We start from the raw sequence: 57,671 nt of genomic DNA, 5'->3' as shown, positions 1-57,671 counted from the left end.
CGAGGAACGGGGCAGGGTTGTCTTGCGGAGCAAGGTCGGCACCGAGGGTCATCAGGATGCCGCTGCCCAAACCGTTGGCGAGTGACAGGAACATGGCGGCGAAGATGAACCAACCAACGTTCTGCGCTGAGTCGTGGGTGAACGAGAGTACGAGGTGGCCGATGCCGAGACCAACGAGAGAGGGCACGGCGGTCCACAAGCGTCCGAAGCGGTCCATGATCTGGCCGCCCGTGTAGAAGAGGGCGAAGTCCACCGCCCCGGCGATGCCGATGATAATGGCGGTGTTGGTGTCGGCGAGCCCAATGCTCACGGCCCACAGCGGCAAGATTACTTGGCGACTCGCACGCATTGCTCCGATGACGGCGGCACCGAGGCCGAGGCGCGAGAGCAGCGCACGATTGCGGTGCACAGTAGCGAAAAGCCCGTGTGATTCTTGCTCTACTAGGGCTTCGCCGTCACGCAGCGTGCGGTTGTTGATGCGAGTGGTGTGCACCGCACCGAACGTTGTCGCGGGATCGGGAAGGAGAACGAGCACCGCGGCGGCGGCAAGCGCTGCCACAACATGAATCCAGAAGGCAGCAGTCACGGTGCCGGTGAGGTGAATGACTCCGGCAGAGATGAACGGTCCAATGAATATGCCGAGCCGGAAGGTTCCCCCGAGTGTAGAGAGCGCACGGGCCCGATAGGCAACAGGAACGAAGCTTGTGAGAAAAGCATGTCGCGCGAGCGCGAACACGGCAGCAGCCAGTCCGAGCAGCAGCACACCGAATCCGAGTGCGACGGGGTTGGGGGCGAGAATCGCGATCACGACTCCGATGATGGAGAGTGCACTCGCGCCGATCATGGCCGGGCGTTCGCCCACACGGGAGATGAGCCATCCGCTCGGAATATTGCCGAACAGCTCGCCGAGGGTCAGCACGGCTGCGACGAGGCCAGCAATTGCCAGAGTCGCCCCGAGGCTGTCGGCAGCGATCGGAATCAGCGGGATGATCGCGCCTTCACCGATCGAAAAAAGTAGTGTCGGCAAGAGAACGGGAAGCCCGATCGAGCGCCAGCTAAAGGGTTCTCCTGTTGTGCTCATCGCCGTCCATAATATGTCGTGCGGGCCAGAGGGTGCGCGCGAACGGGCACGAGGCCAACAGGTGTCGCGTGGGGTTCGCGGGTAGTCTGGTTGGTGACATGGATGAACTGGACTTTTCTGACGACATCGCGGCGCTGCGCTCCACCTTTGCGGACATTCGCCAGGTAGTCGACACCGACCGGCTCACGTCGGAGATCGCACGATTGAGCGAGGCCGCTGGTGCCCCCGATCTGTGGGATGACACCGACAAGGCGCAGAAGGTCACGAGTGACCTCAGTCACCGTCAGGCTGAGCTAGCCAAGATCAATTCCATTTCGAGTCGCCTTGACGATCTCGAGATCATGGTCGAGTTGGCGAACGAAGAGAGTGACGATCAGGCAGCGGCGGATGCTCGCGCCGAGCTCAGGGGCATCACGAAGACTTTGGGCGACCTTGAGGTGCAAACCCTTCTCAACGGTGAGTTTGATCAGCGACCCGCCGTCATCACCATTCGCGCGGGAGCAGGTGGCGTCGACGCCGCCGATTTCGCCGAAATGCTGTTGCGCATGTACCTGCGGTACGCCGAGCAGCACTCGTATCCCACGCGCGTGCTCGACACGAGCTATGCCGAAGAGGCCGGCATCAAGTCAGCGACCTTCGAGGTCGACGCTCCCTTTGCATTCGGAACGCTCAGTGTTGAGGCTGGCACGCACCGTCTCGTTCGCATGAGCCCGTTCAACTCAGCTGGCAAGCGCCAGACGAGTTTTGCCGCGGTCGAAGTTGTACCTCTTATTGAGACGACGGATGTTGTCGAAGTTCCCGAGAACGACATCCGTGTCGATGTCTTCCGTTCGTCCGGTCCCGGCGGCCAGTCGGTCAACACGACCGACTCAGCGGTGCGCATCACTCACTTGCCCACGGGAATTGTGGTGAGTTGTCAGAACGAGAAGAGCCAGATTCAGAACCGCGCTGCCGCCATGCGCGTGTTGCAGTCGCGGCTGTTGCTACTTCAGCGTGAGCAGGAAGCGGCCACCAAGAAGGAAATCGCGGGTGTCATTACCGCGAGCTGGGGCGACCAGATGCGCAGCTACGTTTTGGCGCCGTATCAAATGGTGAAAGACCTCCGCACGGAGTTTGAGGTTAACAATCCTTCGAATGTGTTCGATGGTGACCTTGACGGTTTCATCTCGGCGGGAATCAAATGGCGCAAGCGCGCCATCGAATAACCACGACCGCTCGGTCTAGCTAGGGCTCCACCGATCAGTCGTTCGCTGCCGGTGTGCCCTGAACTGGGCCACCCTGTGAGTACGTGCCTGCGGTGCGTCGCTGCCGAGTTCTCAGGTGCGGCTCTTTAGGCTGGCTCCAAATGATTCGTTTTGATTCTGTTTCGAAGTCGTATCCGGGCACGACACGACCGGCGCTGAACTCTGTTGACCTTGAGATCCTCAAGGGCGAGTTCGTGTTTTTGGTTGGCGCATCCGGCTCGGGCAAGTCGAGCTTTTTGCGGCTGATCCTCAAAGAGGAGAACCCCACTAAGGGTTCCATCCACGTGCTCGGTCAGCACCTGAATACGCTGTCGAGCCGCAAGGTGCCCTATTTCCGTCGCAACCTTGGCGTGGTCTTCCAAGACTTCCGTCTGCTGCCCAACAAAACGGTCTTCGACAATGTGGCGTTCACGCTGCAGGTCATCGGCAAGAGCCGGGGCTTCATCCAAGAAGCTGTTCCGGATGCTCTCAAGATGGTCGGCCTCGCTGGCAAGTCGAATCGTTTTCCTCATGAACTTTCGGGTGGTGAGCAGCAGCGTGTGGCCATCGCTCGCGCTGTGGTGAACAAGCCCGCCATCATGCTCGCGGATGAGCCGACCGGAAACCTTGACCCGGCGACCGCTGCGGGAATCATGACGCTCCTCGAGCGCATCAATCTCGGTGGCACGACCGTGCTGATGGCTACCCACGATGCTGGCATCGTGGACCAAATGAAGCGCCGAGTGATCGAGCTTATCGGCGGTCAGATCGTGCGCGACGAGCTTCAGGGTGGATACCAAACGCAGACGGTTCCCACTCAGGGGCGTATTCCGCATCCTGCTGCAAGCAAGCCTGCATCTGCCGCTTCGACCGCGACCCAGTCTCCAGCACGCCCGATGGCTTCGCCGTCATCGCAGGGTGAGGGGCTCGACGCATGAGGCTTGGACTGATCTTAGGAGAGGTCGGCAGCGGACTGCGCCGCAACCTCTCGATGGTGGTCTCCGTCGTTCTGGTGACCTTTATCTCGCTCACGTTCGTGGGCGCATCCATTCTTCTGCAGATGCAAATCGGGCAGATGAAGGGCTACTGGTACGACCGCGCGCAAGTGGCGGTCTACATGTGCACCGAGATCGATACGACCGGCAATTGCACCCTGGCTGAGGCGACGGAAGATCAGATCGCGGCAGTGCAGCAACAGCTCGATTCGCCGACTCTCGCGCCGTACATCAACGAGGTCGAGTTCGAGACGCATGAGCAGGCGTACGAGAACTTCAAAGAGCAGTTTGCCGACACCACCTTTGAAGGCATTATCACGCCGGAGTCTCTCAACGAGAGTTTTCGGGTGAACCTCGTCGATCCGGAGCAGTCCGATGTTCTCATCGAGAGCCTGTCGGGGCTTGCGGGAGTCGAAAGCGTTGAAGATCAACGAGCCTATTTGGAGCCGATCTTCGCGATCCTGAACGCTGCCAGCTACACCGCAATTGGGGTCGCAGGTCTGATGCTGGTTGCTGCGGTGCTGCTGATTGCCACGACCATCCGGCTGAGCGCGTTCTCTCGACGGCGAGAGCTCGGCATTATGAGGCTCGTGGGGGCGTCGAACAGATTCATCCAGACGCCCTTCATCCTCGAGGGTGTTTTCGCCTCGTTGATCGGATCAATCCTCGCGGGCGGTGCGATTGTCGCGATCGTGCAGTTCTTCGTGCGCGGCTATTTGGCGTCAACACTTCCCGTCAATACCAGCCTGCTCGGCATGGAAGAGGCACTGCTCGTCGTGCCCATTCTCATCGTCTCGGGCGCCGCGCTTGCTGCGGTATCCGCCGGCGTCGCGATTAGTCGTTATCTCAAGGTGTAGTCGCCAGTCCACTCTCGCGCTAAACTGGTCTGCTGCACTGTCGGCATCCGCCGTAGCATTGCAGCATCCAATTTATTGAAGAGAGAAGTGAACCATGCCCAAGGAAGGTGACCGAAAGGTTGTTGCCAGCAACCGTAAGGCGCGCCACGACTACAGCATTGAAGACACCTTTGAGGCTGGTCTTGTGCTGTCGGGTACTGAGGTCAAGTCTCTGCGGTTAGGGCGAGCCAGCCTGATCGATGGCTACGGCTACATCGACGATCATGCTGAGGCCTGGTTGGATGCCGTGCATATTCCTGAGTTCTTTCAGGGTTCGTGGAACAATCATCCTCCGCGTCGCAAGCGCAAAATGTTGCTCCACAAAGAGCAGATCCTGAAGATTCACAACAAGATCAAGCAGGGCGGCTACACGCTCGTTCCCTTGTCGATCTACTTCTTGGATGGCCGCGCCAAAGTCGAGCTCGCTGTTGCCAAGGGCAAGCGCGAGTATGACAAGCGTCAGACGCTGCGTGAGCGCCAAGATAAGCGCGAGTCAGATCGGGCAATTTCGGCCCGCAAGAACATGGGGGAGTAGCAGAACTTCGTTTCCGCGCTCGTCTCTGTGCTCGTTTTCGCGCTCGTTAGCGTGCGCTGAAGCGCGCCTCGACGCGTGCCGAGATCGCGATCTTCTCGGGGTTGAGCGTCAGCTGGGCGCCATCCGAGGGCGCACCTGACATCCGCATCGCTGCGGCGCTGGCAAAGGGATCGTGATCGCCTGCGGGGCCGACGTGGTCGAGCATCCCTGGATCGGCAATGGCGAGAGCGGTCACCTCGGTGAGCCCCACACTCGCTGCGTACTCGTGTGCCTTGGTGAGGGCATCCGTAACGGCGAGGCGTCGGGTATGTGCGTGTGCGGCACGAGTGGATTCTTCGGTGAGTTCCCACTCCACGTATTTCACCGCAGTGTTGTCGACCGCACTGACGTACTCGATGAAGAGGGCCAGAGCGTCGAAGTCCTTGAATCGTGCGACGTAGTCGATCGCGGCGGAGTGCACGAGCGGCAGTTGTTGGCCGGCGTTATTCCACGGCCGTTGGGAGGTGACGCGCACGGTGTCAGACGACCACCGGGTAATTGCACCATCGTTCGAGGCGAGCTTGGCGAGGAGGGCATGCACCCGACTCGACGACTGCAGTGCAGCATCGAAGACCTCGCTCCGGTCGGGACCATCTATGGATACCGCCAGATGCACGATGCCGCGTTCGGCAGGGTGCCACGACTCATGCTCGCCTCGAACAGTGATGACGAGGGACATTGTTAGATGGCGCCGAGTTCTTCGAGCTTGGCCTTCAGCTCCTTGTCGCTGGGCTCCACTTGGAAGGTTCCGTCCGTGAAGTGCACGACAGGGATGTTGAGGCGGCCGCTGATGGCGTGGGCGCGATCTGCTGCTGTGGGGTCCTTCTCCACATCGACTTTTTCCCAGTCAATGTTCAACGAGTTGAGGAGAGCTTCGGAACGTACGCAGTCGCGGCACCAGTCCGCGCCAAACATGGTGATTTTGGCGGGTAAGGCTTGAGTTGTATCGGTCATGAACCAAATCTACTTCGCCATCACTGGATGAGGGCGTTGCGTTCGCTGGCAGCGTTCAGTGCGCGGCTGCAGGGCTGGCTACTGCGCCGAATCCGACCTACACTAGAGGGCTACCTGTTCATTGGGCGGCAATTGATAACTCCACAGCGCGACAACGACCCACACAGGGGGATGATCGGTTTCGACATTGCCTGCAAAACTGTGAGAAGCGGGTCGAGAATGCAGCCTTATCTCGTTAACGATGACTGCAAACTATAAGTGCCAATTCAAAGCGCACTGACTTCGCCCTCGCTGCCTAAGCGAGCGCACTAAAGAAGTCCGTCAGACCGGGAATGCTCTCTACTCGGATTCTGGCGCAATTTAGAGAGATTGCTGCGTAGTTACGCCTGAGGGCTACGTGGGACTTGCACTCTGGCTGGGCTTGTTGATCTAGGTGCTTGTGGCAAAGATCAGAGCCGAGTAGAACGCCTGCACAAGATACACCCGTAGAAGGCACAGAATTACAGCAGTGGACGGGGGTTCAATTCCCCCCATCTCCACCACCGGTCGTTGTCGCGTTGAGTTCTCTGAAACATCAGGGAGCGCAGGTGGAGAGACGGAGACAAGCGAGCTGCATCGTCAGCTGGCTTGTCTCCGTTTTTTGTTGCGCCGTGGCTGTCGAGGCGCGTGAGAGATCGCGTTCCCTAGTGGTCTCAATCTCCTTGCCGCAAATACCCTAGGGGGTATAGTCTGCGGTTATACGCAGCTACACAGGAGAAAGTTTGAGGCGCGGATGGCACGGGTAGTCGTTATGGGAGCTGGAGTTGCTGGGCACACGGCGGCGCTTCATCTAAAGCGGAAACTTGGCAAACAACACGACGTCGTCGTCGTGAGTCCAAACTCCCAATGGAACTGGATTCCGTCGAATATCTGGGTCGGCGTTGATCGCATGGCGGCGAGCAAGGTCGTCTTTCCTCTGGCTCCCATTTATCGCAAGAAGAAGATTGAGTTCCATCAAGCCAAAGCGACCACGATCTTGCCGGATGGTGATGCTCACGATCCTCGGTCACAAATAGAGGTGGAGTACACCTCTCCAGCAGCTTCCGGCAGCACCGCTCGAATTCCCTATGACTACCTGATCAACGCGACAGGTCCGGCTTTGAACTTCTCCGCGACGCCGGGGCTAGGCCCCGACACCGGTCACACCGTCTCAGTGTGCACCCCGAGCCATGCGGTTCACGCGGCCCAGGAGTTGAAGGCGATCACCGCTCGACTCAAGAACGGCGAAAAGCTGACTCTCGTGGTCGGCACGGGGCACGGCACCTGCACGTGCGAGGGCGCTGCGTTTGAATACGTGCTCAATGTTGAACATGAGCTACGCCGGCACGGTGTCCGTGACAATGCCGACATCGTATTCTTCACCAATGAGATGGAGCTTGGAGACTTCGGCGTCGGTGGCATGATCATCAAGGACAAGGGTTCGTTCATCAGCGGGGGAGCACTCGCAGGCACTCTCTTCGCCGAACGCGGCATCCGAACTGTGCTTGGTGCAGCAGCGACCGCGATTACCGCCGACACCATCGAGTATGTTCAGGTCGACGGTGCTCCGCAAAGCCTTCACTTTGATTTCTCGATGCTGTTGCCGCCGTTCCGCGGCGTGCCGTTCGAAGTGCGAGATCGTGACGGCCGAGACATCACTGCCACGGTTTTCGCCCCGAGCGGGTTCATGAAAGTCGATGCTGATTACGCGCCGAAGGCGTACGAGGATTGGCAGGCGTCAGACTGGCCGAAGACCTACCAATCACCGGCATACCCAAACATGTTTGCGGCCGGTATCGCGTTCGCTCCGCCGCACGCCATCTCGGAGCCGCATCAGACGCCCGATGGCGTCATGATTGCGCCGGCTCCACCACGCACGGGCCAGCCCTCAGGGGCGATCGCCAAAGCGGTGGCGTTCTCTATCGTGGACATGATTCAGAGCGGCGATATGACGCCGACGCATACCGCACCGATGAACCATCTTGCAGCAGCGTGTGTCGCGTCAGCGGGCACCGGCGCATTCGAGGGATCCGCGGTAGCCATGGTGATGTCGCCCATCATCCCGGACTTCACGCAGTACCCCGAAACCGGTCGCAACATCACAGAAACCACTGCAGAAATTGGTCTTGGTGGGCACTGGGCGAAACGAATATTGCACACCGCCTTCATGTACAAAATGCATGGATACCCATTCTGGTGGGTAGTCCCCGAGTGAGTCGGCAACGAAGGATCACACTATGAAAAGCACCATTGTCGTCAATCACGAACCGTGGGTGGCGAGCGAGCGAGAGAAACGCGCCCGCCACAACGTGGTGATTCAAATCTGGCGCTTCGTGCGTATGTCTTTCGTGATGTTTTTACTGGGGCATCGCAAACACGACGCCTAGCGTTACGCCTCCGGGGGAGCGGGAGTGTTCCGCTCGGCTCCCGGTGACGGAGTCACCGTGAAGGTGACAGGCTCGGTGAATTCGCGCGCGGCGAAAGCTTCCTTCACGGCAGCCTCTACTTCAGCGATGCGGTCGTTGGGAACAAGAGCGATTGCCGCTCCGCCGAATCCTCCACCCGTCATCCGTGCGCCGATCGCACCGTGTTCGCGAGCAGTCTCGACCGCAAGATCGAGTTCGGGAATGGATATTTCGAAGTCGTCGCGCATCGAGACGTGCGATGCATCAAGCAGCGCACCAATGGCGAGCGGGCCTTCGGTAGTAAGAGTGCGAACGGTGTCGAGCACCCGCTGATTTTCGGTAACAACGTGACGGACTCGGCGGAACGTCACGTCGTCAAGAATTTCTTGAGCGCGCTCAAGATCAGCGACGCTTACATCGCGCAACGACGAAGCGCCTAGCGCCGCTGCTCCGGCTTCGCAGGATGCGCGGCGTTCGGAATAGCCGCCGGTCGCGTGAGAGTGCGAGACGCGAGTGTCCATCACGAGAATGCTCAATTCCGCTGGAGCGAGTCCGAGCGGCACAACTTCGACCTCGAGGGAGCGGCAGTCGAGGAACACGGCGGAGTCTGTGGCGCCCAAGAGAGACGCAGACTGGTCCATGATTCCGGTGGGAGCACCGACGACCTCGTTCTCGGCGAGTTGTCCTACCTTGGCGAGTTGCTCGCGTGGAAATCCGAGCTCCCAGAGATCGTTGAGGGCCAAAGCGACGGAACTCTCGATCGCAGCCGACGACGAAAGGCCGGCACCGACGGGCACGGTCGAATCAATGAGGATGTCGACTCCGGGCACACTGTTCAGGTCTGTGCCGTGTTGGCCGAGAGCCCAGGCGACGCCGAGCGGATACGCACTCCAGCCGACGATTTCTCCGGCGGAACGCGCCGCGTCGAGTCCGGAAAGCGGAAGCTCCACCGCGGTATCGTCGAAGGTGCTGGTGACGCGGATCACACCGTCGGTGCGCAGTCCAACGGCAGCACGGGTGCGGCGATCGATGGCGAACGGCAGCACGAAGCCTTCGTTGTAGTCGGTGTGTTCGCCGATGAGGTTGACGCGGCCGGGTGCCGACCACACGCCTTCGGGGTCGTGGCCGGTTAGTTCGCTGAAACGCTGGCCAAGTTGCTGCACTGTGTCACTCATGCTCGTTCGATTGCCTTTCGGATGTTTTCGGCTGCGGCCTCTGGCGTGACGTCAGCGATCCAGGCGCCCATCGCCGATTCAGATCCGGCGAGGTACTTCAGTTTGTCTGCCGCGCGTCGAGGCGACGTCAGTTGGAGGTGCAGGCGGAAAGTGTCGCGTGCACGATTCACGGGGGCTTGGTGCCATGCCGCAATGTAGGGCGTCGGGGTGTCGTAGAGGGCGTCGATTCCCCGAAGCAGCTTCAGGTACATCGTGGCGAGTTCGTCGCGTTCTTCTGGGGAGGTCGCGGCGAAGTCGGCAATCTGGCGGTGTGGCAGCATGTGCACCTCGATGGGCCAGCGCGCGGCGAACGGCACGAAGGCAGTCCAGTTCTCTCCGCTCAGCACAACGCGGTCGCCGGCGCGTTCGAAGTCGAGGATGCGCTGAAACATGTCGGGGCTCGTGCGATCGATCGCATCCAAAGTCCGCTGTGTTTTGGGGGTGATGTAGGGGTAGGAGTAGATCTGGCCGTGCGGGTGAAGCAGCGTGACGCCGATTGCTTCTCCGCGGTTTTCGAACGGAAAGACCTGCTGCACGCCCTCGAGTGCCGAGAGCGCCTCGGTCCGATCCGCCCACGCTTCGATCACGGTGCGTGCGCGGCTGGGGGTTTGAGTGCCGAACGATCCTTCGTGGTCGGGGCTGAAGCACACCACCTCGCAGCGGCCAATGGAACTGCGGGTGCGGCCGAGTCCGAGTTCGGCAAGGTCATCGAGCCCGGTCGGGCTGTTTTCGCTTCCGGCGAGGGCTGGCCCGAATGACGGTGAACGGTTCTCGAAAACAGCCACGTCATAGAGTGCGGGAACTTCCGACGGGTTCTGGGGAGTCTGCGGTGCCAGCGGGTCTTGATCGGCAGGCGGGAGGAAGACTCGGTTCTGGCGTGCGGCGGCGACGGAGACCCATTCTCCCGTCAGGATGTCTTGGCGCATGGTTGCGGTCGCTGGTCGGGGGTCGAGCACACGGTTGTCGACTGATCGCTCTTCGCCAAGCGTGGTGTCAGCGTCATCGAAGTAGATGAGTTCACGGCCATCGGCGAGGGTAGTGGCGCGTTTGGTGATCTTCGAGGTCATGCTGCACTTCCCTCGGGGGTGCTGGTGTTTTCGGCACGAAGGCGGGCGTCCCAAGCGCTTTGAACCATTTCTTCCGCGGTGTGCCGCATTTTCCAGTCGAGATCGCGGGCGGCGAGATCACCGTTGGCGACAATGCGGGGCGGATCGCCGGCTCGCCGTGGCGCGATTTCTGGGGTGAAGTCGATGCCGGTGACGGTAGCGATAGCGGTCATGATTTCTGCGACCGATAGTCCGTTTCCGCTGCCGAGGTTATAGGCAGGCTCGATTGCTTCGTGAGCTTCCAAGCGGCGGGCCGCAGCCACGTGCGCGGCGGCGATGTCGGCGACGTGCACGTAGTCGCGCACGTTGGTGCCATCGGGGGTGGGGTAGTCGGTTCCGTTGATCCGCGGTGTTTTTCCGGCGACGAGCGCTTCGAAGACGAGGGGGAAAAGATTGTGGGGGCTGGTGTCGTAGACCATAGGGTCGCCGGAGCCGACGACGTTGAAGTAACGCAGCGACGTGTGGCGCAGGCCCGTGGCGACGGCTTCGTCGCGCAGCAACCATTCGCCGATCAGTTTCGATTCGCCGTAGGGGGAGAGGGGATCCTTCGCTGTGTATTCGGTCACTAGCTCGACATCAGGTGTTCCGTACACTGCGGCACTCGAGGAGAAGACGATTTGATCGATCTCTGATTCCTGCATTGCTTCGAGCAAGGCGAGCGTGCCGGTGACGTTCTGCGCGTATGTGTGGAGTGGCCGCTGCACGGAGACGCCGGCGTACTTGTAGCCAGCAACGTGGATGACGCCGGTCACGCCGTGGGTCGCCATCGTTTCTTTGAGCGCGTTCTTGTCCCGGATGTCAGCCTGCACGAACGCGGCACCTTCCGGAACGAAGCGCGTGAATCCGCTGGAGAGGTCATCAACGATGACTGTTTCCATTCCGGAGTTCAGTAGTGCGCGAGCTACGTGAGCGCCGATATAGCCAGCGCCGCCGGTTACCATCCAAGTCATTGCAGTCCCTTGCGTCGAAGCAGCGGTGGTGCCGCGAACGCAGCTCTACACCCTGTGATTGTCTAATAATATGATTATTAGTGTGTGGCGTCTAGTCACCACGGTATCCGCAGAAAGCGGCTTAGTCATGAACGGATGAGCCGCAGTTCGCGGATGTTCGGGTTGAAGTCCATCTCGCGAACGGTACCGTCATACATGAAGCGATTCCTGGCATAAAAGGCCCGTGCGCGAGGGTTTTGTTCAAGCACCCAGACGCTGGCGGCCGCGCCTCCCAGCGCGGCATCGATTAACGCTTGGCCTGCGCCCGTACCGTGGGCGCTCATAAGCACATAGATCATGGCAAGTTCCTCAGAAGGCAGATCGTGCTCGTCGCGATTGTGGTGGGCGTGAGCGAGACCGACAATGCGGGAGCCCACCTCGGCCACCACGGTTGTGGTGCTGGTGTCCGTAAGGAGCTCATTCCACATTGCTTCTCGTCGTTGCCGTGCCTCGTCACTCCATGCTTGCTCAGGAAAGAATCCGGCGTACGTCTCTTTCCAGCACTGCGTATGCACAGCAGCGAGCTCTTCAGCGTCGTCGAGCCGCGCGGCTCGTGTGGTGAAACTAGGCACGAATCTATCTTCGCGTATTCCCCTGCGTTGGGTGTGCGGCTGTGGCATCTGTGAAGAGATACGGATGCCGTGAATAGCCGCACACATTGTGCGGTCGGTGACGCCGACGAGTAGTGCGCATCCCCATGTTGTGGCGTGTGTCGAGACGCGACGCGCCCGGGATGCACGCGGTGTTGGCGAGGGGGACAAAATGCACGTAATGTTTCCTCTTGTCACCCCAAAGGTGCGGAAGTCCCGGGCAGTTCTGCTGCTAGGTTTCCGGCCTCAAGTGGGGGCCACCATTCGCTAAATCTGTTATAGTTTTAGTCCGGTCGGGTCACCGAATTCCTCTCGCAGGTTTCGCTGTCTGGCCGTCGGATGTCTTCCCGCTTCATGCGTGTGTTGGTCAGTTGTTGTGTGCCGTTCTGGTGCAGTTCTGCTGGTTTGACAAGCGCGGTGAAGCTGGTAAGTTAGACAGGTTGCCTTTCGCTTTCAGCGGGGGTTGCCAACACAGGTTTTGAAAGCCCTGGGGTGAAGCCGTTCTGCGGTGGAGGTCAGGAGCGTCCGATCCTTGAGAACTCAACAGCGTGCACAATGTCAAATGCCAAAAACCCGACTGTGTTTATGGGAATTGTTCTAATCAGAACGGTTGTCGTTTATGCAGCGGATTCCTTTGGAAAAAGATATAAACAAACAAAGCAAGTCAGTATTGATTTGTTCTGTCAGTTTCAAACTTGCAGGGTTCTGACCTATTCCGGTTAGTCTCTGCGCAAGATGTGCATCGGTTACTTGTAGCTGGTGCAATCAAACATTTATGGAGAGTTTGATCCTGGCTCAGGATGAACGCTGGCGGCGTGCTTAACACATGCAAGTCGAACGATGAAGCCGGAGCTTGCTCTGGTGGATTAGTGGCGAACGGGTGAGTAACACGTGAGTAACCTGCCCTTGACTCTGGAATAAGCGTTGGAAACGACGTCTAATACCGGATACGAGCTTCAGCCGCATGGCTAGGAGCTGGAAAGAATTTCGGTCAAGGATGGACTCGCGGCCTATCAGGTAGTTGGTGAGGTAATGGCTCACCAAGCCTACGACGGGTAGCCGGCCTGAGAGGGTGACCGGCCACACTGGAACTGAGACACGGTCCAGACTCCTACGGGAGGCAGCAGTGGGGAATATTGCACAATGGGCGCAAGCCTGATGCAGCAACGCCGCGTGAGGGACGACGGCCTTCGGGTTGTAAACCTCTTTTAGTAGGGAAGAAGCGAAAGTGACGGTACCTGCAGAAAAAGCACCGGCTAACTACGTGCCAGCAGCCGCGGTAATACGTAGGGTGCAAGCGTTATCCGGAATTATTGGGCGTAAAGAGCTCGTAGGCGGTTTGTCGCGTCTGCTGTGAAAACTGGGGGCTCAACCCCCAGCCTGCAGTGGGTACGGGCAGACTAGAGTGCGGTAGGGGAGATTGGAATTCCTGGTGTAGCGGTGGAATGCGCAGATATCAGGAGGAACACCAATGGCGAAGGCAGATCTCTGGGCCGTTACTGACGCTGAGGAGCGAAAGCATGGGGAGCGAACAGGATTAGATACCCTGGTAGTCCATGCCGTAAACGTTGGGAACTAGATGTAGGGGCCATTCCACGGTTTCTGTGTCGCAGCTAACGCATTAAGTTCCCCGCCTGGGGAGTACGGCCGCAAGGCTAAAACTCAAAGGAATTGACGGGGGCCCGCACAAGCGGCGGAGCATGCGGATTAATTCGATGCAACGCGAAGAACCTTACCAAGACTTGACATATACGAGAACGGGCTAGAAATAGTTCACTCTTTGGACACTCGTAAACAGGTGGTGCATGGTTGTCGTCAGCTCGTGTCGTGAGATGTTGGGTTAAGTCCCGCAACGAGCGCAACCCTCGTTCTTTGTTGCCAGCACGTAATGGTGGGAACTCAAAGGAGACTGCCGGGGTCAACTCGGAGGAAGGTGGGGATGACGTCAAATCATCATGCCCCTTATGTCTTGGGCTTCACGCATGCTACAATGGCCGATACAAAGGGCTGCAATACCGCGAGGTGGAGCGAATCCCAAAAAGTCGGTCTCAGTTCGGATTGAGGTCTGCAACTCGACCTCATGAAGTCGGAGTCGCTAGTAATCGCAGATCAGCAACGCTGCGGTGAATACGTTCCCGGGCCTTGTACACACCGCCCGTCAAGTCATGAAAGTCGGTAACACCCGAAGCCAGTGGCCCAACCGCAAGGAGGGAGCTGTCGAAGGTGGGATTGGTAATTAGGACTAAGTCGTAACAAGGTAGCCGTACCGGAAGGTGCGGCTGGATCACCTCCTTTCTAAGGAGCATGGCAGCTCGTTTTTCCGTCTCTGCGGTATACACAGAGTTAGTGGGAAACGAAATTTATGTTGCCGAGTCGTACCAGCCTGTTCGGGTTGGACGGCGCTCATGGGTGGAACATTGACATTGTGATCAGAGGAACTGTTGTTTCTTTAGTACGCCAGCTTGCTGGTTGGAACGAGGGGTTTCAGGGGTGCTGGTCTTTGCACGTTGTTGGGTCCTGAGGGACCGGCCACGGATCGGAAGATTTGTGTTCGTACCTTAGGGCCGGAGCATCCGTAAGGGTGTTTGGGTCAACGGATCCTGGTATCACTTCCTTTCGAGGGGGTGGTGGAGGATACCGCCCGTATTTTGAGAACTACACAGTGGACGCGAGCATCTTAGATCTGACCGAAAGGTCGGATCACAAGAAATAAACGATGACCCTCACAGCTTTGGTTGTGGGGAATAATTCATTGGTCAATCTCAACACTTTGGTGTTGCGATCGATTCTTATACTCATGTGATATCAATTTTCTAAGAGCAAACGGTGGATGCCTTGGCATCTGGAGCCGAAGAAGGACGTATAAATCTGCGATAAGCCTCGGGGAGCTGATAATAGAGCTTTGATCCGAGGATTTCCGAATGGGGAAACCCCGCTGGGCGTTGCAAGACGACTCAGTGACTCCCGCCTGAATATATAGGGCGGGTAGAGGGAACGTGGGGAAGTGAAACATCTCAGTACCCACAGGAAGAGAAAACAACCGTGATTCCGTTAGTAGTGGCGAGCGAAACCGGAAGAGGCCAAACCGATCATGTGTGATAGCCGGCAGGCGTTGCATGGTCGGGGTAGTGGGACTTTTCAGCTGTTACTGCCGTACAGCAAGGATTACAAAGTGATATAGACGAATGGGATTGAAAGCCCAGCCATAGACGGTGCCAGCCCGGTAGTCGAAATGTTGCAATGGTCCGAAGAGTATCCCAAGTAGCACGGGGCCCGAGAAATCCCGTGTGAATCTGTCAGGACCACCTGATAAGCCTAAATACTTCCAGATGACCGATAGCGGACAAGTACCGTGAGGGAAAGGTGAAAAGTACCCCGGGAGGGGAGTGAAATAGTACCTGAAACCGTTTGCTTACAAACCGTTGGAGCAGCCTTAGTAGCTGTGACAGCGTGCCTTTTGAAGAATGAGCCTGCGAGTTAGTGATCAGTGGCGAGGTTAACCCGTGTGGGGCAGCCGTAGCGAAAGCGAGTCTTAATAGGGCGTTTTAGTCGCTGGTTCTAGACCCGAAGCGAAGTGATCTATCCATGGCCAGGTTGAAGCGTGTGTAAGAGCACGTGGAGGACCGAACCCACTTAGGTTGAAAACTGAGGGGATGAGCTGTGGATAGGGGTGAAAGGCCAATCAAACTTCGTGATAGCTGGTTCTCTCCGAAATGCATTTAGGTGCAGCGTTGCGTGTTTCTTGCCGGAGGTAGAGCTACTGGATAGCTGATGGGCCCTAAAAGGTTACTGACGTTAGCCAAACTCCGAATGCCGGTAAGTGAGAGCGCAGCAGTGAGACGGTGGGGGATAAGCTTCATCGTCGAGAGGGTAACAGCCCAGACTACCAACTAAGGTCCCCAAGCGTGTGCTAAGTGGGAAAGGATGTGGAGTTGCATAGACAACCAGGAGGTTGGCTTAGAAGCAGCCACCCTTGAAAGAGTGCGTAATAGCTCACTGGTCAAGTGATTCCGCGCCGACAATGTAACGGGGCTCAAGCACACCACCGAAGTTGTAGATTTCGTATTATAGGTAAGCCTTCGTGGTTCAGCCGTACGGAGTGGTAGGAGAGCGTCGTGTGGGCAGTGAAGCGGCGGTGTAAACCAGCCGTGGAGCCTACACGAGTGAGAATGCAGGCATGAGTAGCGAAAGACGGGCGAGAAACCCGTCCTCCGAATGATCAAGGGTTCCAGGGCCAGGCTAATCCGCCCTGGGTAAGTCGGGACCTAAGGCGAGGCCGACAGGCGTAGTCGATGGACAACGGGTTGATATTCCCGTACTGACGAAGAACCGCCCAAACTAATCCAGTGATGCTAAGAGTCTGAATCCTCTAGATGGATCCCTTCGGGGTGAAGCGTGAGGCCTAGCACTCGACCCTATGCTGGTGCGGTTAGCGTATTAACAGGTGTGACGCAGGAAGGTAGCTGAGCCGGGCGATGGTTGTCCCGGTCTAAGAATGTAGGCCGAGAGATAGGCAAATCCGTCTCTCATTACGGCTGAGACTCGATGGGTAGTCCTCACGGACGAAATCAGTGATCCTATGCTGCCAAGAAAAGCATCGACGCGAGGTTCAAGTTACCCGTACCCCAAACCGACTCAGGTGATCAGGTAGAGAATACTAAGGAGATCGAGAGAATCGTGGTTAAGGAACTCGGCAAAATGCCCCCGTAACTTCGGGATAAGGGGGGCCTAAGGCGTGAACGGATTTACTCCGGGAGCGCTGCAGGGCCGCAGAGACCAGTGGGAAGCGACTGTTTACTAAAAACACAGGTCCGTGCTAAGTCGCAAGACGATGTATACGGACTGACGCCTGCCCGGTGCTGGAAGGTTAAGAGGAACGGTTAGCCGTAAGGCGAAGCTGTGAATTTAAGCCCCAGTAAACGGCGGTGGTAACTATAACCATCCTAAGGTAGCGAAATTCCTTGTCGGGTAAGTTCCGACCTGCACGAATGGCGTAACGACTTCCCAGCTGTCTCAACCGCGAACTCGGCGAAATTGCACTACGAGTAAAGATGCTCGTTACGCGCAGAAGGACGGAAAGACCCCGTGACCTTTACTATAGCTTTGTATTGGTGTTCGGTGTGGCCTGTGTAGGATAGGTGGGAGACTGTGAAGCTTGGACGCTAGTTCAGGTGGAGTCATTGTTGAAATACCACTCTGGTCATATTGGATATCTAACTTCGGACCGTAATCCGGTTCAGGGACAGTGCATGGTGGGTAGTTTAACTGGGGCGGTTGCCTCCCAAAAAGTAACGGAGGCGCCCAAAGGTTCCCTCAACCTGGTTGGTAATCAGGTGTCGAGTGTAAGTGCACAAGGGAGCTTGACTGTGAGACTGACAAGTCGAGCAGGGACGAAAGTCGGGACTAGTGATCCGGCAGTGGCTTGTGGAAGCGCTGTCGCTCAACGGATAAAAGGTACCTCGGGGATAACAGGCTGATCTTGCCCAAGAGTCCATATCGACGGCATGGTTTGGCACCTCGATGTCGGCTCGTCGCATCCTGGGGCTGGAGTAGGTCCCAAGGGTTGGGCTGTTCGCCCATTAAAGCGGTACGCGAGCTGGGTTTAGAACGTCGTGAGACAGTTCGGTCCCTATCCTCTGCGCGCGCAGGAAATTTGAGAAGATCTATCCCTAGTACGAGAGGACCGGGATGGACGAACCTCTGGTGTGTCAGTTGTTCCGCCAGGAGCACCGCTGATTAGCTACGTTCGGAATGGATAACCGCTGAAAGCATCTAAGCGGGAAGCCAGCTTCGAGATGAGATTTCCATGGCTTAGGCCGAGAGACTCGCAGCTAGACTACTGCGTTGATAGGCTGGATGTGGAAGCAGGGACTAAAGACCTGTGGAGCTGACCAGTACTAATAAGTCGATAAATTGATAACACCCCACCTCACTGGGCAGCCTTAGGGTTGTCGAATGGTGACTGAGAAGAATTCTCGCGTCCACTTTGTGGTTCCCGATTTACGGTCGGGAACTGCGCCCAGCACACACTGCTGAGCACCCACTTTGGTGGAATGCTCTGTGATGTGAACTGGCCCAGACTGATACATAAATCAATAGTGTTTCGGCGGCCATAGCGAGAGGGAAACGCCCGGTTACATTCCGAACCCGGAAGCTAAGACTCTCTGCGCCGATGGTACTGCAAGGGGGACCTTGTGGGAGAGTAGGACACCGCCGGACTTCAATTGTAAAATAGCCACCACTGTGTTTGATAAACACAGCTGGTGGCTATTTTGCGTTAAGTCCCCACCCCAAAATCAGGAGCAACGAATGAGCGATTCCTCAGAAAATGACGGCCGGCACGACAGCCGACCCCACGGGAACCGCTCTGGCGCGCCCCGATCTGGTGGACGTCCCACTGGTGGGCGTCCCGGTGAGGGACGACCAAGCGATGGAAGGCCACGCCGCGACAACGCCGCAGGTGGACCAGCCCGCGGCAAGCCAGCATCCGGCTCGGACCGTCCGTGGCGTAACAAGCCCGAGGGCGATGACCGCCGTCCACGCCGCGATGGCGATAGTGCCGGTGCTGACCGTCGTCCGCGACGCGACGCTGATGGCAGCGATCGTGCGCCGCGTCGAGATTCCTCCGCTGGCGACGACCGTCGCCCCCGCCGTGATGCCGCTGGAGACCGTGATGGTCGCCCGCAGCGCTCCGGCGACCGAGACTCGCGACCTCCTCGTTCTGGTGACCGCGATAGCCGCCCCCCACGCTCCGGCGATCGCCCCGATAGGGGAGACCGGCCGGCACGCCCGTTCCGTTCCGATGGCTCAGGGCGCCCCGAGCGCGGCGGACGTCCCGACCGTGGATCTGATCGCCGCGGTGGTCCCGACGAGAAACGGCTGTGGACCAAGGGCGGTGCGCCAGCGCGCGGAGACCGCGACGCTAGCGAACGTGAGCCTGAAGAGGATCGCGATCCTTTCGGCATCCGCTCGGTTCGTGCGTACCACCAGGCTCCCGAGATTCCGGAGGGCGTTACGCCCAAAATGCTTGATCGGGTTGCCTCAAATGAGTTGAAGACCCTCAGCAAGGAGAATGCAGAAGGCGTTGCCCTGCACTTGGTGATGGTGTCGCGCCTCATCGAGGAAGACCCTGAACTTGCCCACCAGCACGCCATTTCGGCTGCTCGTCGTGCAGGCCGCATTGGAGTCGTTCGCGAAACTCTCGCCATTACGGCGTATGCGACCGCTGACTACGCTTTGGCGTTGCGCGAATTGCGCACCTACCGTCGTATCACTGGTCGTGACGATCAGCTGCCCATGATGGTCGACAGCGAACGTGGACTCGAGCGCCCTGAGCGGGCCCTTGAACTCGGGCGTTCAGTGAAGCGCAGCACGCTGTCTTCAGCCGTTCAAGTTGAGTTGGCTATTGCGATGTCTGGCGCGCGCCTCGACCTCGGTCACGCGGAAGAAGCGCTCGTGGAGTTGCAGATTCCGCAGCTCGACCCCGACAAGGCGTTCTCGTACAGCCCGGCGTTGTTCGGTGCCTACGGAACCGTGCTCGAAGAGCTCGGTCGCGACGATGAAGCGGCCATCTGGTTCTCTCGCGCCGATGTTGCAGAAGCAGCACTCGGCGATGACGAAGACGACATGATCGAAGTTGTTGAAGAAGAGCTTGAATTCGACGCGTCCGATGACGGTGCAGTAGAAATTGAGGATGCCGATGGGCCTCTGGAAGTCGCTGACGAAGCGGCCGGAAACGATGACGAGACGGGCGAGCGTGTCAGCTAAGACACCCCTCACGGGCGTCGCACTCGTACTCGCGGACCTCGATGGAGTGATCTATCGCGGACCGGATGCGATTCCGTATGCCGTTGAGAGCATGAACGCGATTGATGGCCCACACGTTGCTTACATTACGAATAATGCGTCGCGCACCGATGCATCCGTTGCTGAGCACTTGAGCGAGCTCGGGCTGACGGTGGAACCGCGCGACGTGGTGACCTCGCCGCAAGCGGCCATGGGATTGTTGCGCGATATCGTTCCTGCCGGTTCGACCATCATGGTTGTTGGCGGCGACGGCCTGACGAACGAGCTTGAAAAGTCAGGTTTTGTGGTGACCCGGTCGGCTGATGATTCGCCAGCGGCCGTCGTGCAGGGCTTCGCTCCGCACGTGGGCTGGAAGGATCTCGCAGAAGCCTCGTTCGCGCTCAAGGGCGGAGACTCCGGAATCCCTTGGATCGCCACCAACACTGACTGGACGATTCCCCAGGCTCGCGGCACAGCGCCCGGTAACGGCACTCTTGTGTCAGCGGTGCATTCCGCTGTTGGCCGTTTGCCGATCGTCGCCGGCAAGCCAGAAGTGGCCATCTTCGAAGAGGCGTTTGCTCGTTACGAGTCACGCGAAGCGCTGATGATCGGCGACCGCCTCGACACTGACATTCTCGGGGCCAACCGAGCCGGCATCCCGTCGCTTCTCGTTCTGACAGGCATTGATCAAGCAAAGCAAGTGCTGGCGTGTATCCCGGATGAGCGACCGACGATGATTGTTGATGATTTGCGCGGGCTGCATGAGCCCTATCCGGAAACGCAAGTTACCCACGACGGCGCCGCCGTCGTGACGACGGTGGGAACGGCGACAGTGCGCCTCGAAGGGCAGCGACTGACCGTGACTACGGCCGGAACATCCATCGACCGATTGCGCGCTGGCGCCGCAGCAATTTGGAACTCGGGGAGCGCCATTTACGCCCTCGAAGTGCCAGCGGAGCTATATTCATGAGCATGAGCGATGAATCACCCGTCGACGGACTGATGTCACGATTGAGCCTGATCGAAGACCAGCCACTCGAAACTCGAGCCGCTGCCTTCACCCAGATTCACGACGAACTGCAGCAGCAGCTCGAGGGCAAGGACGCGTTTTCGCGCAATGGCTAACGTGCGGCTCGACGCAGCTCTCGCTGCTCGCGGTCAGGCGCGTTCTCGCACCCACGCCGCCAAACTGATTGCCGACGGTCTCGTCACGGTGTCAGGAATCGCGATTCCGAAAGCGTCAACTCCGGTGAGCGACGACCACGTCATCGAGGTCGCTGAGACCGATCATTACGTGAGCCGGGCCGCCCACAAACTTGTGGCGGGTCTCGACGCCTTCGGCATCGACGCGACTAACAAGCTCGCGCTGGATGTTGGCGCGTCGACCGGCGGCTTCACTCAAGTTTTGCTCGAACGAGGTGCTCGCGAAGTTATCGCGCTCGACGTCGGCCACGGGCAACTCGTCGACCTGATCCGGTCGGATGCCCGAGTGCGCGTTATCGAGCGAGAGAATGCCCGCTATCTCACCGCTGGATCGCTGGCGGAGTTGAGCGGGACATCCGAGACTCCCACTCTTGTGGTCTCTGATCTGTCGTTCATCTCGCTTTGTACCGTGCTGCCTGCTTTTTATGCGGCGGTGGGGGAGAGCGCTGACTACGTGCTGCTGGTAAAGCCACAGTTCGAGGTTGGTCGCACGAACATTCGTGAAGGAATCGTGCACGGCGCGGCCCTGCGCGACGAAGCCATCACGGGCGTGTTGTGGGCAGCGTGGGATCTAGGGCTCGGCACGGCCGGTGTCATCTCCTCACCAATTGCCGGTAACGCAGGAAACCGTGAGTATCTTGTCTGGTTGAGCGCACGGTCAGGCAGCAATCCGACAGAATGGTTAACGCAGGTTTCTGCGATCGCCTAGAGCTGACCGCTTGGTGGCGTCGGATCACACAATCACTACGAATGAGAGGGGCACGGTGCAGTCCGAGAACTCTCATGCTTCTAATCGCCACATCCTAGTTATCGCTCACACCGGCCGCGCGGAGTCCCTTACTGCCGCTATCTCGGTGTGCCGTCAACTCATCAGCGCGGGAATCGTTCCGGTGTTGGCTCCCGATAGCTACGAAACGATTTTGCAGGCTGAACCTGATCTCGCGCCAGTCTCGCGACTCGGCAACGAGGTTGAAACCGGAGAGCTCGAGCTGGTGATCGTCCTGGGTGGTGATGGAACCATCCTCCGCGCTGCGGAACTCACGCGAGGCTGCAGCGCGCCACTACTGGGTGTCAATTTGGGTCACGTCGGTTTCTTGGCCGAAAGCGAACGCGAAGAACTCACATCCACTGTCGAACGCGCGCTTGCCCGCGACTACCTCGTCGAAGAGCGCATGACGCTGTCGGTGCGGGTGAAGGTTGACTCCGAGGTTGTCTACGAAACTTGGGCGTTGAACGAAGCGACCGTCGAAAAGGCGAGTCGCGAGCGCATGCTTGAAGTGGTCATCGAAGTCGACGGCCGGCCGCTCTCATCCTTCGGTTGCGACGGCGTTGTCATGTCCACACCGACCGGATCCACCGCCTATGCGTTTTCCGCCGGTGGCCCGGTGGTCTGGCCGAGCCTCGACGCTCTCTTGCTTGTTCCGCTGAGCGCTCACGCATTGTTTGCGCGCCCCATTGTCGTCGGGCCAGACTCGGCCCTCGCCGTTGAAGTACTCGATCGCAATATGGGTATTGGTGTGTTGTGGTGCGACGGCCGACGCGCTTTCGATCTTCCGCGCGGTGCCCGCGTGATCGTGCGACGTTCGCCGGTGCCGGTGCGACTAGCCAGACTGTCTCAAGGACCGTTCACCGATCGCCTTGTCAAGAAATTCAATTTGCCGGTCAACGGATGGCGTGGGCCAGCATCGGAGGGGGGAACCGACTCGTGATCGAAGAGATCTCCATTCGCGACCTCGGCGTTATTGCTTCAGCACGACTTCCGCTGAGCCCCGGGTTTACCGCGCTCACGGGCGAGACGGGCGCCGGAAAGACGATGGTCGTTACCGCCCTGGGGTTGCTGCTCGGCGAGCGGGCCGATGCCGCTGCGATCCGTGCCGATAGCGATCAAGCCTCCGTGGAGGGCCGTTGGGTCATTGACCCCATGTCTGCGGTCGCTGAGCGCGTGCGCGACGCCGGCGGTGACCTCGACGACGGAGAGCTTCTTCTGGTGCGCACTGTTGCGCGTGAAGGGCGCAGTCGTGCTGTGGTTGGCGGTCGTAGTGCTCCGGTCGGTGTGCTCGCCGAGCTAGGCGACCAGCTCGTCGTTGTGCACGGCCAGTCTGAACAGATCCGCCTCAAGTCGTCGACGGCTCAACGCAACGCGCTCGATCGCTATGCGGGAGCCGAACTTGCGACCGTGCTCGGGCAGTATCAAACTGTGTTCCGTCGCTGGCAAGCGGCCCAGGGCGAACTCGATGTACTCGTTGCGGAGAGCGATCTTCGCAGTCGCGAGGCCGACGAACTCCGCGTCGCGATCGATGAGATTGAAGCCGCTGACGTGCGTCGCGGCGAAGACGTCGAACTGACAGAACGAGCCGATCGTCTGGCGAATCTCGAAGGTCTGAGGCTTGCCGCTGAGAGTGCCCACGCGGTGCTGTCGGCGGATGCCGCGGATGAAGGCTCCGATGTGGTGGCCTTGCTCGCCAGCGCCCAGCGAGGGCTTGAGCGGGTCGCCGAGCATGACGCGCAACTTGCCGCAATCGCTGAGGCGTTAGCGGCAGCATCCATCACGTTGGGAGAAATTTCCACTGATCTTTCTGGCTACCTCGCCGGGCTAGATTCCGATGGCAGCCGCGAACTCGAACAGGTTGAAGAACGTCGCGGCCAACTCGCCGCTCTCGTGCGCAAGCATGGCGTGAGCCTCGACGATGTCGTCGATGTGCTCGACACCGGCAGCCAACGCTTGCTGGAACTCGATAACGACTCCACGCGCATCGATGAGCTGCGGGCTCAGGTCGAAGCAGATCAGTCAGAACTGATCGAGCTCGCAGCCAAGGTCAGCGACGTTCGGTCTCGCAGCGCTGCACGACTTGCTGCCGCGGTCACCGACGAGCTCACCCACCTCGCGATGGCCAACGCTGAAATCGTTGTTACGGTCGAAGACCGCAGCGACTATTCGTTGAGTGGCAAAGACGAAGTGGCGATCCTTTTGCAGCCGCACCCCGGCGCTCCGCCGCGTTCGCTTGGCAAGGGTGCCTCTGGAGGAGAGCTCTCGCGGGTGATGCTCGCGATCGAAGTCGTCATTGCGGGCAACGACCCGGTTCCGACCTTTATCTTCGATGAAGTGGATGCCGGTGTCGGTGGTGCCGCTGCGATCGAAATCGGCAAGCGGCTTGCTCTGCTGAGCCGCACCGCCCAAGTGATTGTTGTCACGCACCTGGCGCAAGTGGCCGCGTTTGCCGACAACCACCTCAGCGTCATCAAGGGCGACGATGGATCGGTCACGGCATCCAGCGTTCACAAGTTGGAAGGGGAGGCGCGCATCGCAGAAATGGCGCGACTGCTCTCGGGATTGCCCGACTCGGAGTCTGGCCTTGCTCACGCTCGCGAATTGATTCAGACCGCGCACGACCTTGAAATTGCTGCTCTCGGTCGCTAACTGTCGGCCCAACGGAAAGCCTCACTGCCGGCCTTAGCTGTTAAGCCGATAACGAAACACCGCTGCGCGGCGACAAAACTGCTCAACGAGGCATAGGATGGAACCCCGTGGTGGACAATAAAAACGCGGTCGTAACAAAGCACATCTTCGTCACCGGAGGAGTCGTCTCTTCTCTCGGTAAAGGCCTCACGGCGGCGAGTCTCGGAAACCTGCTGACAGCACGCGGGCTCCGCGTCGTCATGCAGAAGCTGGATCCCTATCTGAACGTGGATCCCGGCACCATGAACCCCTTCCAGCATGGTGAAGTTTTTGTTACCGATGACGGTGCCGAAACTGACCTCGACATCGGGCACTACGAGCGCTTCCTCGACATCAAGCTCAATCAGGCCGCCAACGTTACTACCGGGCAGATCTACTCCGAAGTGATTGCCAAAGAGCGTCGCGGCGAATACCTCGGCGACACCGTGCAGGTCATCCCGCACATCACCGACGAAATCAAGCGCCGCATGCGACTTCAAGCCGCCGGCCCCTTCGACGACGAGAACCCCCAGCCCGATGTCATCATCACCGAAATCGGTGGAACCGTTGGCGACATCGAGAGCCTGCCGTTCATCGAGTCTGCTCGCCAGGTTCGTCACGAACTCGGCCGCAAAAACGTCTTCTTCGTCCACGTCTCGCTCGTGCCGTTCATGGCTGCTTCGGGCGAACAGAAGACCAAGCCCACGCAGCACTCCGTTGCCGCACTGCGTTCGATCGGCATCCAGCCCGATGCTCTCGTGCTGCGCAGCGACCGCCCCGTCTCTGAGTCGAACAAGCGCAAGATCGCGCTCATGTGTGACGTTGAAGAGGACGCCGTCGTCAACGCTACCGACGCTTCCAGCATCTACGACATCCCCGAAATGCTGCACAGCCAGGGCCTCGACGCCTACATCATCAACCAGCTCGGGCTCGAAGCAAAGTCAGTGAATTGGGATGGCTGGAGCGAACTGCTCGAAGCCGTGCACAACCCCAAAAACGAGGTCTCGATCGGCCTCGTGGGCAAGTACATCGACCTGCCCGATGCGTACCTCTCGGTCACCGAAGCACTGCGCGCCGGTGGGTTCGCCAACAGCGCGAAGGTAAACATCCGGTGGGTTCCCTCTGACGAGTGCGAAACTCCCGAAGGCGCGGCCAAACAGCTTTCCGATCTCGACGGAATCATCGTTCCTGGTGGGTTCGGTGTTCGCGGTATCGAAGGCAAGCTCGGCGCTCTGAAGTTCGTTCGTGAAAACGGCATCCCCGCCCTCGGTATTTGCCTTGGCCTGCAGTGCATGGTCATCGAATACGCTCGCGACATGGCGGGCCTCGAGGGCGCATCCTCAACGGAATTCGATGCCGACAGCAAGTACCCGGTTATCGCGACGATGGCAGAGCAAGTCGACATCATCGCAGGCGGAGACATGGGCGGCACGATGCGTCTCGGTCTCTACAACGCCAACCTCGAGCCCGGCTCCATCGTTGAAGAGATCTACGGAGCGCCGACGGCCGCCGAGCGTCACCGTCACCGCTACGAAGTCAACAACGAATACCGCCAGCAGATCGCGGATGCCGGACTCAAGTTCTCCGGAATCTCGCCCGACCGCACCCTCGTCGAATTCGTCGAGTTGCCGCGCGAGGTGCACCCCTACTACGTGGGAACGCAGGCTCACCCCGAGCTGCTCTCTCGCCCCAACCGTGCTCACCCGCTGTTCCGCGGACTGGTCGCTGCTGCAATTGAGCGCCAAAAGTCCAGCCGCCTCTTTGAGGTGACTGAGCAGGATGATGCATAACGAACTCAGCGACGACCGCGTCGCACCGGAGCTGCTGAGCACCGAAACGGTGTTCGCTGGCCACGTGTGGAACGTAGACCGCGAGCGTTTTCAGCTCGACGGTTCTGCGATCACCCGCGAATTTGTGAACCACACCGGCGCCGTTGCGGTGCTGGCCATGGATGAGCGTGACCGAGTGCTCCTGATCAAGCAGTACCGGCATCCGGTGCGGTTGCGTGATTGGGAGCTGCCGGCTGGCTTGCTCGATGTCGTGAATGAGTCGCCGCTGTTGGCGGCTCAGCGCGAATTGGCCGAAGAAACTGACCTGCAAGCCGAGTCCTGGCATGTGCTCAGCGAAATGCTGACTTCGCCTGGCGGGAGCAACGAAGCCGTGCGCATTTACTTGGCCCGTGGCGTGAGCGCGACCGGGGAAGTGTTTGACCGCTATGCGGAAGAAGCCGGTATTGAGCTGCGCTGGGTTCCGCTGGAGGATGCCGTTGAGGCGGTTCTCGAGCGGCGCGTGCAGAACTCGATCCTGTGCCTCGGACTCTTGGCGGCGCAGCTCGGACGCGACCGTGGCTGGAATACACTCGGCGAACCCGACGCACCGTGGCCACGGCATCCGCGAAACTACGCTGAATAGCCCCTCGCGGTAGGTTGAGCGATATGACCGAGCCGGTGCGTCCCGTAGCGAAAAGTGCGATTGCCATCGCCGCAGAACGCTATCTGCGGCATCTGGGGATCGAACGCGGTCTTTCGGCGAACACCCTCGCTGCGTATCGCCGCGATCTCGATGCCTATCTGTCGTTTCTTGGCACGCGCGATCTCAGCACACCCGCCGCGGTGACAGCGGATGACGTGACCGCATTTGCGCACAGCTTGCGAGCCGACACCGAGCGCCCGCTCGCGGCCTCCTCGGTCGCGCGCATGCTCTCGACGGTGCGCGGGCTCCACACGTTTTTCGTCGACGAATCGCTTGCCGTGGAGGATGTAGCTCATACCGTCGCGATTCCGAAGCAGCCGATGCGGCTGCCGAAGGCCATCTCGATCGAGCAGATGACAGCGGTGCTGGGCTCGTTCCCGGGCGACGAGATCATTTCGCTGCGTAACACCGCGCTGCTGGAGCTGCTGTATGCCACGGGCGCCCGCGTCTCGGAGATCACGGCGCTCAACGTCGATGACATGATCGACGGCGACATTGTGCGCCTGCTCGGTAAGGGCAACAAACAACGCATCGTGCCGGTCGGTAGCTTTGCGCAGGCAGCGATCGAGAAGTACCTTGTGCGCGCACGTCCTGTGCTCTCGGCGAAGGGCGCGGCGACCCCGGCACTGTTTCTGGGGGCGCGTGGGGCTCGGCTGTCTCGTCAAAACGTGTGGCTGATCATCCAAGCCGCTGCCGAGCGTGCCGAACTCGGGATCGATATCTCGCCGCATACCTTTCGGCACTCGTTCGCGACGCACCTTCTTTCGGGCGGTGCCGACGTTCGTGTGGTGCAGGAACTGCTTGGACACTCATCGGTGGCAACGACCCAGATTTATACCTTGGTCACCGCTGACACGCTGCGCGACATGTACACGACGGCGCATCCGCGCGCACGGTAAAGCGCACCGGGGGAGCGATCGGATGCCGTGGCTGGCTGATCGGCGGCTGCGCTGACCCGCGTGTCGCGCTGCCAAACCTTCAACCTTTGGTAGAGGCGACCCTGCCGTGTCCGCGCGTGGGAGCGCAGGCTGCGAGGTAAGCGCGACGTAAACTTTTGTCATGACGACACAGCGCGAGAACGATTCGACGCTGGCGGGGTTGGATGTTCAGGCAATGGGCCCAACCGGCCGGCCGCTTACGGTTTTTCCAGATCCCCCACCCCTCACGGGCCACGGCCCGGCACGCATTATTTCGCTGTGCAACCAAAAGGGTGGCGTCGGCAAAACGACCACCACGATCAACCTCGGTGCATCGTTCGCTGAATATGGCCGCCGCGTGCTGGCCATCGACTTCGACCCGCAGGGTGCGCTCTCGGCCGGTCTCGGTGTTCCCACGCACGATGTGCCCACGATCTATGACCTGCTGCTCGGCACGATCAAGAACCCCGCAGAAGCGATTGTTCACACCAACGTTCCCGGCCTTGACGTCATCCCAGCCAACATCGACCTCTCGGCCGCTGAAGTGCACCTCGTCAACGAGGTCGCTCGCGAAACGATTCTGGCGCGCGTTCTGCGCAAGGTCAGCGACCAGTACGACGTCATCCTCATCGACTGCCAGCCCTCGCTCGGTTTGCTCACTGTGAACGCGTTGACGGCAGCCCACGGCGTGCTCATCCCGCTCGAATGCGAGTTCTTCGCTCTGCGCGGTGTTGCCCTGCTCGTGGAGACAATCGAGAAGGTTCAGGATCGCCTGAACCCCGCGATCAAACTCGACGGCATCCTCGCGACAATGTTTGACGCGCGCACGCTGCACTCGCGTGAAGTGCTCGAGCGCGTTGTTGAGAACTTTGGAGACGACGTTCTCGAGACCGTCATCGGTCGCACCGTGAAGTTCCCGGATGCCAGCGTGGCCGGTGCCCCCATCACGACCTTCGCCCCCGACCATTCTGCGGCGCACTCCTACCGCCAGGTGGCGCGAGAGCTGATCGCCCGTGGCGCCGTCGCCTAGCGACGTGGACGAGACCGAGGTATCCGCACCAGGATTCTCTGTCTCTCTCAACAACTTCAACGGGCCGTTCGACCTGCTGCTGTCGCTCATCACCAAGCATGAGCTCGACATCACTGAGGTGTCGCTGTCGCGCATCACGGATGAGTTCATTGCGTACTTGCGTCACTTCGAGTCCGCCAATGGATCAGATGACATCGACGAACTCGATCAGGCCAGCGAATTTTTGGTCGTTGCTGCCACGCTGCTCGACCTCAAGGTAGCCGGACTCCTTCCGCAGGGTGAGCTCGTGGATGCCGAAGATGTCGCGCTGCTCGAAGCACGCGACCTGCTCTTTGCGCGTCTGCTGCAATACCGCGCGTTCAAACAGGCGAGCGACTGGTTCGGTTCGCATTTCGAGGCGGAAGCGACGCGCACCGTGCGGTCAGTGCGCTTGGAAGAGAAATACCGCACTCAAACTCCCGAACTCGTGTGGACGCTCAGCCTCGACGATTTCGCTGCACTCGCGACCCTGGCGTTCACACCGCGAGAGATTCCGAGCGTTGGGCTCGACCATTTGCACGCACCGCTCATCAGCATCCGCGAACAGGCTGCGCATGTAGTCGCGCTGTTGCGGGCAGGAGAGCCGAAGACGTTCCGACAATTGATCGCGGGCGCCGAGTTGAAGGGCGTTGTTGTGGCCCGCTTCTTGGCGGTGCTAGAGCTCTATCGCGGCGGCAATGTTGCCTTCGAACAGATTGAACCCTTGGGCGAACTGACCGTGCGTTGGACTGCAGAACACTGGTCAGACGATAGCCTCGCTAATCTGGGAGCAGATTATGGAAACTGACGAACGTATAGCCACCCCCGTTGTCGACCTCGCCCGCGGGCTTGAGGCGATCTTCATGGTTGCCGACCAGCCGCAGAGCCTCGTGAGCCTCGCAACGGCCCTTAACGCACCCGTGGCGGCAATCCGCAAGACAATCACTGCACTGTGCGCCGATTTCGACGGTGAAGGCGAAGGCCCGCGACGCGGTTTTGAACTCCGCGAAGTCGGTGGTGGCTGGCGAATTTATGTGCGCGAAGACTACGACTCGGCCGTGCGCGACTTCGTTTATACGCAAAACCCGTCGCGGTTGAGCCAGGCCGCGCTGGAGACGCTCGCGGTCATTGCGTACAAGCAACCGATCAGTCGGGGAGCCATTGCTGCCGTGCGTGCAGTGAATGTTGACTCAGTAGTGCGTACGCTACTGAGTCGAGGACTTATTACGGAAGCGTTTACCGACAACGAGACGGGCGCCATCCACTACGAAACAACGGAGCTCATGCTCGTGCAATTGGGGATCAATTCCATTGCCGAGCTGCCTCCCATCTCGCCACTTTTATCTGATGGTACGGACGGTTTTGATGAACAACGCTAATGGCTCAGGCCCCAGCAATCCTGAGGGCGAACGCCTTCAAAAAGTAATGGCCGCTGCCGGTGTGGCATCGCGTCGTGTTTCGGAAGACCTGATCTACCAAGGCCGCGTTGCGGTCAATGGCAAGGTTGTTGAAGAAGCTGGCCGACGCGTGAAGCCGACGGACCGCGTCACGGTGGACGGTAGTGCAATCCAGCTCGACACCACCAAGCGCTACGTCATGCTCAACAAGCCCGTCGGCGTGGTGAGTTCGATGTCCGACGAGAGCGGTCGCCCCGACCTGCTGCAGTACACCGGCAACTACGACGAACGACTCTTCAACGTCGGCCGTCTCGACGTGCAGACCTCTGGCCTGCTCGTGCTCACTAACGATGGCGAACTCGCCCACGTGCTTGCCCACCCCTCCTTCGGCGTGATGAAGACCTACATCGCCAAGGTCGAAGGCACCGTGACCGCTCAAACCATTTCGCAGCTCATGAAGGGCATCGAGCTGGAGGACGGCCCGATTGCCGTCGACAAGGCGCGATCGCTCGGCCGAGCATCCAACGACCAAACAATGGTGGAGCTCACCCTGCACTCGGGCCGCAACCGCATTGTGCGCCGGATGATGGAAGAAGTTGGCCACCCGGTAATCGAACTCGTTCGTCGCCAGTTTGGTCCGCTTAATCTCGGAAGCCTTGGGCTGGGAAAGACTCGCAACCTCACGAAGGTGGAGTTGGGTGCAGTACTGACGATTGCCCGCGAGGCCGAGGAACAGTCGTGAACCTAGGCCGCATCACCGGGCAAGTACGCATCGTGGGTGCGGGGTTGCTCGGTGCCAGCATTGGTCACGGCCTGCGGGCCAAGGGCGTCGATGTTATTTTGCACGATGCGTCGCGCTCGAACGCAACTCTCGCGATCGACTATGGCGCTGGTCGTGCGCCGCAGGCCGACGATAAGCCGACGCTCGTGATTGTGGCGGTTCCGCCGGATGTCACGGCCGAGGTTGTCGCTCGCGAACTCATCGCCTGGCCGCGTGCCACGGTGACGGATGTCGCGAGCGTGAAGGTGGGCGTGCTCGAGGAACTCATTGCGCTGGGTGCCGATCTTGATCGCTACGTTGGCTCACATCCTCTCGCCGGACGCGAACGCGGCGGCGCCATTGCTGCCCGCGCGGACCTGTTTATCGGTCGGCCGTGGGTCATTGGCAGGGGAGAGCCCTTCCGTCGTCGCGCGGTCGAAGATGTTGTCATCGAGATGGGTGCTATTCCCGTCGCAATGTCAGCCTCCGATCACGACAACGCGGTGGCTCTGATTTCGCACGTTCCCCAAGTGGTGGCGAGTTTGCTCGCGCACCGGTTGGCGGGAGCATCCGATGCCGCTGTGGCTCTTGCTGGTCAAGGGCTGCGCGATACGACCCGCATTGCCTCGAGTGCCCCCGAACTGTGGGTGCAGATTTTGGGTGCCAACTCGGGCCCCGTTGCGGAGATTTTGCGTGAGCTGCAGGCCGAACTCGGTGTGGCGATTGAGGCGCTCGAGACTCCGGATGCTCCGGGTGCCCGTCGTGCCCTCGCCGAAGTTCTGGCCGGCGGCAACGCGGGAGTCGCGCGTATTCCCGGCAAGCACGGAACGAGCAAGCACTTCAGCCAACTGGTCGTCATGGTCGATGACAAGCCAGGTGAGCTCGCCCGACTGCTCACCGAAATCGGCGAAGCCGACGTGAACATGGAAGACTTGCGCCTTGAGCATTCACCGGGTGCCCAATTCGGTTTGGCCGAAATCTCGGTGCTGCCCGAAAAGGAAGCCGTATTGATAAGCGAGCTCGAAGCTCGTGGTTGGAAGATTGCAGAGACTTTCGCGTGAACAAGAACCCGTCGTTTGTTGTGGTGGCCGTTGATGGCCCGGCCGGCAGTGGAAAGTCGAGTGTGTCGAAAGCGACCGCTCGCGAACTCGGCTTCGACTACCTCGACACCGGAGCTGCCTACCGCGGTTTCGCGCTGCACTGCCTCGAACGCGGTGTCGACACACTGGGGCCCGGCGACGTCATCGAGACGCTTCCACGCTTTGAGTACTCCATCGGTATCGACCCCGACAACTACTTCGTGAAGGTCGACTCGGAGATCGTGACCGACGACATCCGCGAACCCCGCATCACGGGCGTCGTGTCGAACATCGCGCGCGTGCCCGAAGTGCGGCAGTACATGGTCGATCTGTTCCGCAGCATCATCGCGGGAAGCGAAAAACCCGGAATTGTGGTCGAAGGACGCGACATCACAACCGTGGTTGCACCGGACGCTCAGGCTCGAATTCTGCTCACAGCCAGTGAAGAAGCTAGGATGGGAAGACGTGCGGCCGAACTCTCCGGAGAATCGAGCACGACAACCGCGCAACAACTCAGTTATCGAGATGCGCAGGACTCCAAAGTCGTGGACTTCATGAACGCCGCCGATGGAGTCATCACCATTGATTCCACCAATCTTGACTTCGATCAAACCGTGACGGCCGTCGCGAGTTTTGTTCGCTCCAGCATGTAAACAAAGGACTACCCATGGCCGATCATTCGCCCGCCGAAGACGACTTTCCCGAACTGAACCCAGATCTGGTTGAGCGTCTTTCGGGAATGAACGAAGAAGAGGCTGCTCAGCGCACGTCTGCGCTCCGCGCCGGCCTGAGCGACTACGACCTCGAAGACGACGACCTCGCGGTTCTCGACTCCGCATCCGATGACCCGGATGCTATCTACTACCTGCCTGCCCTGCCGGTTCTCGCGATCGTTGGTCGCCCGAACGTTGGCAAGTCAGCACTCGTGAACCGCATCATCGGTCGTCGTGAAGCTGTTGTGGAGGACACCCCCGGTGTTACCCGCGACCGCGTCAACTACAAGGCCGAGTGGAACAACCGTCACTTCACCATCGTCGACACCGGCGGCTGGGAGCCCGACGCTAAGGGCATCGACGCCTCTGTCGCTGCTCAGGCTGAGATTGCAATCGACCTCGCCGACGCTGTGCTCTTTGTGGTGGATGCCACGGTTGGTCCCACCTCCACCGACGAGCACGTCGTGCGCATGCTTCGCGCCACCAAGAAGCCCGTAATTTTGGTCGCCAACAAGGTTGACGACATCCACCAGGAATCGGATGCCGCAGCGCTCTGGAGCCTCGGCCTCGGTCAGCCGTGGCCGTCATCCGCCGTTCACGGCCGTGGTGTTGCGGACCTGCTCGACCACGTGCTCACGGTGCTGCCGGAGATTTCGACTGTGGCCAAGGAAGAAGTGGGTGGCCCGCGCCGCGTTGCTATCCTCGGTCGCCCGAACGTCGGCAAGTCGAGCTTGCTCAACAAGACCGCTGGCGAAGAGCGCGTTGTTGTCAACGACCTCGCCGGCACGACTCGCGACCCGGTTGACGAGCAGATTGAGCTCGGCGGCAAGTTCTGGCGCTTCGTTGACACCGCCGGCATCCGCCGTCGTGTTGCTTTGGCGCAGGGCGCTGACTTCTATGCAACGCTGCGCACCAGCGCTGCACTGGAAAAAGCTGAAGTTGCCGTCGTCATCTTCGATGTCAGCCAGCCGCTCAGCGTTCAAGACCTCAAGATCGTTGACCTCGTGCTCGAATCGGGCCGTGCGCTCGTTCTGGCCTTCAACAAGTGGGACCTTCTCGACGACGAACGTCGCGATCTGCTCGAGCGTGAGATCGACAAGGACCTCGCGCACGTCGCTTGGGCTCCTCGCGTGAACATCTCGGCTAAGACCGGTCGTCACATGGAGAAGCTGGTTCCGGCTCTCGAGCTGGCGTTGGCGTCGTGGGATACCCGCATTCCGACCGGTAAGTTCAACGCGCTTCTGGCCGAACTTACGCAGGAGCACCCTCACCCGCTTCGTGGTGGCAAGCAGCCGCGCATCCTCTTTGGTACGCAGGCATCGAGCCGCCCGCCAACGTTCGTGCTCTTCACGACCGGGTTCCTGGACCCGCAGTACCGTCGATTCATTACGCGTCGACTGCGCGAGATCTTCGGCTTCGATGGCAGCCCTATCCAGGTCAACATGCGTGTGCGTGAGAAGCGCAAGCGCAAGTAGGTTCTTGAGGTCACAGGCTTCGGCTTAACGCCAAACGGCGAGCCGCTCTCTTTCGAGAGTGGCTCGCCGTTTGTGCGTTAACCGTCGGGAAGTGCGGCCGGGTGTGCTGCGGGGGTGTGACGTCCGGGAGTATGACGCCCGGGAGTGAGCGGATGCCTGTTGGCGGTCCGCTCACACCGTGCGGTTAGTGAGCGACGGGAGCGTCGCTCGGAGTCATTTCTGATTCGGGACGCTTCACGAAGAACGTGGCGACAATCGCGAAGAGCGAGATAATGCCGCCGGCCATGAACGCGAGGCGCACACCTCCAGCAAGCGCTGTCGCCTCTGGCGCGCCTTCAGCGGCAAGGGCGACCGACTGCACCGTGAGGAGTGCGATGAACAGTGCTGTGCCTGCAGCGCCCGCAAGTTGCTGCACGGTGCTGATGGTGGCGCTGCCGTGCGAGTAGAGGTGCGGCTTGAGCGTGCCCAGCGCCGAGGTGAAGAGCGGCGTGAACATGAACGCGAGTCCGATGCTCATGGGAACGTGGATGGCGACGACCATGAGCGGTGAGCTGGTTTCGGAGAGCAGCGTGAAGCTCCACAACGATGCGCTCACCAGTATCGAGCCCGGAATCATGAGGGGGCGCGGGCCGACCTTGTCGTAGAGGCGGCCAACGAAGGGGCTCAAGAACCCCATGACGAGGCTGCCGGGCAGTACGAGCAGTCCGCTCTGGATGGGTTCGAGTCCGAGAACGTTTTGCGTGAACATGGGCAGCAGGATGATGGTGCCAAACAGGGCAGCCATCATGACCATCATGAGGCCGATTGCGACGGCAAAGCCGGGGGCGGCGAAAGTGCGGAGGTCGAGAAGGGCGCTGTCTGTTTTCTGCAGTTTTAGTTGGCGGATGATGAACAGCACGAGGCTGATGGCGCCGGCGCTGATGGGGATGGCTGGGGCGATGAGAACAGAGTCTCCGGCGGCTGATTCTCCGAGGCTGGAGAGCCCGTAGATCAGGCCGGAGAAGGCGATGGCCGAGAGGATGACCGACAGCATGTCAATCGATACCTTGCGGGGGTCGGTGACGTTCTTTACCTTCGTGATGCCGAGCAGGAGAGCGGTGACAGAGATGGGGATCATGACGATGAAGACCCAGCGCCAGTCGAAGACGGCCAAGACGAGGCCAGCAACGGTTGGTCCGACGGCAGGGGCCATCGACATGACGATGGAAACGTTGCCCATGGTCTTGCCACGAGTTGCGGCAGGAACCAGAGTCATCACGGTTGTCATCAGCAGGGGGAGCATCATGGCGGTACCGGAGGCTTGAATCACCCGTCCCACAATCAGCACGGCAAAGGTGGGCGCCATAGCCCCCAGCAGAGTTCCGATGGTGAAGAGAGACATTGCGGTGATGAAGATGCCACGCGTCGTGAAGCGTTGGATGAGGAATCCGGTAATCGGAATCACCACGGCCATCGTGAGCATGAACGACGTCGACAACCGCTGAGCGGTGCTCGGTTCGATGTTGAGGTCTTCCATGATGCGGGGGATTGCCACGACGAGCGAGGTTTCGTTGAGGAACACCACGAAGGTGGCAGCGAGCATCAGGCCGATGACCAAACGGTTGCGGCCGCTGTTGTCGACCGGGCTGGCTGGCCCGTCATCGTAGGGGTCATAAAGAGGGATGCTGCCGGTGATCGGCGCCGTGCTGGTCATAGAAATCCTGTCGTGTGTGAAGCGGTAGGACGAAGCAGCAGCCGGGATTGAAAAGGGTGCACAGATCTTGCGTCATCTTTATTGTCGCTTGGTGCAACGACATCCGGCACTGAAATAGTCCACATTGCCTTTCGCCTGAGGCGAACACGACACCGTGCCAAGCCGCTATCGTGGAGGCACAACTTGTGACACGGGGTGCCCTGCGGGGCTGAGAACACACCCGTCGAACCTGATCTAGTTAGAACTAGCGAAGGGATGTCGTGCATGTCGCGTACGCCACCAAACTTTTTGACCGCCACTCAAGACGCGCTCGAGGCGGTGAGATCGACGTCGCCGCTCGTGCAGTGCATCACCAATAGCGTGGTGGTGGGCTTCACCGCCAACGCTCTGCTCGCCGTGGGCGCGGCACCGGCCATGGTGGATATCCCAGAGGAAGCGGGCATGTTCGCTGGGGTGGCATCCGGAGTGCTGATCAACCTGGGGACCTGTCGCGAGGAGCAGCGCGCTGCAGCCCTTGAAGCTGCGACGGCCGCCAACGCTGCCGGAACGCCGTGGGTGCTCGACCCGGTCGCTATCGGGGCTCTGCCAGTGCGCACACCGCTCGCGTATCGCCTGCGTGACCTCGGGCCCTCCATCGTGCGGGGCAACGCCTCAGAGATTCTGGCGCTCGCCGAGCTCGGTGAAGGCGGCCGTGGTGTCGACAGCACGAGCAGTGTGGATGCCGCACTCACCGCCGCGCAGATGCTCGCGCGGGTGACCGGCGGCGCTGTCGCGGTATCGGGAGCGACTGACCTCGTGACCGATGGCGTGAGCGTTGTGCGACTGACGAACGGGCATCCGGTGCTGACCAAGGTCACCGGTGGTGGCTGTGCACTCGGAGCGATCATGGCGGCGTTTGCGGCGGTGACTCCGGATGCGTTGACCGCGGCAGTAGCGGCGACGAGCGTGTACACGGTAGCGGCCGATCTCGCGGCGGAACGTTCGGCACTGCCGGGGAGTTTCGCGGTAGCGCTGTTGGATGCCCTGAGTGAAGTATCAGTAGACGACATTGCAGAACGGGCGGTGATCGCGTGAGCGGCGTGCGCGAGAACGAGAGAGCGGTAGGCAACGGTTTTCGCGAGAGCTTCGACCTCTCGACCTATCTCGTGACGGACTCGGCCCAGGCCCGCGCTGCCGGCCATGACTTGGTCGATCTTGTCTATGAGGCCGTCGCCGGGGGAGTGACCGTCGTTCAGATTCGGGAGAAGGACACTCCCGCCCATGAATTTCTCGACATCGTCTTGCGGGTGTCGACCGCAGTGGCACGGAAAGTGCCCGTGCTCGTCAATGACCGTGTCGACGTGTACCTAGCGGCCCGCGAAATGGGTGCCAAAGTCGCCGGAGTACATGTGGGGCAGAACGACTTGCCCGTGTCATCCGTTCGCGCACTTGTCGGGCCGGATGCCATTGTCGGGTTGAGCGCTTCTACCGAGGATCAGCTGTTTGCGGCGGGGGTGCGCTCTGCCGGGGTCGACTACGTCGGTATCGGCGCGCTGAACCCCACGACGACCAAGAAGGATGCTCCGGATGCTCTGGGGCATGCCCGCATGGCCGAGCTCGTCGCAGTCAGCAAACTGCCGACTGTGGCTATCGGCGGTATTGGGCTTGAGGATCTTCCGTTGTTGCGGGCCGCTGGCGCTGACGGTGCTGCGGTGGTGTCCGCTATCTGTGGCGCTGCCGACCCGCGAGAAGCGGCACGGGCGCTCGCCGCAGCGTGGGCCGGCATGGATAGGGCTGAAGACGAGGGGGAAGACGCGTGAGCAAAGTGCGGGTACCGCGGGTACTGAGCATCGCCGGCAGCGATCCTTCGGGTGGGGCCGGCATCCAGGCTGACCTCAAGTCGATTGCAGCCAATGGCGGCTACGGCATGGCGGCGATCACGGCGCTGACCGCCCAGAACACGCAGGGCGTGAGCGGCGTGCATGTGCCGCCGGCCTCGTTTCTGAAGGAACAGTTGGATGCCGTCAGCGACGACGTCACGATCGACTCGGTGAAGATTGGGATGCTCGGCACTCCGGAGGTCGTTGCTGTCGTGCAGGAATGGCTGGCGCGGGTCAAGCCGCCGCTCGTTGTGCTTGACCCGGTGATGGTTGCGACCAGTGGAGATCGCCTGCTGGATACCGAAGCCGAGCTGGCACTGCGGGAATTGGTGCGGATCAGCGATCTGGTGACACCGAACATCCCCGAGCTCGCGATTATTGCGGGGGAGCCTGCCGCCGAGACCTGGGACGAGGTGCTGGCGCAGGCGGGGCGAGTCTCTGCCTCCTACGGGGTGCGCGTATTAGCCAAGGGCGGCCACTTGAGTGGGGCCGAGGCTCCGGACGCGCTCGTGGATGCTCGTTTCGGGAACGCACCGATCGTGACTGAGTTCGCCGGCATCCGCCTAGAGACCACGAACACGCACGGAACGGGCTGTTCGCTGTCGAGTGCGCTCGCGACGCGCATTGCGGCGACTGGGGATTGGGCTGCCGCGGCGGGGGAGTCGAAGCGGTGGTTGAGCGAGAGCATCCGTGCCGGTGCAGCGCTGCAAGTGGGGAGCGGGCACGGGCCCATCAACCACTTTGCGGGGCTGTGGGCGCGTGGGGGCGTAGAGACGGCACCAACGGCGGCAGAGGTGCGGGAGCACTGGTGGGGCGAGATTGCGGGCATCCGCGCTCAGATCGACAACGGTGACTTTGTGCGGGCGCTGGGGGATGGTTCCCTCGAGCGGGGCGACTTCGTCTGGTACCTAGCTCAGGATGCGCTCTATCTGCGCGATTATGCGCGGGCGCTCGCCGAAGCCGCCCGGCTGGCACCCACCGCTGCGGAACAAGCCTTCTGGGCATCAAGCGCTGAAGGCTGCATCGTGACGGAACTGCAGTTGCACGAGTCGTGGTCCCCCGAGGGCGAAGTGTTCGCCGCCTCGCCCAGTGCGACCACCACCGGGTACCTCAACCACCTGCTCGCAACGGCTGCCCGCGGTCACTATGCGGTGCTCGCTGCCGCCCTGTTGCCGTGCTTCTGGGTGTACCACGACGTCGGTTCGCGCCTGCACCCGCTCGCGCACGCCGAGCACCCCTACGCCGACTGGCTGACCACCTACGCCGATGACGCCTTCACGGATGCCACCGAGCAGGCCATCACGATAGTGACGGCGCTCGCCGCAGATGCCACCCCGCCGGTTCGGGATGCGATGCTGGTGGCTTTCGTGGCCTCCACGGAGCACGAACGCGAGTTCTTCGCTGCCGCGCACGGGGTTAGCTCGAACTGATTTTGCGTTAGTGCCGCATTTGACCCCAATGTGAACACGAGCTCTCAAATTCCGCGTTAGGATAGTGGAGTTGTCGCGGGCTGTAGCGCAGCTTGGTAGCGCACCTGACTGGGGGTCAGGGGGTCGCAGGTTCAAATCCTGTCAGCCCGACAATGTGATGTTGTAAGACATCGGAATAACCCGAACTCACGCTTTGTAAGTTCGGGTTATTTTTTTGCCCCGGTGGGCTGATAATCGCGGTTGAGATCTATCGTGAGCTCCCGCAGGACCTCTCCGGTCGCGGCGTTGATGACGGTCACGTCGAGTTCTTGAATGAGCAGGATGACGTGGGTTCCGGCATGACCGAGCGGATAGTTCGGGGCTTGATCACGGACTCGTTCGGGTCGCGTTCTCCGACGAGATTCCTGCACAAGGCGTCGGCGCGAACACTACGCAAGAATTGGAGTGAACCCCTCTCCGACTTACGGATGCCGCGAACTCGCGACACGCGATGTTTGCGATGCAGCGCACCTTCGTAGGCATAGACGTCGCTGGAACAGGGGTGCATTGAGGAACCGTTTCATGTTGCAAAAGCCGCGCTACGCTCATCCGTCGGAACGCTGACGGTTCATGCCGTTGCTGCGCAGTGGGCCCAGTTAAGGGGGTGCTCTATGGGTGTGATCTCGATAATGAGCAGGACTAAGATTGGGGAGTTGGCGGCGCGGAAGTAAACCGCGCGGCACTGGGAAAGCGGAGATTTGATGGCGAATCGATATGACTTACAGCCGAACGAAGTGGTGCTGATCAAAGAGGAGAGCGTCATGCACGGCGGCTTCATGTCGGCGTACACACACGAGTTGATTCTTACTAATTTGAATCTAGTACTGGTCAAGAAGGGGATGTTCGGGAACTCCAAGGGCATCCTTAGCTTTCCGGTGAACCAGATAAAGGTCCATAATCAACGTGCACAAGCGATGATTGGCAAGGCTACTAACGGCACCAACCTGCTCGAGGTCTACTTTCTCAACGGACACGAGAAGTTCGCCTTCCAATCTGGCGGGAAAAAGAAAATCAACGCTTGGATAGCGAAGATTAATGAGGCGGTTACGGGCGAAGCACCATCGGACGAACCAGTTTCGGGCATGGCGCTCCCTGGCGCTGAGCTTGTTGCGGGCGTGATGAAGGACACACTTGGTGTGTTCAAGTCGAGACTTGGTGTGAAGTCAGGCACTCCAGTCAAATTGGCGGTCAAGTGCAGCTCATGCGGTGCGCCAGTCGCGGGGGTTCAAGGGCAGCGAGTTGCTTGTGAGTACTGCGGTTCAGCTCAGCAGTTGTAGACATCGAAAAAAGGGATAACCATTGGGAATTATTCAGGCTTTCAGCGGCGCAATCGGCGGAACCCTCGCGGATCAGTGGAAAGATATCGTCACCGCGGGGCACTTCAACGAATACACCGTGGTCGCTCCCGGGATCTATCAACAGTCCAATGCCGGGCGAGGCTCGAATTTTAGAGGTTCAGTAGATGTCATCTCTAACGGGTCAAAAATTTTTGTCCCCGAGAACACTGCTGCCGTAATCTTCAGTCAAGCTGGGATCGAGGATGTCGTAACGCAATCTGGCGGATACGAGTATCTCAACGGACAACCGAGCATCTTCAACGGCGATGGTTTTACTGCGTCAATCGTGAACCAGACGATTGATCGATTTGGCTATGGCGGGCAAACATCCGAGCAAAAATACATTGCTTTTGTAAACCTGCGCGAAATCCGAGGACTCAAGTTCGGCACGCGCGGGCCGATGGTGTACCACGACCGTTTCTACGGGGCCGATCTTGAGCTGCTGGCGTTTGGGACTTTCTCACTTCAGATCGTCGATGCGGTTGCCTTCGTCCGAAACTTCCTGCCGGCGAATGTGCGATATTACGCGTTCGACAGCGCGGAAGCTAGACAGCAGATTTCCTCGGAATTTATGCAGGCGTTTATCGTTGCGGTCAATTCGCTGTCGGCGACCCACCGTATTTCTGAATTGCCCTCGCAGGCTGGCGCCGTAGCAGAGCTGATCGCTGATGACAGTTCCACACTTGGCTCCTGGATCACAAGATATGGGCTCGATGTGGTCCAGGTTGGGATTGAGAGCATTGCGCTCTCTCCCGAGTCGCGGGAGCTGGTCAAACAGTACTCTTCGAACAAAATGAACCTCTCCGCGTTCGAAGGTATCTCGCAGCAAGCGTCGAATGTTGCCGCTCAGCAGAAGGTGGCTCAAGGCGTTCAGGATAACGGCCTCGGAGAGGGAGGCGGGATGCTCTTCGGCATGAACTTGGCTCAGGCCATAAGCCCTTTGACGGCGGCTCCTGTAGCCCAAAGTGTTGCGCCGGTTGCTCCGGCCGAAAGCATGACGCTTGATCAGCAAATTGAGACGGTCAAGAAGCTCAAGGACCTCGTCGACGCTGGAATATTGACCCAAGACGAGTTCGATGCGAAGAAGAAGCAGGTTATGGGACTCTAATGTCTCTCGCGATGGAAAGCAGAGGAGTCTAGTTGACCAAATCTTCTGAATGCCTCTTACACCGCGAAGTCGCTCCACAAAGATCACTGAAGTGAGCTTTGTGCGACTGGACACTGTGGCGCCGGATCTTGTGGAAGAGATATCCCAGCTTGAGGCCTCGCAGCTAGGTGCTATATCGAGCGCAGTCGCGGCCTGGGCGCTCGAGCAGGTGGAGATAGGGGATCCTCGCCTCGTCGTAGCGCGCTCCGCTCTGAAGGCTGGGCGCGTGAGTGATCGAGTTCGCGACCAACTGTGGGAACTAGTGCAAGAACTGGACGAGTCGGCTTGGGATCTTCAGGATGCAGAGGCGGGCGACGAGAGCGCTCACGGGTACGCGAACGCGTTTGCCCGAGCCCGGTCAGTGAACGCACTCTGGTACGCCATCGCGGTACCGATTACCACTGAGACAGTATTGGATTGCCTCTACGAAGTGCAGGCGGCTACTGGTGACCTTGATGCTCTGCGAACGGCGGTAAGTCGAGTTCTAACGCGTTAAAACCCACGCACTAGAACTTGTTCTGCAGCTCGCAGACGATGTCCACCTCGATGGGGGTGCCATCTTCAAACGTGCCGGCGAAGCGCACTTCGACGAGGTCGCGGCTTCCGTCTGCGGTTCGAGGGCCGAGTTCTGTGAGCGAAGCGATCTCGCCTTGCGCCGGGGTTTCTACGCCTGCTGCTCCGACGAGGTCGTTGAATCGAAACTGAGATTCATTGACCGCAACGAAGTTCATCGCCTCATCTTCGTGCGCCTTCACGTTGTCGATCCCGACGATCGTAAAGATGCCGGGGATGCTGAGGTCTCCGACATCCTCCTTCCCTGCTAGACGGCTGATCTCGCAGTCGCCGGTGAAGTCCTGGAACTCGACCCCGTTAACGGTCACGGTGGCGTTTCCGACATCGTCGGACGTGAATCCGCCCGCGGCAGGCTCCTCCGATGCCGCTTCGTCTTCCGCGGTCTCCTCAGCGGTGCTTGAGTCATCCGTTGTGCCTGTGTCGATCGACTCGTCGTCGGTCGACGTCGAGCAGGCCGCGAGTGTCGCCGTGATGGCGAGGACCATGGCAGCAACCTGAACCCTTCGCACTGCAGAGAGGGGAGTGAGGGCGAAAGGCGTGCGCGGCATAGTCATGGGATTAAGCGTGCCGACCGGCAGCCAGTATCCGCAATACGTCTTTAGGCGTACGCACGCGGGTAATGTGTTGGAGCATGGGACTGAGCGATGCTGACGCACAAGCGGTCCTTCGGGTCGCCGGGCGGCTCACCGCGCATCCGCCCCTCGATTTCGCGGATGTGCTCGAAGCGGTGCGCGAAGTGATCGACTGCGACAGCGCATCTTTCAATGACATGGTGCTGGCGGCGCGCGACTTTCGCTACGTGATTGTGCCCGCCGCTGGGATCGAGCTCGCTACTCGGCTGAAGCCCGAGTACGACAAGTACTTTCACCAGCATCCGCTGATTGCTGCAGCGACTTCTGAGCCCGGGCTTGGTGCCATTCGCTTCAGCGACGTTGAGGGCGCCGCGGACTTCACGAACACCGAGCTGTACCGTCATTTTTATGAGCCGTTCGACGTGCGTTTTCAGCTCGTCGTTGAGCTGCCATCACCGCCGGATGTCGTGGTCGGCTATGCCCTCAATCGCAGCGAGCGGATGGGGGAGTTCAGCGATCGCGACGTGGCCGTCATGAACGCCCTCAGCGGACACCTTGCCATGCACCATCGGGCAGCACTCGATGCCGAGCGCGCCCTGCTCGTGAATGCAGAGATGGATCGTTACGCCTGGGCGGTGGTGTCGGTGCGGTCGGATGGGGCGGTGGAAGCGTCGTCATCGCACGTGCTGAACGTAGGGGATCGAGTTCCGGACGAGCTCGCAGCGATCGTCGCCGCTGCCGACTCGACACCGGGCGAAGAAGCTCAACATGACGTGATGATCGGCACGCAGCGATGGCACTGCATCGTGCATCCGGTGAGGCTTGGTCCCACGGTGCTGTTCCTGCGGCGACAACAGGATGTCGCGGCAGATGCGGCTGCGCTTCTGGCAGCTGGTCTCACGCGCCGCCAAGCTGACGTCGTGATTGCGCTTGCGCGCACGGGTGGTTCGAACAACGAGCTTGCGCGAGAACTCGGGATGTCAGAGTCGACGGTAAAGAAGCATCTGGAGGGAATCTTCCGGGTGCTTGAGGTGACGAGTCGTGCTGCTGTAGTGCTGCGGTTGCGCGAGCTGAGCGCCGCCAGTAACGGTGCTCTGCGCTAAAGATCGCAGTTCGATGCACTGCCGCCACGCTGATCGCGCGGCTAACCCGTTCTGCTGCGCGCGGATGGTGCGCGCGACACGGTGAGTGCTCTCGTCGGGACCTCCCCAGCACCGAGTGGTCCAGCATCCATTGCTTACCTGACGAATGCTTGCTAGCGTCTCGATATATACAAAGTTGTCTACCCGTAAGAGGGGTGAGTGCTATTCCAGCCTACGAATATTCTTGCGCCGAACACGGGCATTTCGACAAACGTGCCTCTATGAGTGACATTCCTCAGGTGGCCTCGTGCCCAGCTTGTTCCGGCGACGCGCCCCGTGTTTTCAGCTCGCCTCTCCTCAATCTGGGGGATTCCGGAGCAAGACGGCTTCTTGACGCGACCAACGCGACGGCGGATGCGCCGCGAGTTGTCGGCGCGCCACCATCGGGTTCTCGTAGGCCCCAACGGGTTACCTACGATCCTCGAGCGCAGAAATTACCGCGCGCCTAGAGAAAAAATACAGGAAGCGAGATCCAGATGAGTGCTGTCGGTTTGCTATATGTAGGTGCAGTTCTATTCCTCAATGGGCTCGCGCTGATGGGCATCGTGAAAGGCACCGGGGCTACACCCATCAACTGGTTCGTCGGGTTCCTGCAGGTTCTCACCCCCACCTACCTGATCTTCACCGCCGGGGGTGACGCTGCGGTAATTTTCTCCGCGAGTGGTCTTTACCTGTTCGGCTTCACCTACCTCTACGTCGCGATGGGGAACACCTGGGGCCACGACCCGACAGGGCTCGGCTATTTTTCTCTCTTCGTCGCAATCATGGCCGTCGCTTACGCCGTCGCGAATCTGGTCTGGTTCGGGGACTACGCGTTCTTTGTCATTTGGCTCGAATGGGCCGTCTTGTGGTTCCTTTTCTATCTGGTGCTTGGCAAGGGGATGACGTCGCTCACCTGGATCACCGGTGCGGTTGCCGCCGTGCAGGGGTGGATCACCGGCGCGATTCCTGCCTTCCTTCTGCTCACGGGAATCTGGCAGACACTCAACGGCGCGATCGTCGCCGTAGTTCTCGCTGTTGTTTTCATCGTCGCGATGGCCATCATGCGAAGCCGGCAACCAGCCCCAACAGAGGAGGTGGCCCACTCGAACGCCTAAGCATTCACCGCCGGTCATTCCGAGGCGAGTGCCGTTTTCACGAGACTCACAAGTATCTGCTTCATCTTTGAAAGGAAAAAAATGTCTGAGAATCTGTTTCCCTTAGATTCTGAAAAATCCTTTACCGACCAGAAACTGGTTGGCCACAACCGATGGCATGGGGACATCCCCGCAGCCGTCACGGTGAAACCCGGACAGATCTTTCGAGCTGACTGCCGTGAATGGTTCGACGGGGCAATCGTCAATGATGACTCAGCCGATGACATCGCCAATGCACCGCTAGAGAGCGTCCACGTATTGAGCGGACCGTTCGCTATCGAAGGCGCGGAACCCGGAGACCTGCTGATCGTCGACATTCTCGATATCGGCTCGATTCCGAATGAGTCTGGCCCACTTGCCGGCCAGGGCTGGGGCTACACCGGCGTCTTCACGAAGAACAACGGCGGAAGCTTCCTCGTCGACCAGTTCCCCGACGCCTACAAGGCCATTTGGGATTTCGAAGGCGGCTACGCTACTTCTCGCCACGTGCCGGAAGTGCGCTACCGCGGCATCACCCACCCCGGTCTGATGGGGGTCGCGCCCTCCAGCAAGCTGCTGTCGACGTGGAACTCTCGCGAGGCTGCACTCATCGCAACTGATCCGCACCGGGTACCACCGCTCGCGCTTCCCCCGGAACCGCGTTCGGCTATCCTCGGTTCACTCACCGGAGCGGAGTTCGATCGGGTGAGCAACGAAGGTGCTCGCACGGCACCGCCCCGTGAGAATGGTGGAAACCAGGACATCAAGAACTTCACCAAGGGCACACGTGTTTTCTATCCCGTCTACGTCAAGGGGGCGAATCTCTCCTTCGGTGACCTGCATTTCAGCCAGGGCGACGGCGAAATCACGTTCTGCGGTGGCATCGAGATGGGCGGATTCGTCGAGCTCAAGGTCGACATCATCAAGGGCGGTATGGAGAAATATGGGGTGTCGGAGAACGCCATCTTCCAACCGGGAATCGAAGGCCCGCAGTACAGCGAATGGCTCGCATTCAGCGGCACCTCAGTGACGTTGGATGGTGAGCAGAAGTACCTCGACTCCGATCTCTCGTACCAGCGCGCGTGCTTGCACGCGATCGACTACCTGACGAAGTTCGGGTACAGCCCCGAGCAGGCGTACCTCCTTCTGGGATCCGCGCCCATCGAAGGTCGACTGTCTGGTGTTGTGGATATCCCCAACTCCTGCGCCACCGTGTACCTGCCCACCGCGATGTTTGACTTTGATGTCACTCCGTCAAAGGGCGGTCTGCACCAAATCAATCCCGGAATCGGGGCCCCGCGCACGGCAAACAGTTAGTCGAGTGAGCTGACGCCTTTCGGGGCGATCGGCAGCTTGAAGAGAAAGCGGTGCGTCGCCAGCTATGCCGGCTGACGTGCCGCTTTTTCGTTCTTCGATTCGCTACCGGCTTTGCTACACGATCGTGCGCGATGAAAGCTGTGCAGTCGGCTGTGCAGTCGGCTGTGCAGTCGGCTGTGAAGTCGGTTGATGACCTCGATAGGCACGGGGAATGATTGCCTGAGCAATGGTCTAAGAATTCCCCGCGCCAGTAATCGAAGCTCTAGTCCTTGCGCTTGCTGGCGGCCTTATCTTTCTTATCGGCGCGCTTCTCTTTGAGAGACTTGCTCGCTACAGTCTTGCCGCTGGATTTCTTGGGTGATTTATCGGCCATGACGTTATCCTCCTGTGAGCCGAGTGGCTCGTTCCCTGAGCGTACCCCGCCTGCGGCGTCGGATGATGTGTGTGTGTGTGTGTGTGTGTGTGTGTGTGTGTCGCGAACCGAGCTGCTGGGCGGCTAGGCAAGTTGGTCAGTCGAACTCGTCAGCCGACCGGCCCGGCAACTTCGAAGTAGTGTGCCGCGAGCCGGTGCAATCCCTCGTCGATGCTGACCGCCGGCGACCAGTCCAAGGCCTCGCGGATGTCGCGCTGATCGAACCAGTGCGCGGTCGAGAGCTGCTCGGCGAGAAAGCGTGTCATGGGTGGCTCATCCGCTCCGGGGCGCACAGCCCAGACCCGCTCGACGGCAGAGCCCGCGGTGCGCGCGAGGGCCGACGGGATGCTCCAGCGCGGCGGCTGAACACCGGCGGCGATGCAGATGGCGGCGAGGATGTCGCCGACAGGGCGCGGTTCACCATTGGTGAGTACGTAGGCCTTGCCGTGCGCTGTGTCGGCGTGGTGCAGGGCTGCGACGATTCCGGATGCCGCGTTGTCGACGTACGTCGTGTCGATGAGGGCGGTGCCGCCATTGAGCAGGGGGAGTCGTCCGCTGCGCGCGCGGTCGACGATGCGACCCACGAGTTGGGTATCGCCCGGACCCCAGACGAGGTGGGGACGGATGGCGATGACCCGCATGGCGTCAGAGTCGCGGGCGAGCGCCAGCAGTTCGGCCTCGGCTTTGGTGCGGGCGTAGTCGCCGCGGGCGTTCTCGGGTGAGGCCGGTTCGGCACCGACGCCCGCGAGGGCCGAGCCGGCGTGCGCGACCGAGGGTGACGACACCTGGACGAAGCGCGAGACACCCGCAGCCTCGGCGGCCGAGAGCACGGTGCGCGTTCCCTCGACGTTAACCGTCTGGAACGCCCCGGGGTCGCCGGCCAACGAGACCTTTGCGGCGAGGTGGATGACGCCTTCTGCGCCGTCAGCCGCGCGCGCAACGTGCTCAGGGTTATTGATCGAGCCGAGAAAATCGGTGACGCCGTCCACGCCGGATGGTCGGCGCTGCAGCGTGCGAACCTCGTGTCCAGCGGCGACTAACTCAGCGGCGACGGCGCGACCGAGGAAGCCGGATGCTCCGGTGACGACCACGATCATGGCGCGGTCGGCTTTCCGCCAGCAAGCAGACGTTCAGCCCAGTCCGAAAGCCGTGACCGGTCAATCTTGGAGTTGTGGCGGATGTCGGTCGGCAGCTGCGGAACGACCAGCACGGCAACCAGAGGAAGCGTGGTGCTCGCGCGCACCGCCGCGGTCAGCTCGGGGCTCGCGAGCCCGGGGCGCTTGGCCGTCGGAATCGTTTCGACAACGGCGACGGCTTGGCGTAATCCGTGCGGACCAACGCCGACGACAGCGGCACGGCGAACGGCCGCGACGCCTTCAACGTCTTGCTCAGCGCCGACGGGAGCGATCGGCCCCGTCGAGCTGACGATGACGTGGGGGAGGCGACCTTCGACCCAGAGGCGTCCGTGTTCGTCGAGGTGTCCGACGTCGCCGGTGCGGTGCCAGCGCGTGGGCTGGTTGGCCGCAGCGTTGGTCGTGTCGCTTGCGTCGACGGCATCCGAAGTCGCGGCATCGGCCTCAATCCCGGTCTCCCGGACAGCGGCACGATCAGTCAGCCACAACCGGTCGTAGTGATCCTTGAGGTGCGGCGCCGAGATGATGATTTCGCCGAGGACGCCGGGCTCTGCGCTCGGTGCTCCGGTGGCGACACCGTCGGAGTCGAGGGCGCTGATGCGCACGAGGTTATCGCCGATCGGCGTTCCGACGCAGACGCCCGTATTGGCGTCACCGGCGGCGGCACGGATGCCGTCGAGGGTGAGGTCGGTCACGAGGAGGCATTCGGTCATGCCGTAGGGCGAGTGCGCGATCGCGTTCGGCATGACGGTGCCGGCGGCGGTGAGTAGCTCTGCGCTGATGGGTGCACCGGTGGAGAGGAAGGTGTGCACTCGCTCGAGCTCGGTGCGGTCGTCTGCCGTGAGATCTCCGGCGGTCGCGACGACGTTGAGAATCGCGGCAGGGGAGAGGAACACCATGCTGGCGCCGGATGCCTTCACTGCGGCGGCGACAGCGTGGGCGGTGAGCGTGCGGGGAGCCGAGACATCCATCTCGGGCGTCACGGATCGCGTGCCGAGCGCCGGACCGAGCAGGGCGAAGGGCGCGAACCCTGTCACGAGGCCGGTGTCGGCGGTCACCTCGAAGTGTTTCGCGAGCACATCGCGCAGGGCGGAGAGCTGACCGTGGCGGTAGACGACGCCCTTGGCGGGGCCGGTCGATCCCGAGGTGAAGAGAATCGCGGCGTCATCTTCTGCGCGCGGCGGGGCCGGGAGGGGAGTGCTGACGCCGAGCGTGATGAGGTCGCGCAGGCTGAACGAGACTCCGAGCGCGGCGGCGGAAACCTTGGGCAGGCGCGCGGTGGAGATGCGCACTCCGGGCCAGCCGAGGGTGCGGGCGGCGGCGAGGCCGGGAGCTTCGCCGATGACGTAGTCGGGCCAGGATCCGCGCACGGCACGGGTGAGTCCCTTGACGCCGAGGCCGGCATCCGCGACGACGATGATCGCGCCGATGCGCAGGCAGGCGTAAACGACAGCGGTGAGGGTCGGCCCGGGTGGGACCAGCAGCGAGACTCGCTGGCCTTTGCGAACGCCGATGGCGGTAAGGCCGGCGGCGATTTCGCTGACGCGGTCCGCGAGTTGCTTCCAACTGACCTGCTGCGGGCCGCGGCTTCCGCGCGTCGACATGTCGATCACGGCGGTGGCGGTGTCGTCCCGGCGGGCGTCGAGGTTGTGCCAGAGCGGGACGAAGGATGCGGCATCCGCGTCGGTGTCGGTCGCTTCGGCAAACGCCTCGCGAGGCGACAGCGCCGAAGAACCAGGATCGGTAATGCTGGCGGCATTGTCGCCAAGCCAGGTCAGCACCGATCCGGCGTAGGGTGCGTCTTCGGCGAGCATGTGGCCGGCGCCTTCGAAGCGGTGCACGTTGGCGTGGGGGAGGCGCTCGATGAGGTCGTCGAGGTAGTAGTCGCTAAAGATGGGGTCGCGTGGGCCCCACAGCATGAGCGTCGGCAGGTCGAGCGCGGCGACTCCGGCGGCGATGCGTTCGAGTTCAGCGAAGCTTTCGTGGCTGGCGTCGGCGGGGATGTCGGCAACGAAGCCGCCGATTCCTCCGCGGCGATCGGCGGTGCGATACGGCGCGCGGTAGGCGTCTTTCACCGCTGCGTCGAGCGGATCGGTGGTGAGCGCCAACGTGGTTTCGAGGAACGCGGGGGTGCGCACGGTGGAGGAGGCGAGCATCCCGCGTGCCCGGGCCAGTCGCAACGGTGCGGGGATCGGCTTACCGGCTTCGTGATGCACGGCGGTGTTGAGCAGCATGACGCCGGTGAGTTGCGCCGGGTGGTCGACGGCCCAGCCGAGGGAGACGACGCCGCCCCAGTCGTGGCCGAGCGAGATGACCGGCCCGGTGAGGTCGAGGGTGTCGGTGAAGGCCGAGAGATCGCTGACCCGTTGGGCGAGTGGGCGGTGGATGCCGGTGCGCTCAGAGAAGCCCATGTCAAGTTGGTCGACGGCGATAATGCGCCACGCGGAAGTTCCCGCTTCGGCAGCGGCGAGTGACTGGTTCAGCAGGTCGCGCCAGTAGTACGACCAGGTCGGGTTGCCGTGCACGGCAAGGATGGTGCCGATGACGGGCACGCCGAGGCGAGCGAGTTCGGCGCCGGTGTCGAGGTAGTGCCAGTCGCGGGTGAGCCCAGCATCCGCCCCGCTGCCGGGAACGGCAATGATGTGGCTGAAGCGCGGGTCGAGCCCCGGGAGATCGAGCGGTGGGGTGCCGGCGGGCGCAGTTACCATGCGAGCTCCATCATTGCGGTGTTGAGGCCGGAGCCGACGCCCATGAGCAGCACGCGGTCGCCCTTTTTGAGGGTGCCTTGGGCTTCATCAAGCGTGATGGGGATCGAGGCGGGGCCGACGTTCCCATAAAGGGGGAAGGTGGTGGGCACGCGGTCGCGGTCGAGTTTCGCGGCTTTGACGATGGCGTTGGTGTGCACGGATGACACCTGGTGGGTGACGTACATGTCCATCTTTGACCAGTCCCATTCGGTGGATGCTTCTTTCCACGCCGAGACGACGAGGTCGAGGCCACCTTTAAGGAGGGCTTTCGCGTCGGTGAACATGCCGTCGACGCTGCCGACGCAGAGTTCGTGAAACTGGGTTGCTGCGCGGGTGACGCCGCCGAGAATCGGATGACCGGCCGGATGTTCGTCGGTGCGTCCGAGCACCGCGGCAGCAGCTCCGGAACCGAGGGTGAGGGAAGCGAATTCGCTCATGAAGCCCTCTCGGTCGCCGTCTTGCTTGAGCAGGCGGTCGATAGTGTTGGTTTGGATGTCGTCGGCGTCTTCGCCATTGACGATGATCGCGTAGCGAATCTGGCCCGATTCGATCATGTTCGCGGCCAGGTTCATGCCGCTGACGAAGCCGAGGCAGGCATTGGCGACGTCGAAGTTGATCGCGGAGCTGGGCAGCCCGAGCCCGTGGTGCAAGCGCACGGCAACCGAAGGCTCAAGGTGTTTGCGGCTCACAGACGTGTTAATAAGGAGTCCGACTTCGGAGGCATCCACTCCCGCTTCAGCGAGGGCACGTTGGCCTGCTGAGACGGTGGCGTCGTCGGATGATTCGCCGTCAGCCCAATTGCGACGCTCCAGCACGCCGGCCACCCGTTGCAGGAGTCTGCTGGGCAACGCAAGGCGCTCGAACGCCGGCGCGAGGCGCGTTTCAAGGTCGCCGGATGTTGTTACACGGCTAGGTAAGGTACTCGCAACCGACAGCAGTGAAACGTTGGCAAAGCGAGTATTGGCATTTCCGGCCACGGAACCTCCGTCGAGAGAGCCACGCTGGCTCAGTAAGCAAGAGACCCAGTTTACGGCAGTTAGCCGAGAGGTAGGTTGACGCGGCGCGACGGAGGCAGGCTAACGAACTTTGCAGTTGGCCCCTCACTGCCTACGACCCGTAGCGCTCGCCCAACTAGTCATGGTGGGTGATGAAGTCAGACGCTTAGCGAATCCAACGCTCAGCGACCCGCAATTCGATGGGACTTTGGACCCTACGGCTTCCGGAATTTGAAAAATATCGTAGATGCGGGTTCGAGGTTTGCCGCTGAAGGCGGTGGGCAGACGGACGTCACTCGATCCGAGACCGTCACGATCAGGTGCGATCTAAATCCACTGCACGTCCTTTCAGGAGGTCTTACATGCTCGACGAAATCTCTCTCAAAGCCCTGATAATCGGGGATCCTGCGCTCAGAAGCGCCACCTATCAGGAGGCCCTAGAGAGATTGGTGAACGAACTCGAGCAGTTGGACATCTCGGTTCGTCAGTCACCCTCGGCGGAGGACGCGGCCATGGTGCTTGGCTCAGATGCGTCCTTCGATGCGGTTGTTGTTGATGTCACGGGCGCGTTAGAGACGGCCAAGGCTGTTCCGCTCCTTCGCGAACGTAACGATAGTGTGCCCATGTTCGTCGTGTCGGGAGCCCGGGGCGCTGAGGACCTGCCTTCGCCAGTCCTCAAACACATCGACCAGTTCATCTACTTGCTCGATGACACTCCAGAGTGGATCGCCGGGCGGATCAGGGATGCGGCGTCGAAGTATCGGCGAGCGATCTTGCCGCCAATGTTTAAGGCACTCGTAGACTTCTCCGAGACCCACGAATATTCTTGGCACACTCCGGGGCACGAGGGTGGCGCAGCCTTTTTGAAGTCGCCGGTGGGGCGTGCGTTCTGGGAGTTCTTTGGCGAGCAAACTTTCCGGTCTGATCTCTCGGTATCGGTGGCTGAGCTGGGCTCGCTTTTAGATCATTCGGGGCCAATTGGCGAAGCCGAGAAGAGGGCCGCGGAAATATTCGGCGCAGACATGACCTTCTTTGTCACTAACGGGACCTCAACGTCGAATCGTGTTATTCACCAAGCGGCAGTCGTCGCTGGCGAAGTGATGCTGTTGGATCGAAACGCTCACAAGTCGATGGAGCAGGCCACGACGATTACCCACGGGGTGCCCATCTATCTCAAGACGACGCGTAATCATCTCGGAATTATCGGGCCGGTTGCACCTGCAGAGATGACGGAGGAAGCTGTTGCTGAAAAAGTAAGAACTTCGCCTTTGATCTCCGAGGCTGGCGCAAAGCCTGTGATTGCTATGATCACCAATTCCACGTATGACGGCCTGCTTTATCACGTACCGACGGTAGAAACCACGCTAGGGACCCACGTCGACCGGCTTCACTTCGATGAAGCGTGGTACGGCTATGCGGCCTTCAACCCGATCTATTCGGAACGCTTCGCGATGCACACCACGGAACGAGCGCAAGACGCCCCGACGACGTTTGCCACACAGTCCACCCATAAGCTCTTGGCCGCACTGTCCCAAGCATCGTACGTGCACATTCGCAATGGGCGGCGCCCGGTCGGTCACGATCAATTCAATGAAGCATTCATGATGCACGCTTCCACCTCGCCGCTGTACGCGATTATCGCGTCCGATGATGTGGCCGCTGCGATGATGGCGGGCACAGGCGGGCAAACCTTGACCACCGAGTCGATCGCCGAAGCCGTCGCCTTCCGGCGAACGCTTGCACGGGTGGCTGCGGAAGAGGGCGACGACGGGTGGATGCCGAGACCGTGGCAACCGCCAACAGTTGTTGGCCGCGATGGCGTAGAACGTTCCTTCGAGGACGCCGACGAGCAGCACCTGATCACGTCCTCCGAGCCATGGCTGTTGCGTTCGGAGGCCTCATGGCATGGCTTCGATCTACCGGACGCCTACGCGATGCTTGACCCGATCAAGGTGACGGTGGAGACGCCCGGACTGGCTTTGGATGGAACGCCGGAACCGTTTGGCGTCCCGGCGGCACTGCTCAGCGCTTATTTGGACGAGAAGGCATCGATCGTTGTGGAGAAAACCCAAGATTACTCGGTGCTCTTCCTGTTCTCGATTGGAGTGACGCGAGGCAAGTGGGGCACGCTCCTGAGCACGATTATCAAGTTCAAGCAAGATGTAGACGCTAACGTCAGCCTGGAGACCGCTCTGCCCGGTGTCTTTCGGTGTGCGCCCGATCGTTACGCCGGCATGGGGTTGCGAGACCTTGCAGAAGAGATGCACGCGGCGATGACGACCAATCACCAATTGCAAAGATTGCATGACGGTTTCGATACGCTGCCTACACAGGTGATGAGCCCCGGAGATGCATATGACCGTCTTGTCCACGGCGAAACCGAAACAATAAAGATTGATGATCTGGCGTCCCATACGCTCGCGGTAGGAATCGTGCCTTATCCCCCTGGTATTCCACTTCTCATGCAAGGCGAAAACTCTGGAACAAACTCCGAACCGTTCGTTCAATATCTCAAGGCTTTGCAGGATTTCGACCGTAGATTCCCGGGATTCGAGCACGATATTCACGGGGTCGACCATATCGACGACACCTACTGGACGCGGGTCGTGAAGGAGGACAATCATGTCTGAGTTAAAGAACGCAGCCCAGCATCCACGCGTAGGGCGTCGCCAGCAAGGAAGCGCCGGCAGCGCAGCTCAGGGTGTTACTCGAGCGAAAGGGCGGGCCGGCAGAGCCGTTACCCTCGGTGTCTTCGCGCTCGCCATGATCGAAGTCAACGCCGTGCTGGCGGTTCGAAACCTGCCGTCAATGGCCGAACTTGGTTGGCACAGTGTTGGTTGGTACGTTCTCGGCCTCCTGCTGTTTTTTCTGCCCCTTTCCCTCATCGGCGCCGAGTTGGCGACCGGCTGGCCCAAAGGTGGAGGTGTCTATGCTTGGGTCAGGGAAGCTTTCGGCGAAAAGTCGGGGTTCATCGCGATCTGGTCGGACTGGATAGAAAACCTCGTCTGGTTCCCGACGGTGCTGGCTTTCATCTCCTCAACCTTGGCGTTCGCGCTGTTCCCTTCGGCGGCAGACAATCGTTGGCTGATGGTAGCCATCATGCTTGGCGTTTTCTGGGCCGTAACCTTAGCTAACTTTTTTGGCGACAGACTCAGCAGTCTGATTAGCAGTATCGGGGCGACAGTCGGGGTTATCCTCCCTACTGGTCTTCTGATCCTGCTGCTGCTCGTCTATGTTCTTGAGGGAAAACACTCGGCTCTTCCCTTCACCGCATCCGGTATGCTTCCCGATCTGAACGCCGGTACGCTGCCCTTTGTCGCCACCATCGTGCTGCTTTTTGCTGGCATGGAAATGGCTGGTTTCCACGCGCTCGAGACTCGAAATCCGTCCCGTGACTACCCCAAGGCGATCTTGCTCTCCGGAGTGATCATCTTCGTTTTTTCGGTTCTCGGCACCATCGCCATCGCGGTCACGGTCAGCACCAAAGATCTCTCCCTCGCCGCCGGGGTCATTCAGGCCACCTCGGCGATGTTCGACTCCGTGGGAGTTCCCTGGCTGACCATACCTATCGCCATCATGCTCGTTATCGGTGTCGTTGCACAGCTCAGCACCTACCTCGTTGGCCCGGCCAAGGCCATCGGGGTCGCTGCAGCGCAGGGCAATCTGCCACCCGTCTGGCGGGAACACAACAGTTTCGGCTCGCCGGTGGCGGTTCTGCTTATTCAAGCGGGGATATCCTCCGTTTTCGCACTGCTGTTCGTGCTCATACCATCGGTCAACACCGTGTATTGGATTCTGACTGCGCTCACCACCCAAGGGCTCATTGTGATGTACGTGCTGATGTTCGCGGCCGCAATCAAACTCCGTTACAGTCAACCGAAAACTCCGCGGCCGTACCGGATCCCCGGTGGGAAGATCGGAATATGGATTGTTGGCGGTATCGCGCTTCTGTCACTGGGATTCGCCTTCGTCGTTGGACTCTTGCCACCAAACACGACCGACACATCAATCTGGTTGTACCTTCCTCTGATGCTTGCTGCGTCCCTACTGTTCACGGTTGGTGTGCCCTTTATCTTCTGGCGCTTCAAGAAACCGGATTGGCGGGCGGAAAACGCGGAGGCGTACCTCACCTCCGATACCCATCCAGAGGAGGTTTCTGGGAATACAAAACCAGACCCCAGTTGATCGCGAACTGAGAGAACTCTCTGACTTCGGTAGATCCGAAGTCAGAGAGTTCTCTCAGCACGCTACGGGCGCGCGTGGCGAAAGCAAGCACCGTTCGGCGGATAGCTTTAGTTGGTTCGTGGGCTTTTGTGGTGGAGCGTTGCATAAACGGCGGCCTGAGTGCGGTGTTCAACCCCGAGTTTGGCGAAGAGCCCGGAAACGTAGTTTTTGATAGTTTTTTCGGCGAGACCGAGTTGCGCGCCGATCTCGCGGTTAGTGCATCCGTCGCCTATGAGCTGGAGTACCTGACTTTCACGCAGCGTGAGGTGGGGCTCCGTGCTATCGACGGAGACCATCTCATTCAACGCAGATCGGACCCCCGCGGTCACGGTCGAGGACATGAGTGACTCATCTCGTGCAACGCGGCGAATTGAGTCGACGAGATTCTGACCCCGAACGTTTTTAAGCACGTACCCGGAAGCGCCAGCAAGCACCGCAGCGACGCTGGCCCGGTCGTCATCGTAAGCAGTCAGGATAATGCTCCGAATTCCGGGGTGTGTGGAGTGGATGGCGCGACAGAGGTCAATCCCACTTCCATCGGGCAGTCGGACATCAAGCACAACGACGTCGGGGAGCGTGGCTGCTACTCTCGCGAGGGTTCGCCGGGCTGTATCTGATTCACCAACAACTTCTAGGTCGTCTTCGCGATTGATGAGGTCAGCGATTCCGCGGCGCACGATTTCGTGGTCATCGACGAGAAAGACGCGTGTCATTGGTCGGTCCCAGGGTCGAGCGGGATGCACCAGCGTGCTCGCGTACCATGGGATGCACCGGGTTCGAGAGTGAAGACGCCACCTCGCATTTCTGCACGTTTCGCGAGGTTGGCGGTGCCGCTGGAGCGAGTATTCGTTGGGCCGATGCCCTTGCCGTCGTCCTCAACGGTTACCGTGATGTCCGTGTCGGTGGCTGTGATATCGACCTCGAGATTTTTGGCGTTCGCGTGCCTGGCAACGTTAGCAAGACATTCCGTGACCACGGCGACGATGTCATCCGCGAGTGTGCCGGTAGCGACGGCGTCGATGGCACCACTGAAAGTCATGCGGGGCGACGATGCCAACAGGGGGGACAGCTCTGCGATCACATCGAGAAGTCGATGGCGCAGTAGCGGGCCCACGGATGCTGCTCGGGTAGTGAGAGTGAATACCGCGGAACGAATGTCAGCGATCGCGACATCGATCTCGGCGGTGTGCCCGTCAATTGCCACCGCATGCAGTGGGTCTTCTTCGGCCAGAGCCTGCAAGCCAAGTCCAGTGGCGAAAAGACGTTGGATAACACGGTCGTGAAGGTCGCGCGCAATCCGACTGCGGTCTTCGATGACGCGCAACTTTTGTTCGTCACGCCGCGCCCACGCCAACGCGATCGCGATCCCGGCCCGATCGGCAAATTCCGATACCGAGGCCACTTCAGCCGGAGTGAATGTGGGATCACCGGGGACTCGAACCACGCACAGTGCACCAATTGGGTTTGACGAAACGAATAGGGGGGCCGCAATTGTAGGTCCAAGTTGAACTCGGCCATCGAGCAGCGAACGGTCGTTGCCCTCCTCAGTGACGATAACGGTTCCCGCTGCAATCGCGCGGGCAGCGATTGATTCCTCCGAAGAGAA

General features: G+C 60.3%; 49 protein-coding genes, 1 tRNA gene, 3 rRNA genes, 1 other RNA gene and 1 riboswitch (2 of these 55 running past the window's edge). Of the genes, 39 read left to right on the top strand and 15 right to left on the bottom strand.

From position 1 onward, the window contains the following. A protein-coding gene (locus I6E74_RS09850; protein WP_197125117.1) for an MFS transporter crosses the window boundary here: on the bottom strand, positions 1–1,081 show its 5' portion. The gene continues 176 nt to the left of window position 1, outside the view; 1,081 of the gene's 1,257 nt are visible here — the first part of the coding sequence; it begins with the start codon at positions 1,079–1,081; the stop codon falls past the left edge of the window. A 98-nt stretch (positions 1,082–1,179) separates the two neighbouring features. Between I6E74_RS09850 and prfB the strand changes: the two genes are divergently transcribed. The 4 genes from prfB to smpB all read left to right on the top strand — a co-directional run bounded on the left by prfB (position 1,180) and on the right by smpB (position 4,730). Next, on the top strand, positions 1,180–2,286 hold the full coding sequence (gene prfB, locus I6E74_RS09845) for a peptide chain release factor 2 (protein WP_197125115.1): 1,107 nt from the start codon (positions 1,180–1,182) through the stop codon (positions 2,284–2,286). Positions 2,287–2,426: 140 nt separating this feature from the next. Beyond that, on the top strand, positions 2,427–3,242 hold the full coding sequence (ftsE, locus tag I6E74_RS09840) for a cell division ATP-binding protein FtsE (RefSeq protein WP_197125113.1): 816 nt from the start codon (positions 2,427–2,429) through the stop codon (positions 3,240–3,242). Further along, positions 3,239–4,156, top strand: a complete 918-nt coding sequence (ftsX, locus tag I6E74_RS09835) for a permease-like cell division protein FtsX (protein WP_197125112.1) — start codon at positions 3,239–3,241, stop codon at positions 4,154–4,156. The genes ftsE and ftsX overlap by 4 nt, the downstream gene beginning before the upstream one ends. Positions 4,157–4,250: 94 nt before the next feature. Next, entirely contained in the window at positions 4,251–4,730 is a 480-nt protein-coding gene (gene smpB / locus I6E74_RS09830; protein WP_009771737.1) for an SsrA-binding protein SmpB, read from the top strand. A 46-nt stretch (positions 4,731–4,776) separates the two neighbouring features. Here smpB and I6E74_RS09825 read toward each other — a convergent pair whose 3' ends face one another. Continuing rightward, on the bottom strand, positions 4,777–5,448 hold the full coding sequence (locus tag I6E74_RS09825; protein ID WP_197125111.1) for an SIMPL domain-containing protein: 672 nt from the start codon (positions 5,446–5,448) through the stop codon (positions 4,777–4,779). Between the two features lie 2 nt (positions 5,449–5,450). After that, a complete protein-coding gene (locus I6E74_RS09820; protein ID WP_197107244.1) occupies positions 5,451–5,723 on the bottom strand; it encodes a glutaredoxin domain-containing protein in 273 nt (90 codons plus the stop codon). A gap of 167 nt (positions 5,724–5,890) precedes the next feature. On the opposite strand from I6E74_RS09820, the gene ssrA reads away from it, so the two are divergent. The 3 genes from ssrA (at position 5,891) to I6E74_RS09805 (ending at position 8,128) form a co-directional block, all read left to right on the top strand. Continuing rightward, positions 5,891–6,265: a transfer-messenger RNA gene (gene ssrA, locus I6E74_RS09815) on the top strand. A gap of 230 nt (positions 6,266–6,495) precedes the next feature. Further along, positions 6,496–7,956: an NAD(P)/FAD-dependent oxidoreductase gene (locus tag I6E74_RS09810; RefSeq protein WP_197125110.1), complete on the top strand. Its 1,461-nt coding sequence runs from the start codon at positions 6,496–6,498 to the stop codon at positions 7,954–7,956. Positions 7,957–7,978: 22 nt separating this feature from the next. After that, a complete protein-coding gene (locus I6E74_RS09805; protein ID WP_197125109.1) occupies positions 7,979–8,128 on the top strand; it encodes a hypothetical protein in 150 nt (49 codons plus the stop codon). 2 nt (positions 8,129–8,130) lie between these two features. Here I6E74_RS09805 and galK read toward each other — a convergent pair whose 3' ends face one another. The 4 genes from galK to I6E74_RS14595 all read right to left on the bottom strand — a co-directional run bounded on the left by galK (position 8,131) and on the right by I6E74_RS14595 (position 12,027). Beyond that, positions 8,131–9,321, bottom strand: coding sequence for a galactokinase (gene galK, locus I6E74_RS09800; protein ID WP_197125108.1), 1,191 nt, complete (start codon positions 9,319–9,321; stop codon positions 8,131–8,133). Continuing rightward, positions 9,318–10,427, bottom strand: a complete 1,110-nt coding sequence (gene galT, locus I6E74_RS09795) for a galactose-1-phosphate uridylyltransferase (RefSeq protein WP_197125107.1) — start codon at positions 10,425–10,427, stop codon at positions 9,318–9,320. The genes galK and galT overlap by 4 nt, the downstream gene beginning before the upstream one ends. Further along, complete coding sequence (gene galE / locus I6E74_RS09790; protein ID WP_197125106.1) at positions 10,424–11,416, bottom strand: UDP-glucose 4-epimerase GalE; 993 nt, start codon at positions 11,414–11,416, stop codon at positions 10,424–10,426. The genes galT and galE overlap by 4 nt, the downstream gene beginning before the upstream one ends. A gap of 125 nt (positions 11,417–11,541) precedes the next feature. Further along, on the bottom strand, positions 11,542–12,027 hold the full coding sequence (locus I6E74_RS14595) for a GNAT family N-acetyltransferase (RefSeq protein ID WP_197125105.1): 486 nt from the start codon (positions 12,025–12,027) through the stop codon (positions 11,542–11,544). 790 nt (positions 12,028–12,817) lie between these two features. On the opposite strand from I6E74_RS14595, the gene I6E74_RS09780 reads away from it, so the two are divergent. The 19 genes from I6E74_RS09780 to der all read left to right on the top strand — a co-directional run bounded on the left by I6E74_RS09780 (position 12,818) and on the right by der (position 34,330). After that, positions 12,818–14,340: ribosomal RNA gene (locus I6E74_RS09780) — 16S ribosomal RNA — on the top strand. A 508-nt stretch (positions 14,341–14,848) separates the two neighbouring features. Continuing rightward, a 23S ribosomal RNA gene (locus I6E74_RS09775) occupies positions 14,849–17,966 on the top strand. A gap of 181 nt (positions 17,967–18,147) precedes the next feature. Then, positions 18,148–18,264 (top strand): 5S ribosomal RNA (gene rrf / locus I6E74_RS09770). The 16S, 23S and 5S rRNA genes sit together here, the layout of an rRNA operon. A 90-nt stretch (positions 18,265–18,354) precedes the next feature. Continuing rightward, a complete protein-coding gene (locus I6E74_RS14405) occupies positions 18,355–19,812 on the top strand; it encodes a primosomal protein (RefSeq protein ID WP_231604875.1) in 1,458 nt (485 codons plus the stop codon). Then, positions 19,784–20,800, top strand: a complete 1,017-nt coding sequence (locus tag I6E74_RS09760) for an HAD-IIA family hydrolase (protein ID WP_197125321.1) — start codon at positions 19,784–19,786, stop codon at positions 20,798–20,800. Before I6E74_RS14405 ends, I6E74_RS09760 begins: the two co-directional genes overlap by 29 nt. 2 nt (positions 20,801–20,802) lie before the next feature. Next, a complete protein-coding gene (locus I6E74_RS09755) occupies positions 20,803–20,955 on the top strand; it encodes a hypothetical protein (protein ID WP_197125323.1) in 153 nt (50 codons plus the stop codon). Continuing rightward, entirely contained in the window at positions 20,948–21,742 is a 795-nt protein-coding gene (locus I6E74_RS09750) for a TlyA family RNA methyltransferase (RefSeq protein WP_197125104.1), read from the top strand. The genes I6E74_RS09755 and I6E74_RS09750 overlap by 8 nt, the downstream gene beginning before the upstream one ends. Positions 21,743–21,797: 55 nt before the next feature. Further along, a complete protein-coding gene (locus tag I6E74_RS09745) occupies positions 21,798–22,742 on the top strand; it encodes an NAD kinase (protein ID WP_197125102.1) in 945 nt (314 codons plus the stop codon). Next, positions 22,739–24,451: a DNA repair protein RecN gene (gene recN, locus I6E74_RS09740; RefSeq protein WP_197125100.1), complete on the top strand. Its 1,713-nt coding sequence runs from the start codon at positions 22,739–22,741 to the stop codon at positions 24,449–24,451. Before I6E74_RS09745 ends, recN begins: the two co-directional genes overlap by 4 nt. Before the next feature lie 107 nt (positions 24,452–24,558). Next, a complete protein-coding gene (locus tag I6E74_RS09735) occupies positions 24,559–26,259 on the top strand; it encodes a CTP synthase (protein WP_197125098.1) in 1,701 nt (566 codons plus the stop codon). After that, positions 26,249–26,881 carry an NUDIX hydrolase gene (locus I6E74_RS09730; RefSeq protein WP_197125096.1) on the top strand — a complete coding sequence of 211 codons (633 nt, stop codon included), beginning with the start codon at positions 26,249–26,251 and terminating at the stop codon, positions 26,879–26,881. The genes I6E74_RS09735 and I6E74_RS09730 overlap by 11 nt, the downstream gene beginning before the upstream one ends. Positions 26,882–26,904: 23 nt before the next feature. Further along, entirely contained in the window at positions 26,905–27,840 is a 936-nt protein-coding gene (locus I6E74_RS09725; protein WP_197125094.1) for a site-specific tyrosine recombinase XerD, read from the top strand. A gap of 160 nt (positions 27,841–28,000) precedes the next feature. Continuing rightward, positions 28,001–28,888, top strand: coding sequence for a ParA family protein (locus tag I6E74_RS09720; RefSeq protein ID WP_197125092.1), 888 nt, complete (start codon positions 28,001–28,003; stop codon positions 28,886–28,888). After that, positions 28,872–29,714 (top strand): ScpA family protein, encoded by an 843-nt coding sequence (locus I6E74_RS09715; protein WP_197125091.1) that lies wholly within the window; start codon positions 28,872–28,874, stop codon positions 29,712–29,714. Before I6E74_RS09720 ends, I6E74_RS09715 begins: the two co-directional genes overlap by 17 nt. After that, a complete protein-coding gene (locus I6E74_RS09710; RefSeq protein ID WP_197125090.1) occupies positions 29,704–30,285 on the top strand; it encodes an SMC-Scp complex subunit ScpB in 582 nt (193 codons plus the stop codon). Before I6E74_RS09715 ends, I6E74_RS09710 begins: the two co-directional genes overlap by 11 nt. Next, positions 30,272–31,045, top strand: coding sequence for a pseudouridine synthase (locus I6E74_RS09705; RefSeq protein ID WP_197125089.1), 774 nt, complete (start codon positions 30,272–30,274; stop codon positions 31,043–31,045). The genes I6E74_RS09710 and I6E74_RS09705 overlap by 14 nt, the downstream gene beginning before the upstream one ends. After that, positions 31,042–32,124: a prephenate dehydrogenase gene (locus tag I6E74_RS09700; RefSeq protein WP_197125088.1), complete on the top strand. Its 1,083-nt coding sequence runs from the start codon at positions 31,042–31,044 to the stop codon at positions 32,122–32,124. Before I6E74_RS09705 ends, I6E74_RS09700 begins: the two co-directional genes overlap by 4 nt. Next, complete coding sequence (gene cmk / locus I6E74_RS09695) at positions 32,121–32,795, top strand: (d)CMP kinase (RefSeq protein ID WP_197105409.1); 675 nt, start codon at positions 32,121–32,123, stop codon at positions 32,793–32,795. Before I6E74_RS09700 ends, cmk begins: the two co-directional genes overlap by 4 nt. 14 nt (positions 32,796–32,809) lie before the next feature. Next, a complete protein-coding gene (gene der, locus I6E74_RS09690; protein ID WP_197125087.1) occupies positions 32,810–34,330 on the top strand; it encodes a ribosome biogenesis GTPase Der in 1,521 nt (506 codons plus the stop codon). Positions 34,331–34,514: 184 nt separating this feature from the next. On the opposite strand, the gene I6E74_RS09685 is transcribed toward der, so the two are convergent. Then, positions 34,515–36,023, bottom strand: a complete 1,509-nt coding sequence (locus I6E74_RS09685; protein ID WP_197125086.1) for an MDR family MFS transporter — start codon at positions 36,021–36,023, stop codon at positions 34,515–34,517. A 181-nt stretch (positions 36,024–36,204) separates the two neighbouring features. Continuing rightward, positions 36,205–36,296, top strand: a riboswitch (TPP riboswitch). Between I6E74_RS09685 and thiM the strand changes: the two genes are divergently transcribed. From thiM to I6E74_RS09650, 7 genes are all read left to right on the top strand, one after another. Then, positions 36,288–37,097, top strand: coding sequence for a hydroxyethylthiazole kinase (gene thiM, locus I6E74_RS09680; protein ID WP_197125084.1), 810 nt, complete (start codon positions 36,288–36,290; stop codon positions 37,095–37,097). (Overlaps the previous riboswitch by 9 nt.) Further along, the gene (gene thiE, locus I6E74_RS09675) at positions 37,094–37,822 is read left to right on the top strand and encodes a thiamine phosphate synthase (RefSeq protein ID WP_197125082.1); all 729 of its coding nucleotides are present in this window, start codon (positions 37,094–37,096) and stop codon (positions 37,820–37,822) included. Before thiM ends, thiE begins: the two co-directional genes overlap by 4 nt. Continuing rightward, entirely contained in the window at positions 37,819–39,312 is a 1,494-nt protein-coding gene (locus I6E74_RS09670) for a bifunctional hydroxymethylpyrimidine kinase/phosphomethylpyrimidine kinase (protein WP_197125079.1), read from the top strand. Before thiE ends, I6E74_RS09670 begins: the two co-directional genes overlap by 4 nt. 76 nt (positions 39,313–39,388) lie before the next feature. Continuing rightward, a tRNA-Pro gene (locus I6E74_RS09665) sits at positions 39,389–39,462 on the top strand. A gap of 590 nt (positions 39,463–40,052) precedes the next feature. Next, a complete protein-coding gene (locus I6E74_RS14400) occupies positions 40,053–40,628 on the top strand; it encodes a hypothetical protein (RefSeq protein ID WP_231604873.1) in 576 nt (191 codons plus the stop codon). Positions 40,629–40,650: 22 nt separating this feature from the next. After that, a complete protein-coding gene (locus I6E74_RS09655) occupies positions 40,651–41,796 on the top strand; it encodes an SPFH domain-containing protein (RefSeq protein WP_197125077.1) in 1,146 nt (381 codons plus the stop codon). Positions 41,797–42,061: 265 nt separating this feature from the next. Beyond that, complete coding sequence (locus tag I6E74_RS09650) at positions 42,062–42,331, top strand: hypothetical protein (RefSeq protein ID WP_197125075.1); 270 nt, start codon at positions 42,062–42,064, stop codon at positions 42,329–42,331. Positions 42,332–42,341: 10 nt separating this feature from the next. On the opposite strand, the gene I6E74_RS09645 is transcribed toward I6E74_RS09650, so the two are convergent. After that, the gene (locus I6E74_RS09645; protein WP_197125074.1) at positions 42,342–42,962 is read right to left on the bottom strand and encodes a hypothetical protein; all 621 of its coding nucleotides are present in this window, start codon (positions 42,960–42,962) and stop codon (positions 42,342–42,344) included. Positions 42,963–43,039: 77 nt separating this feature from the next. On the opposite strand from I6E74_RS09645, the gene I6E74_RS14395 reads away from it, so the two are divergent. The 4 genes from I6E74_RS14395 (at position 43,040) to fmdA (ending at position 46,554) form a co-directional block, all read left to right on the top strand. After that, positions 43,040–44,083, top strand: coding sequence for a LuxR C-terminal-related transcriptional regulator (locus I6E74_RS14395; RefSeq protein ID WP_231604871.1), 1,044 nt, complete (start codon positions 43,040–43,042; stop codon positions 44,081–44,083). A 194-nt stretch (positions 44,084–44,277) separates the two neighbouring features. Continuing rightward, a complete protein-coding gene (locus I6E74_RS14825) occupies positions 44,278–44,571 on the top strand; it encodes a zinc ribbon domain-containing protein (RefSeq protein ID WP_197125073.1) in 294 nt (97 codons plus the stop codon). 27 nt (positions 44,572–44,598) lie between these two features. Further along, entirely contained in the window at positions 44,599–45,219 is a 621-nt protein-coding gene (locus I6E74_RS09630; protein ID WP_129071232.1) for an AmiS/UreI family transporter, read from the top strand. Positions 45,220–45,300: 81 nt separating this feature from the next. Continuing rightward, positions 45,301–46,554 carry a formamidase gene (gene fmdA, locus I6E74_RS09625; protein ID WP_197125072.1) on the top strand — a complete coding sequence of 418 codons (1,254 nt, stop codon included), beginning with the start codon at positions 45,301–45,303 and terminating at the stop codon, positions 46,552–46,554. 114 nt (positions 46,555–46,668) lie between these two features. On the opposite strand, the gene I6E74_RS14820 is transcribed toward fmdA, so the two are convergent. The 4 genes from I6E74_RS14820 to I6E74_RS09605 form a co-directional block, all read right to left on the bottom strand. Further along, positions 46,669–46,767 (bottom strand): PT domain-containing protein, encoded by a 99-nt coding sequence (locus I6E74_RS14820; RefSeq protein WP_374221057.1) that lies wholly within the window; start codon positions 46,765–46,767, stop codon positions 46,669–46,671. Between the two features lie 309 nt (positions 46,768–47,076). Then, the gene (locus I6E74_RS09615; RefSeq protein WP_197125071.1) at positions 47,077–48,063 is read right to left on the bottom strand and encodes an NAD(P)-dependent oxidoreductase; all 987 of its coding nucleotides are present in this window, start codon (positions 48,061–48,063) and stop codon (positions 47,077–47,079) included. Next, positions 48,060–50,807, bottom strand: a complete 2,748-nt coding sequence (locus I6E74_RS09610) for an alpha/beta fold hydrolase (protein WP_197125070.1) — start codon at positions 50,805–50,807, stop codon at positions 48,060–48,062. The genes I6E74_RS09615 and I6E74_RS09610 overlap by 4 nt, the downstream gene beginning before the upstream one ends. Continuing rightward, on the bottom strand, positions 50,801–51,823 hold the full coding sequence (locus I6E74_RS09605) for a 3-oxoacyl-ACP synthase III (protein WP_197125069.1): 1,023 nt from the start codon (positions 51,821–51,823) through the stop codon (positions 50,801–50,803). Before I6E74_RS09605 ends, I6E74_RS09610 begins: the two co-directional genes overlap by 7 nt. A gap of 380 nt (positions 51,824–52,203) precedes the next feature. Between I6E74_RS09605 and I6E74_RS09600 the strand changes: the two genes are divergently transcribed. Next, positions 52,204–54,471: an Orn/Lys/Arg decarboxylase N-terminal domain-containing protein gene (locus I6E74_RS09600; protein WP_197125068.1), complete on the top strand. Its 2,268-nt coding sequence runs from the start codon at positions 52,204–52,206 to the stop codon at positions 54,469–54,471. Further along, positions 54,464–56,026 (top strand): APC family permease, encoded by a 1,563-nt coding sequence (locus I6E74_RS09595; protein WP_197125066.1) that lies wholly within the window; start codon positions 54,464–54,466, stop codon positions 56,024–56,026. The genes I6E74_RS09600 and I6E74_RS09595 overlap by 8 nt, the downstream gene beginning before the upstream one ends. Before the next feature lie 107 nt (positions 56,027–56,133). Here the strand turns inward: I6E74_RS09595 and I6E74_RS09590 are convergent, their stop codons facing one another. Beyond that, positions 56,134–56,778, bottom strand: a complete 645-nt coding sequence (locus tag I6E74_RS09590) for a response regulator transcription factor (protein ID WP_197125064.1) — start codon at positions 56,776–56,778, stop codon at positions 56,134–56,136. Next, positions 56,775–57,671: the 3' portion of a GAF domain-containing protein gene (locus I6E74_RS09585; protein WP_197125062.1), read on the bottom strand. Its footprint extends 825 nt past the window's final position; 897 of the gene's 1,722 nt are visible here — the last part of the coding sequence; its start codon lies off the right edge, out of view — the gene reads right to left on this strand; its stop codon occupies positions 56,775–56,777. The genes I6E74_RS09590 and I6E74_RS09585 overlap by 4 nt, the downstream gene beginning before the upstream one ends.

This window comes from Salinibacterium sp. SWN139, from assembly GCF_015864625.1.
Taxonomy (GTDB): domain Bacteria; phylum Actinomycetota; class Actinomycetes; order Actinomycetales; family Microbacteriaceae; genus Rhodoglobus.
The sequence above is the reverse complement of the archived record's forward strand: the minus strand, read 5'-3'. Positions and strand labels throughout refer to the sequence as shown.

Coding starts and splice junctions, on each gene's coding strand:
- I6E74_RS09810 (WP_197125110.1), top strand. CDS start 6,496: ATGGCACGGGTAGTCGTTATGGGAGCTGGAGTTGCTGGGCACACGGCG.
- I6E74_RS09645 (WP_197125074.1), bottom strand. CDS start 42,962: ATGACTATGCCGCGCACGCCTTTCGCCCTCACTCCCCTCTCTGCAGTG.
- smpB (WP_009771737.1), top strand. CDS start 4,251: ATGCCCAAGGAAGGTGACCGAAAGGTTGTTGCCAGCAACCGTAAGGCG.
- thiM (WP_197125084.1), top strand. CDS start 36,288: ATGTCGCGTACGCCACCAAACTTTTTGACCGCCACTCAAGACGCGCTC.
- galE (WP_197125106.1), bottom strand. CDS start 11,416: ATGACTTGGATGGTAACCGGCGGCGCTGGCTATATCGGCGCTCACGTA.
- I6E74_RS09600 (WP_197125068.1), top strand. CDS start 52,204: ATGCTCGACGAAATCTCTCTCAAAGCCCTGATAATCGGGGATCCTGCG.
- I6E74_RS09705 (WP_197125089.1), top strand. CDS start 30,272: ATGAACAACGCTAATGGCTCAGGCCCCAGCAATCCTGAGGGCGAACGC.
- I6E74_RS09615 (WP_197125071.1), bottom strand. CDS start 48,063: ATGATCGTGGTCGTCACCGGAGCATCCGGCTTCCTCGGTCGCGCCGTC.
- I6E74_RS09630 (WP_129071232.1), top strand. CDS start 44,599: ATGAGTGCTGTCGGTTTGCTATATGTAGGTGCAGTTCTATTCCTCAAT.
- I6E74_RS09725 (WP_197125094.1), top strand. CDS start 26,905: ATGACCGAGCCGGTGCGTCCCGTAGCGAAAAGTGCGATTGCCATCGCC.
- I6E74_RS09730 (WP_197125096.1), top strand. CDS start 26,249: ATGATGCATAACGAACTCAGCGACGACCGCGTCGCACCGGAGCTGCTG.
- I6E74_RS09720 (WP_197125092.1), top strand. CDS start 28,001: ATGACGACACAGCGCGAGAACGATTCGACGCTGGCGGGGTTGGATGTT.
- I6E74_RS14395 (WP_231604871.1), top strand. CDS start 43,040: ATGGGACTGAGCGATGCTGACGCACAAGCGGTCCTTCGGGTCGCCGGG.
- I6E74_RS09820 (WP_197107244.1), bottom strand. CDS start 5,723: ATGACCGATACAACTCAAGCCTTACCCGCCAAAATCACCATGTTTGGC.
- I6E74_RS09760 (WP_197125321.1), top strand. CDS start 19,784: ATGACGAGACGGGCGAGCGTGTCAGCTAAGACACCCCTCACGGGCGTC.
- I6E74_RS09685 (WP_197125086.1), bottom strand. CDS start 36,023: ATGACCAGCACGGCGCCGATCACCGGCAGCATCCCTCTTTATGACCCC.
- galK (WP_197125108.1), bottom strand. CDS start 9,321: ATGAGTGACACAGTGCAGCAACTTGGCCAGCGTTTCAGCGAACTAACC.
- I6E74_RS14400 (WP_231604873.1), top strand. CDS start 40,053: ATGGCGAATCGATATGACTTACAGCCGAACGAAGTGGTGCTGATCAAA.
- I6E74_RS09610 (WP_197125070.1), bottom strand. CDS start 50,807: ATGGTAACTGCGCCCGCCGGCACCCCACCGCTCGATCTCCCGGGGCTC.
- I6E74_RS09750 (WP_197125104.1), top strand. CDS start 20,948: ATGGCTAACGTGCGGCTCGACGCAGCTCTCGCTGCTCGCGGTCAGGCG.
- ftsE (WP_197125113.1), top strand. CDS start 2,427: ATGATTCGTTTTGATTCTGTTTCGAAGTCGTATCCGGGCACGACACGA.
- I6E74_RS09595 (WP_197125066.1), top strand. CDS start 54,464: ATGTCTGAGTTAAAGAACGCAGCCCAGCATCCACGCGTAGGGCGTCGC.
- der (WP_197125087.1), top strand. CDS start 32,810: ATGGCCGATCATTCGCCCGCCGAAGACGACTTTCCCGAACTGAACCCA.
- I6E74_RS09825 (WP_197125111.1), bottom strand. CDS start 5,448: ATGTCCCTCGTCATCACTGTTCGAGGCGAGCATGAGTCGTGGCACCCT.
- fmdA (WP_197125072.1), top strand. CDS start 45,301: ATGTCTGAGAATCTGTTTCCCTTAGATTCTGAAAAATCCTTTACCGAC.
- galT (WP_197125107.1), bottom strand. CDS start 10,427: ATGACCTCGAAGATCACCAAACGCGCCACTACCCTCGCCGATGGCCGT.
- I6E74_RS09805 (WP_197125109.1), top strand. CDS start 7,979: ATGAAAAGCACCATTGTCGTCAATCACGAACCGTGGGTGGCGAGCGAG.
- I6E74_RS09755 (WP_197125323.1), top strand. CDS start 20,803: ATGAGCGATGAATCACCCGTCGACGGACTGATGTCACGATTGAGCCTG.
- I6E74_RS14405 (WP_231604875.1), top strand. CDS start 18,355: ATGAGCGATTCCTCAGAAAATGACGGCCGGCACGACAGCCGACCCCAC.
- prfB (WP_197125115.1), top strand. CDS start 1,180: ATGGATGAACTGGACTTTTCTGACGACATCGCGGCGCTGCGCTCCACC.
- I6E74_RS09590 (WP_197125064.1), bottom strand. CDS start 56,778: ATGACACGCGTCTTTCTCGTCGATGACCACGAAATCGTGCGCCGCGGA.
- I6E74_RS09710 (WP_197125090.1), top strand. CDS start 29,704: ATGGAAACTGACGAACGTATAGCCACCCCCGTTGTCGACCTCGCCCGC.
- ftsX (WP_197125112.1), top strand. CDS start 3,239: ATGAGGCTTGGACTGATCTTAGGAGAGGTCGGCAGCGGACTGCGCCGC.